We start from the raw sequence: 57,411 nt of genomic DNA, 5'->3' as shown, positions 1-57,411 counted from the left end.
TGCGTCATGACCGGCGACCACCAGACGCTGGGACTGCTCCTGTTCAGCGCGTTCATCGCGGTCACGCTGGGCATCACGACGTGGGTGAGCCGGAAACGGCACGGTTCGGCAGAGGAGTTCTACGTCGGGGGGCGGCTGTTCTCCCCGATGGAGAATGGTTTTGCCATCGCGGGCGACTACATGTCGGCCGCCTCCTTCCTGGGCATCTCCGGACTTATCGCGCTCTTCGGCTACGACGGGCTGCTGTACTCGGTGGGCTTTCTGGTGGCGTGGCTGGTGGTGCTGTTCCTCGTCGCCGAGCTGGTGCGCAACTGCGGGAGGTTCACGCTCGCCGACGTGGTGGCCGCGCGGATGGCCGAGCGGCCGGTGCGGATCGCGGCGGGAACCTCCTCGGTCACCGTGTCCGTTCTCTATCTGGTGGCGCAGATGGTGGGCGCGGGCAGTCTCGTCGCGCTGCTCCTCGGTGAGACCGGTGAGGCGGCCCAGGCCTGGACCGTCATCGGTGTCGGCGCCCTGATGGTGATCTACGTGTCGATGGGAGGGATGCGGGCCACCACATGGATCCAGATCGTCAAGGCGGTCCTGCTGCTCGGCGGCACCGTCGCCCTCACCGTGCTGGTCCTGGTCCGCTTCCACGGCGATGTCGACCGGCTGCTGCACACGGCGGCGGAGCGCAGCGGCCACGGCGCCGCGTTCCTGGCACCCGGGCTGAGGTACGGCGGGGACTGGACCGCGCGCCTGGACTTCATGAGCCTGGGCCTCGCCCTGGTGCTGGGCACGGCCGGGCTGCCGCACATCCTCTCCCGCTTCTACACCGTGCCGACCGCACGGGCCGCGCGGCGCTCCGTCGTCTGGTCGATCGGGCTCATCGGCGGGTTCTACCTGATGACGATCGTCCTCGGGTTCGGCGCGGCGGCGATCGTCGGGCCAGAAGCCGTGCGCGCCTCCAACGCGTCAGGGAACACGGCGGTGCCGCTGCTGGCGCTCGACCTGGGCGGCGGGGCCGGCTCCACGGGCGGCACGGTCCTGTTCGCCCTCGTGGCGGCCATCGCCTTCGCCACGATCCTCGCGGTGGTCGCCGGGATCACGCTCGCCTCCTCGGCGTCGGTGGCCCATGACCTCTACGCCTCCCTCCGGCGCAAGCGTGCCGAGCCGCGCGGCGAAGTGGCGGTGGCCCGGGTCGCCGCCGTCGGGATCGGCGTCGTCGCCATCGGCCTCGGCCTGCTCGCCCGCGACCTGAACGTGGCCTTCCTGGTGGGGCTCGCCTTCGCGGTCGCCGCCTCCGCGAACCTCCCGGTCCTGCTCTACTCGCTGTTCTGGCGGAGCTTCACCACACGGGGCGCCGTGTGGGCGGTGTACGGCGGTCTCGTCCCGGCGCTGGTCCTGGTCGTGCTGTCGCCCGTGGTGTCGGGCGGCCCCGCGTCGCTCTTCCCCGGCCTCGACTTCCAGCTCTTCCCGCTCGACAACCCCGGCCTGGTCTCGATCCCGTCGGGCTTCCTCGCGGGCTGGCTCGGCACGGTCACCTCGGCCGAGGCCGCCGACGAGGCCAAGCACGCGGAGACCGAGGTGCGGTCGCTGACCGGGGCGGGGGCTGTCTAGACCGGGGCCGGGGGCAGTCTGGAGGCGACGCAGGCGGCACGGGGGCCGTTCAGAGGCGGCTCGGGGCGGGCGCGCCGTCGGACCCCCACGGCGGGCGCGCCGTCGGCCCGGGCCGTGCCCTCAGGCGCGGGTCGCCCACACGTATCGGTGTTCCGGGCGGCCCGCGTCACCGTACTTCAGGGTCAGGCGGGCCCGGCCGGTGCGCTCCAGGAGCTTCAGGTAGCGCTGGGCGGTCTGGCGGCTCACGCCGGTCCGGTCGGCGATCTCCTGGGCCGACAGCGGGCCCGGCGCGGCCATCAGGGACCGACGTACCAGCTCGGCGGTGGTGGGGGAGTGCCCTTTGGGCAGCTCCGGCTCCGACGGAGCGGACAGCGCGCCGAAGATCCGGTCGACGTCGGCCTGTTCGGCCTCGCCTCCGCCGTCGAGTGTGCGGCGCAGTTGTGCGTAGGCCTCCAGCCTGGCGCGCACGCCCGCGAAGGCGAACGGCTTGACCAGGTACTGCAGGGCGCCCTGCCGCATGGCCGCCTGCACCGTGGAGACGTCCCGTGCGGCCGTCACCATGATCACGTCCGTCTGGTGGCCACGGCGGCGCATCTCCTGGACCACCTCCAGACCCGTCCCGTCGGGGAGGTAGTGGTCCAGCAGGACCAGACCCGGACGGGGCGGCGACTCCAGCCGGTGCAGCGCCTCGGCCGCGCCGTGTGCCACGCCCGCGACGCGGAAGCCCGGCACCTTCTCGACGTAGGCGGCGTTCACCCGGGCGACCCTCGTGTCGTCGTCCACCACCAGGACCTCGATCATCGCGGCTCCTCCTCTCCGACCGCGCCGTGCGCGCCGTCGGCCGGTACGGTCTCCGGGCGGGACTCGGCCAGCGCCTCGGGCAGGACGACGGTGAACTCGGCCCCGCCGCCGCGCGCCTGACCGACCCGGGCGCTGCCGCCCTGCCGCTCGGCGAGCCGGCGCACCAGGGAGAGACCGATGCCGCGCCTGCCGTGTGCCGGAGGCTCCTTCGTGGACCAGCCCTCGGTGAAGACCGACTCGCGGTGCTCGGCCGGGACCCCGGGGCCGGTGTCGCGGACCCGCAGGACGGCGGTGCCGCCCTCGGCGCGCAGTTCGACCTCCACGCGCGCGTGCGGCGTGCCCGCGACGGCGTCGAGCGCGTTGTCCACCAGGTTGCCGACGACCGTGACCAGCCCGCGCGGGTCGACCAGCCGGTCGGGGAGCCGGGTGCCGTCCGAGATCCGCAGAGCGACACCGCGCTCGGCCGCGACCGTCGCCTTGCCGACGAGCAGGGCCGCCAGCAGCGGGTCCGCGATCTTCTCGGTCACCTGTTCCGCGGTCGCCCGGTGGTCGCCGACGACCTCGCCCACGAACTCCACGGCGTCGTCGTACATCTCCAGTTCGAGCAGGCCCAGCACGGTGTGCATACGGTTGGCGTGCTCATGGTCCTGCGCGCGCAGGGCGTCGATCAGGCCGCGGGTGGAGTCGAGTTCGCGGCCCAGCTGTTCGAGCTCGGTGCGGTCGCGCAGGGTCGCCACGGCACCCCCGTCGCCGGTGGGCATCCGGTTGGCGACCAGGACGCGCTGCCCGCGCACGGTGAGCAGGTCCCTGCCGGTCACCCGGCCGGCCAGGACGTCGGCCGTACGGCCCTCGCCGAGCGCTTCGTCGGGCGAGCGCCCCACCGTCTCGTCCGCGATGCCCAGCAGGCGCTGCGCCTCGTCGTTGAGCAGACGGATGCGCCCCGCGCGGTCGAGGGCGACCACGCCCTCCCGGATGCCGTGCAGCATGGCCTCGCGCTCCGCGAGCAACGCCGAGATGTCGGAGAAGGCCAGGTCGCGGGTCTGCCGCTGGACCCGCCGGGAGATCAGCCAGGCGGCCAGGGCGCCCACGGCGAGCGCGCCGCCGGCGTACGCGAACAGCCCAGGGATCGCGTGGACGAGCCGGGCGCGCACGCTGTCGTACTCGATGCCGACCGACACCGCCCCGACGATCCAGCCCCCGCTGTCGCGCAGGGGCACCTTGCCGCGGGCGGAGCGGCCCAGGGTGCCGTCGTCGATCTCCATGACGTCCCGGCCGGCCAGCGCCTGGCTGGGGTCCGTGGAGACGTGGCCGCCGACCGCCTCGGGGTCGGTGTGGGACCAGCGCGTGCCGTGGACGTCCATCACCACGACGTACTCGGCGCCGCTGGCCCGGCGGATCCGTTCCGCCTCCCGCTGCACCGGCCCGTCCGCGGAGGGCGGGGTGTCGCGCAGGTCCTCGGCGATCTGCGGCACCGCCGCGGTGGTCTGGGCGATGGCGAGCGCGCGGCGCATCGCCTGGTCGTCCAGCTGGTCGCTGAGCGGGGCGAGGAACAGCCCCGTCGCGAGCACCACGACTCCGGCGGCGATCGCCAGCTGCATGAGCAGCACCTGCGAGAACACGCGCCGGGGCATGCCGAGGCGCAGGCGTCGGACGGGCGGAGCGGGGCTCATGTCCCGAACGGTACGTGGACGGTCCGGCCGAGCCGTAGGGGTGTGTGGCGGGGATCTCCTGATCGGTTCGAGACGAATCACCCTGGCCGGATCACCCGAGCCGGATCACCCGAGGCCGGATGTCCTGAGCTGGTTCGCCGGAGCTGATTCGCTCAAGCCGACAGCGAGCGCTCGGCGGTCCTCCGCCGACCGCTCCGCGTCCTGCTCGCAGCCCGTCAGCCCGTCAGCCCACCAGTGCCGTGGCCCGCTCGCGCACCGCCACCACGTCCATCCGCGCCGGTGATCCGAGAACCGACGCCCCGCAGCTCTCCGGGCGGGGCGGCAGCGACGCGCCCTGCGCCACGACCACGCTCCAGTGCCGCCCGTCGCTGTGCTCGACGGTCACCTCCCAGCGCGGCGCACGGCCCTGCGTACGGACGACACGGAGGGCCTGCGCCGCGTACTCGCCGGTCGCCGCGCGCACGGCCAGTTCCGCTGCCTGGCCGGGCCGCTCCCAGGCCGAGCCGCCCCGGCAGCCCTCCAGGACGATGCGTCCCTCCCGGACGCCGTGCAGCACCTCCCTGACGGTGTGCGCCTCGGCCCGGCCGTAGGCGTAGCCGTACGGCAGGACGAGCACGGTCGGGGAGAAGCGATGACCGCCCAGGTGGGTGACCTCCCAGACGCCGTCCACGCCCGAGGCGGTGAGTTCGGCCGCGAGGGGGCGGCCCAGCAGCGCGCAGCAGCGGTCGCGCTTTCCGTTGGTGCAGACGAGGGCGAGCGGATCGCCGGTGTGCGGACGGCCCCGGAGCGCGGTGTCGAAGCCGTGGTGGTCGCCCCGGCCGAGTGCGGCGAAGTCGATGTCCAGCAGCCGGCTCGGGTCGTCCGTCACGGCTGCGTGCAGCCAGATCCGGCCCGGAACCGTATGGGCCGCGTACACGCGCCGCAGGGACGGCGCGCCGGAGTCCGAGTGGCGTCCGGTGCGCCGGATGAGGGCCACGCGGACGCCCGTGCCCCGGGCGGCCGCTTCCAGCGCGCGGCCGACCGCGGGATCGAGGTGGCTCGAGACCAGCGCGTCGGCACCCCAGGGGCCGGGCTGTTCCAGCAGGAGCCAGGTACTCGCCGTGGGCGCGGTTCCGGACATGGGCTCGTCGAGATTCCGCGAGTCGGCCGTGCAGGTACTCACAAAGGTGAGCCTAACCTGACTTGACAGGGTGCGGCGCGCGGGGCACGCGGATGTCCCCTCTCCGGCCCACGCGCGCGGAGCCGCGCCGGGACGCCGACGCTTCCTTGCGCTTCCGCGTCGTGCCTGGTCAGGGAGGGAGGGAGGTCAGGTCAGGCCGGCGGCGGCTCGTCGGGAGCAGGCGGTGGCTGAGGCAGGGACGCGGCCGTCGGCCCGGGACGCGGCGGTCGGCCCGGAGTTCCCGCGCTAGGCCTGCGTTAGGCCCGCGCTAGGCCCGCGATAGGTCCGCGTCAGGCCGCCCCGGTGCCGAGGGCAGCCTGAGAGGCGCGGAGAGGCGCGGAGAGGCGCGGAGAGGCGCGGAGATCCGGCCCGGCGCCCGCCGTCTCCCGGAATGCCGGGCGGCTCCGATCGGCGCGGCCGCGGAGGGCAGGCGCACGCAGGGATGTGCGGGCGGGCCGCGCCGCCCGGTCCCGGGCGACCCACGGCACGGCGGCGCCTTGCCCGACGTCTGCCGCAGGGGCGCTGCCGACGATCGTTCACTTCGCCGTGATTCCTCCGGCTCGTATCCTGGGTCGGCATGCCCGTCCTCGACCGTGCGCCGGGTTGCGAGCCGGTGCACGCGCAGGTCACAGAGAGGTCGCACGGTGACACAGAGCCGCAGCCCGCATCAGATCCCGGTCGTCGTTCTCGCCGGATTCCTCGGCTCCGGCAAGACGACACTGCTCAACCACCTGCTGCACCGCAGCGGCGGCAGCCGGATCGGCGCGATCGTCAACGACTTCGGCGCCATCGAGATCGACGCCCTGGCGGTGGCCGGCGCGCTCGGCGACTCCACCGTCTCCCTCGGCAACGGCTGCCTGTGCTGTGCCGTCGACGCCGGTGAGCTGGACGTCTACCTCGAACGGCTGGCCCGCCCCGCCGTCGGCGTCGACGTCATCGTGATCGAGGCCAGCGGGCTCGCCGAGCCCCAGGAACTCGTGCGGATGGTGCTGGCCAGCGAACAGCCGGGGATCGTGTACGGCGGGCTCGTCGAGGTCGTCGACGGTGCCGAGTTCGACGCGACCCGCACCCGGCACCCCGAGATCGACCGGCATCTCGCCCTCGCCGACCTCGTCGTCGTGAACAAGCTCGACCGGGCGCCCGACGCCGACCGGGTCCTGGGCCTCGTCCGCTCGCTCACCGACCGGGCCGCCGTCGTCCCCGCCACCTACGGCCGGGTCGACCCGGAGTTCCTCTTCGACTGCCGGCCGAGCGAGGAGCGCGTCGGACAGCTCTCCTTCGACGATCTGCACCTCCTGGACGACGCGGCGTGCGAGGACCACGACGACCACCTGCACACCGCGTACGACAGCCTGTCCTTCGTCTCCGCGGTCCCCCTCGACCCACGCCGGCTGATGCCGTTCCTCGACAGCCGCCCCGAGGGTCTGTACCGGATCAAGGGTTACGTCGACTTCGGCCCGCACGACCCCGGCAACCGGTACGCCGTCCACGCCGTCGGCCCCTTCCTGCGCTTCTACCCCGAGCCCTGGGGGGCCGACGAGGAGCGCCTGACCCAGCTCGTCCTCATCGGCTCCGGCATCGACGCGGACGCGCTCGGCAAGGAACTGCAGGCGTGCGCGAGCGACGCCCCGCACGCCGACGAGCACGGCATGTGGGGCGTCCTGCGCTACGTACAGGACCCGGAGGACCCGGAGGACCCTGAGGGCCACGGAGATCCTCGGACCCCCGGTGACCCCGATGCCCCCGAGGACCGCGACGGCCTCGAAGACCCCCACTGCCTCGACGACCCCGGGGACCCGGAGGAGACGGAGGACCTGGAGGGCCCGGAGGGAGAGCCCTTCGCGCGGGCCTAGACCGGCCCCGCCACCACCGACACCGTCTTCGCCAGCGACACGCCCGAGCCGTCGCGGCGCGGGTCGATCTCCGGGAGCTCGGCGGGGGTGCCGTTCTTCTGCGCGGCTCGCGCGGGGACGGCGCCCGCCCAGGCCAGGGCCAGGCAGTCCTCGCCCTTGAGGAACCGCTGGCAGCGCACACCGCCCGTGGCGCGGCCCTTGCGCGGGTACTGGTCGAACGGCGTCAGCTTGGCGGTCGTCTGGACGGAGTCGTCCAGGGTGCCGCGCGAGCCCGCGACGGAGAAGACCACCGCGTCCACCGCCGGGTCCACCGCCGTGAACGAGATCACCTTGGCGCCCTCGGTGAGCTTGATGCCCGTCATGCCGCCGGCGGGACGGCCCTGCGGGCGCACCTGCGAGGCCTGGTAGCGCAGCAACTGGGCGTCGTCGGTGATGAAGACCAGGTCCTCCTCACCCGTGCGCAGCTCGACCGCGCCGACGATCCGGTCGCCCTCCTTGAGGGTGATGACCTCCAACTCGCCCCTGTTGGTCGGGTAGTCGGGCACCACGCGCTTGACGACTCCCTGCTCCGTGCCGATCGCCAGACCCGGGGACGACTCGTCGAGGGTGGTCAGGCAGACGACCGTCTCGTCGCCCTCCAGGGAGACGAACTCCGTCAGCGGGGCACCGCCCGAGAGGTTCGGCGCCGACGCCGTGTCCGGAAGCTGCGGCAGGTCGACGACGTTGATCCGCAGCAGCCGGCCCGTCGAGGTGACCGCGCCGATCTCCCCGCGCGCGGTGGCCGGCACCGCGGAGATGATCACGTCGTGCTTGGTGCGCCTGCCGTCCGGGTCCTCGGCGAACGGCTCGGCGTTCGCCGTGCGGGCCAGCAGACCGGTCGAGGAGAGCAGCACACGGCAGGGGTCGTCGGCGACCTGGAGCGGTACGGCGGCGGCCGGGGTGCCCGCCGACTCCAGCAGGACCGTACGGCGCTCGGTGGCGAACTTCTTGGCCACCGCGGCCAGTTCGGCCGAGACCAGCTTGCGCAGTTCCGCGTCGGACTCCAGGATCCGGGTCAGCTCGGCGATCTCCTCGTTGAGCTTCTCCTTCTCCGCCTCCAACTCGATGCGGTCGTACTTGGTCAGCCGGCGCAGCGGCGTGTCCAGGATGTACTGGGTCTGGATCTCCGACAGGGCGAAGCGCTCCATCAGGCGCTCCTTGGCCTGCGCGCTGTTGTCGCTGGAGCGGATGAGGCGGATGACCTCGTCGATGTCGACGAGCGCCGTGAGCAGGCCCTCCACCAGGTGGAGGCGGTCGCGCCGCTTGCTCCGGCGGAACTCGCTGCGGCGCCGGACGACCTCGAAGCGGTGGTCGAGGTAGACCTCGAGCAGTTCCTTCAGGCCCAGCGTGAGCGGCTGGCCGTCCACCAGCGCCACGTTGTTGATGCCGAAGGACTCCTCCATCGGCGTCAGCTTGTAGAGCTGCTCCAGGACCGCCTCCGGCACGAAGCCGTTCTTGATCTCGATGACCAGGCGCAGGCCGTGCTCACGGTCGGTGAGGTCCTTGACGTCGGCGATGCCCTGGATCTTCTTCGAGCCGACCAGGTCCTTGATCTTGGCGATGACCTTCTCGGGGCCGACCGCGAAGGGCAGCTCCGTGACCACCAGCCCCTTGCGGCGGGCGGTCACCGTCTCCACCGACACGGTGGCGCGGATCTTGAAGGTGCCGCGGCCCGTCTCGTACGCGTCCCGGATGCCGGAGAGGCCGACGATACGGCCGCCGGTGGGCAGGTCGGGCCCGGGGACGTGCCGCATCAGGGCGTCCAGGTCCGCGTTCGGGTAGCGGATCAGGTGGCGGGCGGCGGCGACGACCTCGCCCAGGTTGTGCGGCGGCATGTTGGTGGCCATGCCGACCGCGATGCCGGAGGAGCCGTTGACCAGGAGGTTCGGGAAGGCGGCGGGCAGTGCCACCGGCTCCTGCTCCTGGCCGTCGTAGTTGGGCGTGAAGTCGACCGTGTCCTCGTCGATCGACTCCGTCATCAGGCTCGTCGCCGCGGTCTGACGGCACTCGGTGTACCGCATGGCGGCCGGCGGGTCGTCGTTGCCCAGCGAGCCGAAGTTGCCGTGGCCGTCGACCAGGGGCACGCGCATGGAGAAGGGCTGGGCCATGCGCACCAGGGCGTCGTAGATCGACGCGTCGCCGTGCGGGTGCAGCTTGCCCATCACCTCGCCGACGACACGGGCGCACTTCACGTAACCGCGTTCGGGGCGCAGGCCCATCTCGTTCATCTGGTAGACGATGCGGCGGTGCACCGGCTTGAGACCGTCGCGGGCGTCCGGCAGGGCGCGGGAGTAGATGACCGAGTACGCGTACTCGAGGAAGGAGCCCTGCATCTCGTCCACGACGTCGATGTCGAGGATCTTCTCCTCGTACGAGTCGTCGGGCGGCGGGGTCTTCGTGCTGCGGCGGGCCATCGCTGCCGGCTCCTCCTGTTTCCTGGGCGCTCGCCTACGGGGCGCTCGAGGCCCTTCGGCTCACTCCTGCTGAAGCGTGTGACGAGATCTGATGCGGACCATTGTGGACCGTGGCACTGACAGCGCGGGCCGGGGCCCGGGCGTCGGCGTCCGGCCCGGCCGGAGGGGTGCCTCCGCCACGGCTGCCCGCAGGCTACGCGATCTCGCTCTGGGCGTACGTCGTCCGGGAACTTCGCCGACGCTCCGCGCGCTTGCATACAGTGGCAGGACCGGCAGGAAAAGCGCGGTTTCGACGACCGCGTCCGCGATCGGAAGGGACGTACATGCCCATGGGTCACACGGCCACAGCCCAGGCAGGCTCCGGGGGCCTGACAGCGACCGAGCACCGCCTGGCCAACGGCCTGCGCGTGGTGCTCTCAGAGGACCACCTGACCCCCGTCGCGGCGGTGTGCCTCTGGTACGACGTCGGTTCGCGCCACGAAGTCAAGGGGCGTACCGGTCTTGCTCACCTTTTCGAGCACCTGATGTTCCAGGGCTCCGCCCAGGTCAAGGGCAACGGCCACTTCGAGCTGGTCCAGGGTGCGGGCGGCTCGCTCAACGGCACCACGAGCTTCGAGCGCACCAACTACTTCGAGACCATGCCCGCTCACCAGCTGGAGCTCGCGCTCTGGCTGGAGGCCGACCGCATGGGCTCCCTGCTGACCGCCCTGGACGACGAGTCCATGGAGAACCAGCGGGACGTCGTCAAGAACGAGCGCCGCCAGCGCTACGACAACGTCCCCTACGGCACCGCCTTCGAGAAGCTGACCGCCCTCGCCTACCCGGACGGCCACCCCTACCACCACACCCCGATCGGCTCGATGGCCGACCTGGACGCGGCGACCCTGGAGGACGCGCGCGCGTTCTTCCGCACCTACTACGCGCCCAACAACGCGGTCCTGTCGGTCGTCGGCGACATCGACCCGGAGCGGACGCTCGCCTGGATCGAGAAGTACTTCGGCTCCATCCCCGCCCACGACGGCAAGCCCGCACCCCGTGACGGCTCCCTGCCCGACACCATCGGCGAGCAGCTGCGCGAGGTCGTCGAGGAGGAGGTCCCGGCCCGCGCCCTGATGGCCGCCTACCGTCTGCCGCAGGACGGCACGCGCGCGTGCGACGCCGTCGACCTGGCGCTCACCGTCCTCGGCGGCGGCGAGTCCTCCCGCCTCTACAACCGCCTCGTCCGCCGCGACCGTACGGCGGTGGCGGCCGGCTTCGGCCTGCTGCGGCTCGCCGGCGCGCCCTCCCTGGGCTGGCTGGACGTGAAGACCTCCGGCGACGTCGAGGTGCCCGTCATCGAGGCCGCCATCGACGAGGAGCTCGCCCGGTTCGCCGAGGAGGGCCCCACGCCGGAGGAGATGGAGCGGGCCCAGGCCCAGCTGGAGCGCGAGTGGCTGGACCGTCTCGGCACGGTCGCCGGCCGCGCCGACGAACTGTGCCGGTTCGCCGTGCTCTTCGGCGACCCGCAGCTCGCCCTGACCGCCGTCCAGCGTGTGCTGGACGTCACGGCGGAGGAGGTGCGGGAGATCGCCAAGGCCCGCCTGCGCCCCGACAACCGGGCCGTGCTGGTCTACGAACCCGTCGAACCCGCAGAACCCGTCGAAGGCACCGAAGGCACCGAGGGCACCGAGGGCGCCGAGGGCACCGACAACACCGCCGACGAGGACGAGAACGAGGAGGCGGCCAAGTGACCGAGCTCGCCACGATGGACTTCCACCCCCAGCCGCAGGCGGGCGACGCCAGGCCGTGGGCGTTCCCGGCCCCCGCGCGCGGGACGCTCGACAACGGCCTGACCGTCCTGCACTGCCACCGCCCGGGGCAGCAGGTGGTCGCCGTCGAGATCATCCTCGACGCGCCCCTGGACGCCGAGCCGGCCGGTCTCGACGGCGTCGCCACGATCATGGCGCGGGCCTTCTCGGAGGGCACCGACAAGCACTCCGCCGAGGAGTTCGCCGCCGAGCTGGAGCGCTGCGGCGCCACCCTCGACGCGCACGCCGACCACCCCGGCGTCCGGCTGAGCCTGGAGGTCCCGGCCTCCCGCCTCGCCAAGGCCCTCGGCCTGATCGCCGACGCCCTGCGGGCGCCCGCGTTCGCCGACAGCGAGGTCGAGCGACTGGTGCGCAACCGTCTCGACGAGATCCCGCACGAGCTGGCCAACCCCTCCCGGCGTGCGGCCAAGGAGCTCTCCAAGGAGCTCTTCCCGGCCGACACGCGCATGTCGCGTCCGCGCCAGGGCACCGCCGACACGGTCGAGAAGATCGACTCCGGAGCCGTCCGGTCCTTCTACGAGAAGCACGTCCGCCCCGCCACGGCCACCGCGGTGGTCGTCGGCGATCTGACGGACATCGACCTCGACGCGCTCCTCGGGGACACCCTGGGCGCCTGGACGGGCTCCCCGGCCCAGCCGCGGCCGGTGCCGCCGGTGACCGCCGACGACACCGGCCGGGTCGTCATCGTGGACCGCCCCGGCGCCGTCCAGACGCAGTTGCTGATCGGCCGCATCGGTCCCGACCGGCACGCGCGCGTGTGGCCCGCGCAGGTGCTCGGCACGTACTGCCTCGGCGGCACCCTCACCTCCCGCCTGGACCGCGTCCTGCGCGAGGAGAAGGGCTACACCTACGGCGTGCGCTCCTTCGGGCAGGTGCTGCGCTCCGCGCCGGACGGCACGGGCGCCGCGATGCTCGCCATCAGCGGCTCCGTGGACACCCCCAACACCGGCCCCGCGCTGGAGGACCTCTGGAAGGTGCTGCGCACCCTCGCCGCCGAGGGGCTCACCGACGCCGAGCGGGACGTCGCCGTGCAGAACCTGGTCGGCGTCGCGCCGCTGAAGTACGAGACCGCCGCGGCCGTGGCCGGCACCCTGGCCGACCAGGTCGAGCAGCACCTGCCCGACGACTACCAGGCGACGCTCTATCAGCAGCTCGCCGCGACCGGCACCGTGGAGGCCACCGCGGCGGTCGTCAGCGCCTTCCCGGTGGACCGCCTGGTGACCGTGCTCGTCGGTGACGCCGGCCGGATCAAGGGCGCGGTCGAGGCCCTGGGCATCGGTGAGGTGAAGGTCGTACCGGCCGAATAGCCGCAGGGGTTCACCACCCACGGCGAGGCACGCGCCCTGAGGTGACACGGGTGTGTGCGGGGCCCTGGCGACCGGCCGGTCGCCAGGGCCTTCCGGTGTCCGAATTGAGGGAGAGGCTGCCTGTCTGACCTGTGGCATGCGCTACAAAAACCGCGTCGCGTTTGGGGACCGGCAGCGGGCGCGTCTAGGTTCGTCCGGGCTGTTCGTCGGGCAGTGCGCCGCATCCGCGGCACCGGACAGTCATCGCCGAGTCCCCGTACGGCGCGAGCCAGGGGAGCCGGGGACCCAACGATGAAGTCCCTGGGGTGAATCGGAGGCCCGCGCGTGTCGCGAGGGTGTCCGTAGGAGACCTTCCTGCTCCGAACCCGTCAGCTAACCCGGTAGGCGAGAGGGAAGGAAAGGACCGCTCAACTTCATGGCGTTCACCTGCGCCACCGGGAAGCACCGTCGTCCCGGCCGGATGAAGCGCACCTCCGCCCGCGCCGCGGGCATCGCGGCGCTCACCACCACCGGCGTCATCGGCACCGCCGCCTCCGGTCCCGCCCTCGCCGCGGAGCCCTCCGCCGAGCAGACCGGGCTCATCCCCGTCGTCACCATCGGCGACACGGTCGCCGAGCGGATCGACGACCAGGCCGCCGCGCAGAAGCAGGCCGCCCAGGCGGAGGCCGCGCGCAAGGAGGCCGCCGCCGAGGCCGCCGAGAGGGTCAAGGAGGAGCGCGCGGCACGTGCCCGCGCCGCCCGTGAGGCCGAGCGCAAGCGCCTCAACACCTTCGTGGCGCCGATCACCGGCTCCTACGTCTCCACCGCCTACCGGGCCGGCAGCTCCCTGTGGTCCTCCGGGAGCCACACCGGCATCGACTTCCACGCCTCGACCGGCACCACCGTGCACGCGGTCGGAGCCGGCACCGTCGTCGAGGCGGGCTGGGGCGGTGCCTACGGCAACCAGGTCGTGCTCCGGATGAGCGACGGCACGTACACCCAGTACGGTCACCTGTCGTCGATCAGCGTCTCGGTGGGCCAGAAGGTCACCGCCGGCCAGCGGATAGCCCTCTCCGGCGCGACCGGCAACGTCACCGGCCCGCACCTGCACTTCGAGGCCCGCACGGGCGCCGAGTACGGCTCGGACATCGACCCGGTCGCCTACCTCCGCAAGCACGGTGTGAGCCTCTGACGACGTCAGGGGCTGAGCCCCTGAACGACGTCCGGGGCTCAGCCTCCGGCGACACCCGGTGACGCATGCGAACCGCCGGCACCACCCGGCGACGGCGTTCGGAGCGCCGGCACCACCCGGCGACGCGTCACCACTGTGACGGCACCACCCGGCGACGCGTCACCACCTGTGACGGCACCCGGCGACACATCCTCCCGCCCCGGCCCCCGCGGCCGGGGCTTTCGTCGTTTTCATGCGCCCCGCTGTCCAAAAAATATCCCTCGATTCCGGCCCACCGTCGGAATGTGCGGCTCACTGCAATAGAGTCACTGAACACACGTCATTCGTCGACGTTTCACGGGGATTAAGGCGGAGGTCGGTCATGCGTATTCCGGCGCACTCGGTGTGCACGGCCATCCGGGACGACATCGTCGCGGGTGTCTACGAGCGCGGCAGCCGCCTCACCGAGGAACTCCTCGCCCGCCGCTACGGCGTCTCCCGTGTCCCCGTCCGGGAGGCGCTGCGCACGCTGGAGGCGGAAGGGTTCGTCGTCACGCGGCGGCACGCGGGCGCGTGCGTCGCCGAACCGACCGAGCAGGAGGCCGCCGACCTGCTGGAGATGCGCATGCTCCTGGAGCCGCTCGGCGCCTCCCGGGCCGCCCAGCGGCGCACCGAGGCGCACCTCAAGGTGCTGCGCGGCCTCGTCCGGCTGGGCCAGGAGCGCGCCAGGAGGGGCAGCAGCGAGGATCTGCGCTCCCTGGGCGGCTGGTTCCACGAGACGCTCGCCCAGGCCTCCGGCAGCCATGCCCTGACCTCGACGCTCACCCAGCTGCGGCACAAGATCGCCTGGATGTACGCGGTGGAGGCGCCGGCCAACCCGGTGGAGTCCTGGGCGGAGCACGGCGCGATCGTGGACGCGGTGGCGCGCGGGGACGGCGATCGCGCGCGGTCGCTCACGGCGCTCCACACCGAGCGCTCCTCCGCCGCGCACCGGCTGCGCTTCGCGGGCGGAGAACGCCAGGACCGTGTGAGGACTTCGCAACACGTCGTAAACATGTCGGGCCCGCGTCATTAACACGAGGGCCGTATACAAAGAAGGGGTATTCGGCGGAGGTGTATTTCCGCTGCCCTTTTCCCGGCGTGCCCGCCATTTTCGGTGGCGCGTCGTTCGTATGCTCGCACGCCTAATGCGGCATGCTTCCGGCAATTTCCCCCGGCAAGCATCCGAAAATGGCGCAGCCGCGCCGCCCGGTGAGGACGGCGCGGCTGCGTGCGCGCGGCGAGCGGGGCTCAGACGGTCTCGGGAAGCTCCTCGAGTCCTTCGGAGACCAGCTTGGCCAGCCGGTCGAGGGCGAGGTCCGCGCCCTCGGCCTCGGAGGCCAGGACGATCTCCTCGCCGCCCTGGGCGCCCAGACCGAGGACGGCCAGCATGGAGGCCGCGTTGACGGGGTTGCCTCCCGCCTTGGCGATCGTCACCGGGACGCCTGCGGCCGTGGCGGCTCGGACGAAGATGGAGGCGGGGCGGGCGTGGAGGCCCTCGGCCCAGCCGACGTTGACGCGGCGCTCAGCCATGTGTTGCTGCCCTTCGGTGTTCAGGTTGTCTAGACCAGTGTTCCACACGTGATGCGTGCCCGGAACAGTGCTGTGTCCCGTTCCGCCGTGGTCGCCGGGCCGCGGCCTCGGCCCGACGTTCCGTCCTCCACAGACTGCCTCGCGCCGTTGTCGTACGCGAGCCGTACTCTGGGCCCCATGCAGAGCGCGCCGGACCGGCACGAGTACCCCGCCCACTGGGAAGCCGACGTGGTGCTGCGCGACGGCGGCACCGCGCGCGTCCGCCCCATCACCGTCGATGACGCCGAGCGCCTGGTCAGCTTCTACGAGCAGGTCTCGGACGAGTCGAAGTACTACCGCTTCTTCGCGCCCTACCCGCGTCTGTCCGCCAAGGACGTCCACCGCTTCACGCACCACGACTTCGTGGACCGGGTGGGACTCGCGGCCACCATCGGCGGCGAGTTCATCGCCACCGTGCGGTACGACCGCATCGGCGCCGACGGCATGCCCGCCTCCGCGCCGGCCGACGAGGCCGAGGTCGCCTTCCTCGTGCAGGACGCCCACCAGGGCAGGGGTGTGGCCTCCGCGCTCCTGGAGCACATAGGGGCCGTCGCGCGCGAGCGCGGCATCCGCCGGTTCGCCGCCGAGGTGCTCCCCGCCAACACCAAGATGATCAAGGTGTTCACGGACGCCGGATACACCCAGAAGCGCAGCTTCGAGGACGGCGTCGTCCGCCTGGAGTTCGACCTCGAACCCACCGAGCGCTCCCTGGCCGTCCAGCGCGCGCGGGAGCAGCGCGCCGAGGCCCGCTCCGTACGCCGGCTGCTGGTGCCCGGCTCGGTCGCCGTCGTCGGTACCGGCCGCGCCCCCGGCGGCGTCGGCCGCAGCGTTCTCGGCAACCTGCGCCAGGCCGGCTTCACCGGCCGTCTGTACGCCGTGAACAAGGCGTTCCCCGAGGACCTGGAAGAACTCGACGGGATACCCGCCCACCGCTCGGTGCGCGAGGTCGACGGCCCCGTCGACCTCGCGGTCGTCGCCGTCCCCGCCGAGCAGGTGCCCGAGGTCGTCGCCGAGTGCGGCGAACACGGCGTGCAGGGACTCGTCGTCCTCTCCGCCGGCTACGCCGAGAGCGGTCCCGGCGGACGCGAGCGCCAGCGCCAACTCGTGCGGCACGCGCGCGCGTACGGCATGCGGATCATCGGCCCCAACGCCTTCGGCGTCATCAACACCTCGCCCGAGGTGCGGCTGAACGCGTCGCTGGCCCCGGAGATGCCCCGGACCGGCCGCATCGGCCTGTTCGCCCAGTCCGGTGCCATCGGCATCGCCCTCCTGTCCCGGCTGCACCGCCGTGGCGGAGGCGTCACCGGCGTCACCGGCGTGTCCACGTTCGTCTCCTCCGGCAACCGCGCTGACGTCTCCGGCAACGACGTCCTGCAGTACTGGTACGACGACCCCGACACCGACGTCGCCCTCATGTACCTGGAGTCCATCGGCAACCCCCGCAAGTTCACCCGCCTGGCCCGGCGTACGGCGGCGGCGAAGCCGCTGGTGGTGGTGCAGGGCGCCGGATCCGCCCCCCAGGGGCACGCCGTACGCGCCACCCGGCTGCCGCACGCCACGGTGTCGGCGCTGCTGCGGCAGGCCGGAGTGATCCGCGTGGACACCATCACCGAGCTGGTCGACGCCGGCCTGCTGCTCGCCCGCCAGCCGCTGCCGAGCGGCCCGCGGGTGGCCATCCTGGGCAACTCCGAGTCGCTGGGCCTGCTGACGTACGACGCGTGCCTCGCCGAGGGGCTGCGCCCGCTGCCGCCGCGGGACCTGACCACGGAGGCGTCGGCGGAGGACTTCCACACGGCGCTGGCGCGCGCCCTGGCCGACGAGACCTGCGACGCGGTCGTGGTGACGGCCATCCCCGCGATCGGCGAGGCGTCGCCGGGCGACGCGGAGCTGGCGCAGGCGCTGCGCTCGGCGGCGGCCACCGGGCCCGCCAAGCCGGTCCTCGTGGTGCACGTGGAACTCGGCGGCCTCGCGGAGGCCCTGTCGGCCGCCACGAGCACAGCCCCCCGCGCGCGTACCGCGACGCCGGCCCCGGCCCAGGCCCCGATCCCGGGGACGGCGGAGCCAGGAACCCCGGACGCCGCCGGTCCGGACGCTGCGGGCCCGGACGCCGTCGGCCCGGACGCCGTCGGCCCGGACGCCGTCGGCCCGGACGCCGTCGGCCCGGGCCCCGCCGGCCCGGGTCCCGCCCCCGTGATCGAGGCCCCCGTGATCGAGGCCCCCGCGACCGAGGCCCCCGCGACCGAGGCCCCCGAGGGCGCCCACCTCATCCCCGCCTACCCGGCCGCCGAACGCGCGGTCCGTGCCCTCGCCGAGGCCGTGAAGTACGCGCAGTGGCGCCGCGAGGCCGCCGACCCCGGCAAGGTGCCCGAGTACGACGACATCGACGAGAAGGGCGCCGCCGAGCTGATCGGCGGCCTTCTCGCCCGCGGGCAGGGCCTCACCCTCGGCACCGACGAGACCTGCGAGCTGCTCGGCCGGTACGGCATCGACGTACGCCGGGCGATCCCGGCCCCGGCCCCGGACGAGGCCGTGCGGGCCGCCCGGGCCCTCGGTTACCCCGTCGCCCTCAAGGCCACCGCCCCCCACCTGCGCCACCGCGCCGACCTCGGGGGCGTCCGGCTGGACCTCGCGGACGAGGAACAGCTGCGCCGGGCCTACGCCGAGCTGACCGGCCTCTTCGGCAGGCCGCAGGAGGTGCGTCCGGTCGTCCAGGCCATGGCCCCGCGCGGCGTCGACACCGTCGTCCGGGCCGTCATCGACCCGGCGGCCGGAGCCGTGCTCTCGTTCGGACTGGCCGGTGCCGCCTCCCAGCTGCTCGGCGACATGGCGCACCGCCTGGTCCCGGTCACCGACCGCGACGCGACCTCCCTGGTCCGCTCGATCCGGACGGCCCCGCTCCTGTTCGGCTGGCGCGGCTCGGCACCCGTCGACACACCCGCCCTCGAAGAGCTGCTGCTGCGCGTCTCCCGGCTGGTCGACGACCACCCCGAGGTGGTCGCCGTCACGCTGGAGCCGGTCGTCGTCGCCCCGCACGGCCTGAGCGTCCTCGGCGCCTCCGTCCGGCTCGCGCCCCCACCCGCCCGCGACGACCTCGGCCCGCGGACCCTCCCAACGTACTGACGGCCGCGCACGCTTCCCGGCGGCCCCGGGCGGAGCCCCGCCGGCGCACGCTTCCCGGCGGCCCCGGGCGGAGCCCCGCCGCCGCACGCTTCCCGGCGGCCCCGGGCGGAGCCCCGCCGCCGCACGCTTCCCGGCGGCCCCCGGCGAACCCCCGCCGCCGCGCGGTTCCCGGCCCCCGAGGATCCCCGCGCCCGGACGCCCCCGCTGCCCGGAGCTCCCCCACGCTCACCGCCCGGGCCCGGACGCTCCCCGCGGACGTGAGGTTCCCCGCGGTCGTGAGAGGTCCCTCGCAGTCAGTGGGTCCCCGTAGGATGGACCGCATGGCCAAGACCAGTACGACGACCCAGGGGCTGCGTGCGGCGATCGAGCGCAGCGGCTACTACCCGGCCCTCGTGGCCGAGGCGGTGGAGGCCGCCGTGGGCGGCGAGCCCATCCGGTCGTACCTGGTCCACCAGGAGACCACCTTCGACCAGAACGAGGTGCGCCGGCACGTGACCGTGCTGGTCCTCACCGGCAACCGCTTCATCGTCAGCCACACCGACGAGCAGGCCGCCGACACCACCTCCCCGACCCCCTACGCCACGACGTCCACCGAGTCCGTGAAGCTCGGCCGGATCTCGTCCGTCGTGGTCAGCCGCGTGGTCGCCAACCCCGAGTCGTACGCGCCCGGCACCCTGCCCCGCGAGGTCGTGCTCACCATCGGCTGGGGCGCCGTGTCGCGCATCGACCTGGAGCCGGCCGCCTGCGGCGACCCCAACTGCGACGCCGACCACGGCTACACCGGAAACTCGACGGCGGACGACCTCAGCCTGCGCGTCAGCGAGGCAGGGGACGGACCGGAGACGGTGCGCCAGGCCCTCGTGTTCGCCCAGGCGCTCTCCGAGGCGACCGCGGACCTCACCCGCTGATGGCTCAGCCCGTCTGGGACCACCCGGAACCCCTCGCCCTCTCCTCCGCCCCCGTCCCCGAGTACGGCACCGGCTCCCTCGCCGACCTGCTGCCCACGCTGGCCGCCGGCATGGGCGTACCCGGTATGACCGCGGCGATCCCCGAACTGGCCCCGGCCGACCGCGCCTGCGTCTTCCTGATCGACGGCCTCGGCTGGGAACAGATCAAGGCCCACCCGGACGAGGCGCCCTACCTGCACGCGCTCCTCGGCAGCTCGCGCGGCGGCACCGGCCGCCCGCTCACCGCCGGCTTCCCGGCGACCACCGCGACCTCCCTGGCCTCCGTCGGCACCGGCCTCCCGCCGGGCGCCCACGGCCTGCCCGGCTACACCGTGCGCAACCCCGCCACCGGCGAGCTGATGAACCAGCTCCGCTGGCAGCCGTGGACGGAGCCGCGTGCCTGGCAGCCGCACCCCACGGTGTTCGAGCTGGCCGACGCCGCCGGTGTGCACGCCGCCCAGGTGTCCTCGCCCACCTTCGAGAACACCCCCCTGACCAAGGTCGCGCTCAGCGGCGGAAGGTTCCTCGGACGCCTGACCGGCGAGGAGCGGATGGATGTGGCGGCCGCCCAGCTGTCGGCCGGCGACCGCTCCCTCGTCTACACGTACTACGCCGAACTCGACGGCGCCGGCCACCGCTACGGCGTCGCCTCCGACACCTGGCGCGGCCAGCTCATGACCGTCGACCGGCTCGTCCAGCGCCTCGCCGAGCAGCTCCCGCCGCGCAGCGCGCTCTACGTCACCGCCGACCACGGCATGATCGACGTGCCCTTCGACGAACAGCACCGCATCGACTTCGACGAGGACTGGGAACTGCGCGCCGGTGTCGCCCTGCTGGGCGGCGAGGGCCGCGCCCGGCACGTCTACGCCGTACCGGGCGCCGAGAACGACGTCCTGACCTGCTGGCGCGAGGTGCTCGGCGAGCAGTTCTGGGTGGCCTCGCGGGACGAGGCGATCGACGCGGGCTGGTTCGGACCGCCCGCCGGGATCGACGAGCGGGTGTACGCCCGCCTGGGCGACGTGATCGCCGCCGCCCGGGACGACGTCCTGCTCATCGCCTCCCAGCGGGAGCCGAACGAGTCGTCCATGGTCGGCAACCACGGCTCGATGACCCCTGCCGAGCAGCTCGTTCCGCTGCTCGAAGTACGCTCCTGAAGCGCCGCCCCGTACTCCCTCGCCGAAAGGTGCTCATCCCCCCATGCCCGAGCTGGTCTTCTTCTCCGGAACCATGGACTGCGGGAAGTCGACGCTGGCTCTCCAGATCGAGCACAACCGCTCCGCGCGCGGTCTGCAGGGCATGATCCTCACCCGCGACGACCGCGCGGGCGAGGGCAAACTCTCCTCCCGCCTCGGCCTGGTCACCGACGCCGTCGAGGTCAAGGACGGACAGGACCTGTACGCCCATCTCGTCGACCACCTCTCCCACGGCGGCCGGGCGGACTACGTGATCGCGGACGAGGCGCAGTTCCTCGCCGAGGAGCAGATCGACCAGCTCGCGCGGGTGGTCGACGACCTCGGCATCGACGTCTACGCCTTCGGCATCACGACCGACTTCCGCTCCAAGCTGTTCCCCGGCTCCCAGCGGCTCGTCGAACTCGCCGACCGGGTCGAGGTCCTCCAGGTCGAGGCGCTGTGCTGGTGCGGCGCCCGCGCCACCCACAACGCCCGCACGGTCGGCGGTGTGATGGTCGTCGAGGGGGCCCAGGTCGTCGTCGGCGACGTCGACCAGGCCGACACCGTCGGCTACGAGGTGCTCTGCCGCCGCCACCACCGCCGCCGTATGACGGCGGCGACGGCCCGGGCGGCGGCCCTGTCACCCGACGTGCTGCCGGTCACCTCGGCCTGATCCCCCCTCAGGCGGCACGCGCGCGCCGAACCGGCCGACGGCACCTCGCGCACCGTCGCCGGCGGCAGGCACCGCCGGGACGCCGGATCCCGGGCGGCGAAGTCGTCGACAACTGATCAGCGCCGAGACGAATATGGCTATGATCTGCCCAGGCAAGGCTGTAGCGCAGAGGTCGTCGCGCCCTAGCATCGAGCTGGAGGACGTCGGTTCGAATCCGACCGGCCTTGCCGCCTTTGTCGTTGAGGAACGTCGATAGGCGTCGGTCCGTTCCGGGCGGGCGGGGGGCGATGCCGCCCTCGGCGATCCGGGCACCGGCGATGGACCGGTGGAGTGGTGATGACGCAGCCGACACCCGTACGCTGCCCGGCGATCGAGCACCCGGACATCCCGGTCGTCGATCCCTCCCGGCTGGACCCGCTGCTGGCCCGGCTGAGGTCGGCGCGAGCGGTCGGCACCGACGAGACCTTCCCGCTCGGCACCGTGCGCGCCGACGGGCGGGTCGACCTGTGCAAGCAGGGCCTGGGCCCGGCCGGCGCCGCCCGCCTGATGCCCGTCGCCGCCTCCTCCCCGCACGCCGCGCACGTCCTGCTCGGCACCAACTCCATCGGAGACGACGGAGCCTCGACGGTCGCCCGGGCACTCGCCGACGGCCACGGCCTGCGCACGCTCTACCTCGGCTGCAACCGCATCGGCCCGGAAGGGGCCGCCGCGCTCGCCACCGCGCTGTCGACGGACGACACCGTCCGCGCCCTGTGGCTCAAGCGCAATCCGGTGGGCGACGACGGCGCCCTCGCCCTCGCCGCGATGCTCCGCCGCAACACCACGCTGCGCACCCTCGACCTGGTCAACACCGGCCTCACCACCGCCGGGCTGCGCGTCCTGCTCGACGCCCTCACCGGCCGACCGCGCCCGGTGGAGCGCCTCTTCCTCGGCGGGAACGGCCTGACCGCCGCCGACGCCGGGCTGCTGGCGGCGCTGATCCGCGACGCGGGCGTGCGTGAGCTGTACCTGCCCGCCAACCACCTCGGCGACGAAGGCGCCGCCGTCCTCGCGGCCGCGGCCGACTCCACGCGGCCCGTACGTCTCGGACTGGGCGGCAACGGGATCGGCCCCGCCGGCGCGCGCGCCCTCGCCGGCGCCCTGGCCGGGATCGAGGCGCTCGACCTCGGCCGGCCGCTGTCCGAACGGAGCCTCGGCGCCACCACCAACTCCACCGGCGACGACGGCGCCCGCGCGCTGGCCGCCGCGCTCCCGGGCAGCCCCCTGCGCCGGCTGGAGCTGTGCCACACCGGGCTCACCGGGCGGGGCGCGAAGTCCCTGCTGGCGGCCGTACCGGACGACTCGCCGCTGGAGTACGTCGGGCTGGGCCCCGGCCTGCCCCGGAAGGTCAAGCGGTCCTTCACCCAGCGCCTGCGGCCCGCGGCCGGGGCCCACCCGGACCTGCGCGCGATAGGAAGTGTCTACCGTTGAGCCCCCGCCCCGAACTCCTGAGCTTCCCCCCTGAGGAGGCGGCGAGCCGACGGCGGATCCGCCGCTACGCGGTGCCCCGGGACATGATCGAGCGCGCGGCCGAACGCCGTGCGGCCGGCGACTGGCGCGGGGCGTGCGCGGCGGCCGGCGTGGACGTCGCCGTCGACCTGCCGGAGGTCGCCGAACACTGCGGCCACGACGTCGCCGCGGCCCTGGAGGACGACCTTCGCCACCTGGTACCGGACCTGGTGCGCTGGCACCTGCCCAGGCTGCTCGGCGGGCGGACCACCCTCGACACCGGCCGGACCGTGGTCCTCGCCCGCTACCGTCCGGTGCAAGCGGACGAACGCCGCCGCTCCACGCCCTACCTCCACCTCACCACGCCCGCGATGATCGAGGGCCCGCAGCGGATCACCCTGCGGTTCCGGACGGTCGCGGACGAGAAGGCCGCAGGCGTCTTCGGGCGAGCCACCGAGGACTGGCGGTACGCCCGGCACCTGTGGGACGCACGGCACACCGCCGAACTGCGCGCGCGGTGCGGCGGCGGCGAACGGCCGCCGTTTTTCCACCCCGACGGCAGACCGCGCACCGCGGACGAGCTGCCCACGGCCGACCCCGGCCGCGCCGACCCGGTGGCCCGCGCCGAATGGGTCACCCTGCTGCACCAGAGGGGCGACGTCCGGGCGGCCTTCACCGCGGTCGGGATCGAACTCGACCTGACACCCACGACCGCCCCCGGCTGGTACCGGGCCGATCCCGAACAGCTCATCGGCGGACTCGCGCTCGACCACACCCGCCTGGCGCCGGAGATCCGCCGGCTGGCGGACGAGGGCCTCGGCGACCGCTTCGTCATCGCCGGTGACTGGCGGACGAACGTCCTGCTGGAGCCGACGGCGTCCGGTCCCGGGGCCGGACTGCGGGCCAGGGCCGCCAACCAGGACGACACCGAGAGCGTGCCCTTCCTGGCCGAAGCCCTCTGGCGCAGGCTCCCCGACCTCGACCTGATGCGGGCCGGCGGGGTCGAGCCGCGGCACCTGCACCCGCTGGTCCGCGAGGCGCTGTTCCCCGCCCTCGACGTCACCGGCGGTCCCGTCGGCCCGCCCGGTCCCGCCGCGCCCGCCCCCGTCCGGGTCAGGTGCCACGGCGCCTGGCACGAGGTGGGGTTCCGCCCGGGCGGTCTGCTCCACATGCCGCACAGCGACGAGGAACAGCGGCGCGAACAGGCCCTGCGCGCGTTCGGCGGCGCCGTCGCCGGATGCTTCGCCGTCCAGCAGACGTGGACGTCGGGCAAGGGCCGGCTACCGAAGGCGCTGCGAGCCCAGCGGCAGGACCTCTTCCTGCGCGCCCAGCACGGCGACACCCACGGCGTGCTCGCCCTCCTGGACGCGGGCGTGGACCCCCGGGTACGCGACGCCGGCGGGCGCACGCTGCTCCACGTGCTGCACCTGCTCGACCACGAGCCGCTCCTGCCCCGGCTGCTCGCCGACGGACTCGACCTCGAGGCGCTGGACCAGCGGTCCCGCACACCGCTGTACGTGGCGGTCAACGACGGCGGTTCCAGAGCCCTCGTGGAGGCGTTCCTCGCCGTCGGCGCCCGGATCGACGTGGTCGACGAGTCGGAGCTCTCGCTGGCCCAGATCGTCCGCCGGTACAAGCGCCATGACCTGGCCTTCCTCCAGAAGCGCGTCCAGGAGGAACACCCGGGCGTCGGCGCCGACTGGTGGGACGAGTGGATGGACGAGAGGGAAGAGGAAGACGACGACGGCGAGGACGAGGAACACGACGACGGCGAGGACGAGGAACACGACGACGGCGAAGACGAGGACCTGTGAGCACCGCCCCCACCGCCCCCACCCCCCGGACCGGGGCGAACCCGCTGGCCGCCGCGGACGACCTCGTCCGCAGACTGCGCGCACGGCGCACCGAACCCGCCGCCAACCCCCAACTGGAGGCCCTCGCCCTGGCCGTGACGGCCAATCAGCCCGTCCTGCTGTGGGGCGAACCGGGCATCGGCAAGTCGGCCGGTCTGGAGCAGCTCGCCGCGGGGCTCGGCCTTCCGCTGGAGACGGTCATCGCCAGCGTGCACGAGCCGTCGGACTTCGCCGGGCTGCCGATCGTCGGGGACGACCCCGCCGTGACCGGTGTGCCGATGGCCCCGCCCGACTGGGCGGTCCGGCTCACCCGTGCCGGGCAGGGCCTGCTCTTCTTCGACGAACTGTCCTCGGCGCCCCCGGCCGTGCAGGCCGCACTGCTGCGGGTCGTCCTCGAACGCCGGGTCGGCAGCCTCGTCCTGCCCGACGCGGTGCGCATCGTCGCCGCCGCCAACCCGCCGTCCAGCGCCGCGGACGGCTGGCACCTGAGCCCGCCGCTCGCCAACCGCTTCGTCCACCTCGACTGGACCCACGACCCCCGCACCGTCGCGCGCGGCATGGCGGGGACCTGGCCGGAGGTGGCCGTCCCCGCGGTCGACCCGGCCAAGGTGCCCGGCGCCGTCGCGCGGGCCCGCGGTGCCGTCTCCGGCTTCCTCACCGCCCGGCCCGGCCTGGTCCACCACATCCCCGCCGACGCCGAGAGCCGGGGCCGCTCATGGCCGTCCCCGCGCACCTGGGAGATGGCGCTGCGGCTGCTCGCGACGGGGTACGCGACCGGCGCCGGCCGCGAGGCGCTGGCCGCCGCGCTCACCGGCGCCGTCGGCGACGGCGCGGGCATCGAACTGCTGTCGTACCTGGAGAACCTCGACCTGCCGGACCCCGAGCGCGTCCTCGCCGACCCCGAGGCGTTCGCGCTGCCCGAGCGCGGAGACCGCCAACTGGCCTTCCTCATCGCGGTGGTCGCCGCCATCCAGAGCGATCTCACCCGGCCCCGCTGGGAGGCGGGTTGGACGGTCCTGGCCAAGGCGGTGGACGCGGGCGTGCCGGACGTGGCCGCCCGGGCCGCCACCGACCTCGCGGCGATGCGCCGGCTCGACTGGCCCGTGCCGCCCGGCATCGACGGCTTCCTGGACCTGCTGCGGATGTCCGGGGCCCTGCCCGGCGGCCGGTGAGGCGCGCGGGCATGCCGGCAACCCGCGGGAACCTTGACATGACGAAGCTGCTCGCCGCCCGCTACCGCGCGGCGAGTGACCGGCCGTATCTCGCGTCGGCCCTGTACGCCCTGACCCTCGTGCCCAGCCCCGAGGTGCCGACGATGGGCGTCGACCGGCACTGGCGCTGCTACGTGTCACCCGCCTTCGTCGACGCGACCCCCGTGGAGGAGCTCGCGGGCGTGTGGGTGCACGAGGTGGCGCACCTGCTGCGCGACCACCACGGCCGCGCCGACCGGCTCCCCGCCGCCGACCAGCGCGACCGGCACCGCGTCAACGTCGCGCAGGACTGCGAGATCAACGACGACCTCCTCGCCGACGGCCTGCGCCTGCCCGACGGACGCGTCGAACCCCGCCTCTTCGGCCTGCCCGCCGGGCAGTTGTTCGAGGCGTATCTGGAGCGGCTGCCGGCGCACGTACGCGGCCACGACTGCGGATCGGGCGCCCACGGCCGCCCGACGCCCTGGGAACTTCCGGGATCCGCCGGTCCCACCCCGCTCGGCGAGGTCGAGGCCCAGGCGCTGCGCCGGCACACCGCCGAGGCGATGCGCGCCCACCAGCGCAGCCGCGGCACCCTGCCCGCGGGCTGGCAGCGCTGGGCCGAGGAGGTCCTCGAACCCACGGTGGACTGGCGGCAGGCGCTGTCCGGCGCCGTCCGGGAGGCCGCCGCCTGGGCCGGCGGGGCCGTCGACTACACCTACCGCCGCCCGTCGCGCCGCACACCGGCGCTGCGCGGCGTCGTCCTGCCGAGCCTGCGCCGTCCGCTGCCCCGGGTGGCCGTCGTCGTCGACACCTCGGGCTCGATGGGCGACGCGGAACTCGCCGCGGCCCTGGGCGAGGTCACGGGCGTCCTGCGCGAGGTCGGCGTACGGGGCAACCGCGTCACCGTCCTCGCCTGCGACGCCGACGTGCACGCCGTCTCCCGGGTGACGGCCACCCAGCAGATCGCCCTCGGCGGCGGTGGCGGCACGGACCTGCGCGTCGGCATCGCCGCCGCCCTCGCCGCCCGGGACCGCCCGAGCATCGTCGTCGTCCTCACCGACGGGTACACGCCCTGGCCCGACGAAACTCCGTCCTGCCGCCTCGTCGCCGCCCTGATCGGCCCCGAGGCACCCCAGCCCCCGGGCTGGGTGGAGACCGTGCGCATCCCCGCCGGCTCTCCCACATAGCGGTCCGCCATCGTGCACGATCGCGACCACAACGCACCAGAACGGGGCAGCCGGTCCCGCCCCTTCGGGCACTCATCGTGCCCCATCGCTTCCTGACTAGGCACCATTGCTACGTTTAAAGTCCGGGAGTGAGCCTCTGGACTTCCCTCGAACCCGCCTCCGCGACCGTGGACCCGGGTGACAGTACGACGGTACGGCTGCGTCTGCGCAACACCGGTGACGTGGTGGACGAGTACCGCTTCGAGACGGTGGGCTCTGTCGCCCCTTATACCGTCGTGGAGCCGCAGTCGCTGCGGTTGTATCCGGGGACGACGGGGTCGGTGGAGCTGACGTTCGCTCCACCGCGTACGCCGGATGCGGTGGCGGGGCCGAATCCGTACGCGGTGCGGATCACGCCGACGGAGCATCCGGAGGCGACGACGGTTCCCGAGGGGAACCTCACCATCACCCCCTTCACGGAAGTGCGGGCGGAGTTGGTGCCGCCGACGGTGAAGGGCCGTTTCCGCGGCCGTCCGAGACTGGCCGTGGACAACCTGGGCAACACGAAGCTGACGGCGTCGGTGAGCGGCAGCGACAACGGTGATCAGTTGTCGTACGACATACATCCGAGCAATGTGCAGATCGAGCCGGGCCGCGCGGCGTTCGTCGAGACGACGCTGAAGCCGCGGCAGATCATCTGGTTCGGGTCGGCGGAGCAACGGCCCTACACCCTGGCGGTGCAGCGGTCGGGTGTGACGCCGCTGGCCGTGGAGGGCACGTATGTGCAGCGGGGTTTCCTACCGCGCTGGCTGGCGGTCTTCCTCAGTTTCTCCATGGCGCTGGCGATCACGGCCGTGATGCTGTGGATCGCCTACAAGCCCCAGGTCCGCAGCGTCGCCACCGAAAGGCTCGAGCAAGCCGCCATCAGTACGCTGCCGCCTTCCGCCTCACCGACCCCCGAGGCGCCGAAGGCCCCGTCCGCCGACGTCGCGGCCCCGGCCGTGACCGAGACACAGCAGGCCGGCGGAGACGGGGCCGGAGACGGGGCCGGAGACGCGGCGGGGGGTGGTGGTTCCGAGGAGGAGGAGACCGAGGCACAGGAGGAGACCGCGGCGACCGCGGTCCTGCAACTGGCCGCGAAGGACCCGAGCGCACGGCACATCTGCTACCGCGTCTACACGTCGGACCAGGGCTGGTCCGACGCCGTGTGCGACGGCGTGACGGCGGGCTCGGCGGGCTCGGGGATACCGCTCAAGGCCGTCAACATCGCCGTGTCCGCAACCAACGGCACATCCGGCAACGCCTACGTCCACAACCCCGCGTCGACCAATGGCGAGGGGTACTACCCCGGTCCCTGGACGAGTGCCGCCGACGGCGTCGACAACTACGTCGGAAGCACCGAGAAGGACGCCCCGAACATGCTGGGACACATCATCACCGTCGATGGCGGCGCCAGCACCGTCTGCCAGTCCGCCTACGTCCAGGGCGACGGCTGGACCAGCTCGGTGTGCAGCGACCCCAGCTCCACCACGTACAACTTCAGCTACGCCGGCACCTGGGACAACGACTCGTGGATCGAAGCGCTCAAGCTGACGGTGTGATCCGCGCACGAGAGCCCTGCCGTCCGTAAGGAACCGGCAGGGCTCTCACGACCGTACGCGGGTCAGACGGACGCCTCCGACGAGGCCGGCCCGACGAATCCCGCCCAGGCCTCACGCGAGACCGTGAGCACGGGGCCCGCCTCGGCCTTCGAGTCCCGGACGTGCACAACTGCCGTAGCAGGCGCGACCTCTACACAATCACCGCCCTCGGTTCCGCTGTAGCTGCTCTTGAACCAGGCGAGGCCGGAGGCGACGGTCGAGGACTCAGCGTTGTTCATAGCGATCCCAGCAACCCTTCGATGAGGTCCAGAGACTCTCGCGGACTGAGAGCCTGTGATCGGATAATCCCATAGCGGGCGGCGGTCAGGACCCCTTGCTCCGGGTCGGTCTGTAGTGAGCCGATGCCTTGTGCCTCGGCATACACGAACTTCTTGCCGTCCTTCCGCGTCACCACGGTGAACGGTCCGTTCACACCGGCATTGTCCTCACGGTCGATCGGCATGACCTGGATCTCGACGTTGCGCCTCTGCCCGATCAGCAGCAGGTTCTCCAACTGCCCGCGCAGCACGGCCTTGCCTCCGTAGGGGCGCCGCAGGATCGCCTCGTCGAGCACGAAGCTCAGGAGTGGAGCGGGCCGACGGTCGAAGATGTCCTGCCGGGCCAAACGCGCCGTCACTCGCTGCTCGATGGTCTCCTCGTCCAGAGGGGGACGCCTCATGGCGAGCAGCGCCCTCATGTACTCCTCGGTCTGGAGCAGACCCTTGACCACCAGGGTGTCGTAGGCGAGCAGTTCGATGGCCTCCTTCTCCAAGGTGGCCATCCCCTGGAAGAACACCGGATACTGCGCCCGCTCCACCTGTTCCTTCCACAGGCACAGCAACCCGCCCGCCCCCAGCACCTCGTCGGCCCGCTCGATCGTCCGGGGTGACGGAATCCTCCGCCCCTGCTCGAACGACGCGACCGTGGACGCCGAGTACCCGAGCCGCCGCCCGAACTCCCCGCGCTCCAGGCCCTCCCGCAGCCGCAGCGTCTTCATGGTCTGCCCGAACGCGACGACGACGCCTCGTCCGGCGTCCTCCTCCGGTCGCCGCCCGGCCCCGTCGTCGTTGTCCCAGCCGTCCCCGAGACTCACGACCGTTCCCGAGTCGCCGTTCCCCTGCGATCCGGAAGCCGCCTCGGCCTCCGCCACCGCGTCCTCGCGCTCCGCCATGTCCATCACCGCCTCCTTGCCCCAACGCCCCCGCACGGGACGCCGTCACGGCGCGCAGCGCGTACTCGCGCGGACACGGCACGTACAGCCGCCCCTGTCGCTGCGTCACCGCTGGTCACGCTACGCGACCGGCGGGACCGTGAGGGGCGTGATGACGAAACCCATCAATCCCACCGACACCACCCAACCCGCCACCCCTTGCGCCTCCGCGAAGGTGCCCCCGCCACCTGGCCGTTCCTTCGGGATGCGCTTCACCTCCACGCCCCGCGGAGCCCGCCTCGCCCGCCGCCTCGCGGCCGACCGCCTGGACGCGTGGGGCATCCTGTACGGCGCCGACCCGCACGACGCGATGGTGCTGATCGTTGCCGAGCTCACCGCGAACGCCGTGAGCCACGGCCATGTCCCCGGCCGGGACTTCCGCCTCCGCCTCCACGCCACCCCCGACGGCCGCACCGTACGCGTCGAGGTCACCGACACCCGCACCGAAGGCCGTCCCCGCCGCCCCGCCTTCCCGGGGGGTGCCGACGGCACCGAGGAGACCGGCCGCGGGCTGTTCCTCGTGTCGCAGCTCGCGACGCGCTGGGGCTGGTACCCATCCCCGGACGGCCCGGGCAAGACCATCTGGGCGGAGTGCCTCCTTCCCCGGCCCGTCCAGTGGTGAGCTCTCCGACCACGCGTACACCCGCCTGGACGGGTACGTACCCGTACCCGTACCCTCGGAGGCTGCCTGAGGAGGTCTGCATGCCCGATGCCAACATCCGCATCCCCGCCGATGCCCGCGACCGGCTTGCCCGGATCGCGTCCGCCGAAGGCATGTCCCTGCGGGGCTACCTGTCGCACCTCGCCGAGACGCTGCTCACCCCGGAGGAGCGCGCCGCCCGCGCCGAGCAGGCGCGCGCCGCCCTGCGGACGTGGAACGGTTACGACCCGAGTGTGAGGGAACAGGCCGAACTCGACGCAGAGCTGGACCGACGGCTCGGTGAGGCGGGGGCCAGGTGACCGAGGCTCTGCACATCGTTCTGGACGGGACGGCGATGGTGGCGGCGGGCCGGGGGAACGTGCTCGCCTCACGCCTGATCCACCGAGCGCATGCCGAGGCGAACTGGTTCCTTTACGCCCCCGTGTGTGCGCTGGTGGAGGCCGATCGCGTACGGCCCGGCACGGCGGAGCACCTTGCCGCACTTCCCGGCATCACACTGCTGGACCTGGATCTGCCCGCCGCGCTCGCCGTGGCTCGCGAGACGTCCTGGGCTCCCGCCCACACCCGCTACGCGGCCGAGCCGACGGCGGAGCGGCCGAACGGGGCTGTGGTCGCCACCACAGTTCCTGACGCGTGGAAGGGGCAGCCCGTACGGGTGATCGACCTCAGCGCCTGAGGCGTTCCGGGCGACGCGAGTGGCGCTTCGCCGTCCCGCCCAATCGCTGAAACCTGCACGGGCGAGGGACCGGCAACGGGGGTTACCGGTCCCTCACCCATGACCGGATCGCCCTGGAAGCGGCCGTCGACGCGGCCCTCGTCACGGAGCTCTCCGCGCCCGATGCGGTCGTGGAGTTTCCGCAGCCGAGGGGCGTGGAGAGCCCGCCCCTCGAAGAGGCACCGACGTGCTGAGCGGGCGCACAGCGCACGGTACCGGCGGCAACCGGTTCTGACCTGCTGATACCTCGTACGACGACGTGATAGATCTGTGGAGGGGATCGGGCGCGATGCGCCCGATGCGGTCCAGGGACCGTGAGGGAGGGGACCATGAGCGAGCCCGCGCACGCGGACGTCATCGCCTTCGAGCAGACGAAGGTGGACATCGCCTACGACTGCTACGAAGCCCGGCTGGCCCGGATGAGCGGCACGTCCGTCGCCCAGGCGTCCGCCACCGGGAAGGACGGCATCGCCAACCGGCAGGAGGCCGAGAAACAGGCCGAGGCCTACGGAGGGCTGGGCGGTGAGAGCCTGGTCATCGGCCGCGTCGACACCGGTGACCCGGCCGAGTCCACCACCACCTGGTACATCGGGCGGCGAGTCGTCTGGGACGACGACCACAACCAGGTGGTACTGGCCTGGACCAACGGGCTTGCGAAGAAGTGGTTCGACGCGTCACCGGCATCGCCCGGGGAGGTGGTGCTGCGGCGACGCCTCATCTGCTCCCAGCGGGTCGTCGACGACTACGCCGACGACATCGCTCCGGCCGCCTCCACCACGGCCACGCCCGCTCCGGCGAGTGCCGTACCCGGGCCGCGCACCGAACCGGAGACGGCCGAGCAGCCGGCGACCCCCCGACGACCGGCCGCCCAGGGCGAGGAGGCCGGACAGGACACCCCCGGACGCCCGGTCCTCACCCCCGGTGACATCGCCCGCATCCAGCGCCGCAAGCCCCTGCAGCCCGACGACTTCCTCCTGCGCGACCTGCGGCGCTCGCGCAGCGGCCGCATGCGGGACATCGTCGAGACCATCCGGCGCGACCAGATGGCCCTCGTCACCGGGGCGCCCTCCGAGATCCTCGTCGTCCAGGGTGGTCCGGGAACCGGAAAGTCCGCGGTCGGTCTGCACCGTGTGACCTGGCTGGTGAACAACGACCACTTCAAGGCGCGGGACATCCTGGTCATCGGCCCCCACCAGCGATTCCTCGACTACGTCGGCCAGGTTCTGCCCACTCTCGGCACCCGCGACGTCAACGCCGTACAGCTGTCCCGCCTGTGGGACGGCGACATCCGGGGCACCGACAGTGCGCGTACCCGGCTGGTGAAGTCCGACGAGCGCATGGCCGCCGTGCTGCGGCGGCGCGTCGAGGGCGAGTACCGTACGGCGGCCCTGGACGATCTCACCACGGCACCCTCCTACGAGGGCGACGAACCCGCGTTCGTCGTCACCGTGGGCGGCACGACCCTGCGGGTGGCCCGCTCGGAGCTCCTCACCACCCTGGAGGCGGTGCAGCGGGGCGGCGGCTCCTACCGTGAACGCCGCGACCGGTTCCGCGGTCTGCTCGTCGACCTGCTGCTGCGTGAACTCGTCGCCGTCGCCCCGCGCCGCAGCCACGACCGCACGATCCGCCGTGACCTGGAGCGCAACCGGCGGGTCGAGCGCCTCGTCGAACGCGTCTGGCCGTCCCCGAGCCCGGCGGAGGCCCTCCGCACCCTCTACGACTCCCCCCAACTGCTCCGGGCCTGTGCCGAGGGCGTCTTCGACGAGGCCGAGCAGGGCGTCCTGCACCGCCCGCGCGCGGCCAAGGCCGACGAGGAACCGTGGACGCTGGACGACCGGGTCTGCCTCGAGGAACTCCGCCACCTCATCACCGGCGAGACCCCGCGTCACTACGGGCACGTCATCATCGACGAGGCCCAGGACCTGACGCCCATGCAGGCCCGTTCGCTGCGCCGCCGCCTCGCGGTCAACGGTTCCATGACCGTGCTCGGCGACCTGGCCCAGGCCACCGGGCCCCACACCTACGCCGACTGGGACCGCCTCGGCACGCTCCTGTCCGACCACGGGGACTGCACGCTGGCCGAGTTGAACACGAGCTACCGCGTGCCGGCCGAGATCATGGATTTCGCCGCCCCGCTCGCTCGTGCGATCGCGCCCGCGCTGCCGTACCCCCACGCCGTGCGTGACGCCGGGGCCGATGCCGTCCGCGTGGTCCGGACCGGGCCGGACGCGCTCGTCGCCGAGACACTGACCCATGTCCGCCGCCTGATCGGCACCACCGACGGCCGCAGTCTGCGCTCCGTCGCGGTCATCGTCCCCGACGACTCCGCGTGGGCCACCGAGATCGACCACCGGTTGGCCGAGACGGACGGCATCACCGCCGAGGAACGCCAAGCGGTCTCCGTGCTCCCCGCGTCGCAGGCCAAGGGCATGGAGTTCGACCACGTCCTCGTCGTCGAACCGTCCGCCGTCGCCGGCCCGGAGCCGGTCGGACTGCGCCTGCTCTACATCGCCCTGACCCGCAGCACCCAGAGTCTGACGATCATGCACTCCGCCCCTCTACCGGCGGCGCTGACGGGCACCGACGGCAACCGGCCGTCCGAGACCGAGCGCCTCCGCGATGCGGAGACGGAAGGGAATGACATTCCGCGCATCGGAACCGACCTGCGCGTACGGGTGGTCTCCCTCAGCGGTGGCATGTACAGAGCCGAGTCCCTCGACGTCGCCGTCGACCGCCCGCTCTTCGTGGCCGTACGGGACGGCGCCGTGCCGCCGGCCGTCGGAACGGAACTGGACGCGTGGGTGCTGCGCCATTCCATGAACGCCACGTTCGTCACGGCCGACGACTTGGGCCGCCGACCCATCTCGCCCACCATGCTGGAGCGCTACCTGGACGCCGTGGGAGTCGTCGACGAACTGACGGCGGGTGACGTCCCGGACAACGCCCGCTCCCGCCTCTCGGAACTCAAGGGCATGGCCACCCGCTGCCTCAAACTCGACCAGCGTGACTGGCTGGACGTATGGCGTGTTCTCGGTTCCCCCGACAAGCCTGGCCTGAACCGGCTCCTGAATCTGAGCGTGAGCACCAACCACGCCTTGAAAGCAGGCACGTTCACACCCGAGGTGTTCCGGTCGGAACTGGCGAAGAGCGGCTGGCGAGAGGCCCTGACCGCCGCGCGGCAGACCCTGAGGCAGCGGCTCACCGCCCCGGCCGGGGAGGCGGACCCCCGGCCGCAGCCGCAGAGCCGCCCCACTGACACCCCCGAACCTCACGAACCGTATGAGCAGCCCCGGCAGATCGCGCCGAAGGAGTCCGGCACCATGACCACCACCGTGCAGACAGCCGATCCGGCCACGGCCCTGCTCCAGCACCTGGAGGCGGCCGTCGCCGCCGACCGCGCCTGCAAGACCCACGAAGCCGTGCGCTTCGAACTGATGGCGGCCCTCCTGCGCGCGGACCGCCAGCCCGAGGCCTCCGCTGTCGTCGACGTCAGGTGCGTCACCGACACGGGGCTCACCCTCTACGAGGTCCTCGGTGCCGGCCGGACCTCCCACGCCGACCTCCGCGCAGGCGCGGCGCGGCTGCTGGAGGTCGAGCACGCGATGTCGGCCAAGGCCGACCACCTCTGCCTCGTACTCACCGGACCGCCGGCCGAAGCGTGGTCCGCCGACTCCATCCGTGATGTGTTCACGGTCGACGTCATCTGGCGCACCCCCGGCGGCTGGGAGGGCGGCGAAGCCAGGACGGCCCTTGGAGTGGACTGAGGGGCACATGAGCGGCCGGGGGCAAGGACGGGGGGCGGTCCGTCCCCGTCCGCGTCAGCGCGGGCTCCGGACCAGCGCGAACCGTGCGCCCTCCGGGTCGGCCACCGTCGCCACCCTGCCGTGCGCCGTGTCGTGCGCCGGCGCGAGGACCTGCCCGCCCAGGTCGCTCAGCACACCGAGCGCCTCCTCGACGTCGGCGACCTCGAAGTACGTCAGCCAGTGCGGTCCCCGGTCGCGGGGCAGCGTCCGGCCGAGGCCGCGGATGCCGGCGACCGGGCGGCCGGCGATGCGCAGGGTGACGTAGTCGGTGTCCTCGGCGACCGCGCGCTCCCGCTCGTAGCCGAACACCGTCTCGTAGAACTTGGCGACGCCCGCCGACTCGAAGGTCAGCAGTTCGTTCCAGGCGGGCGTGCCGGGCACGCCGCTGATGTTCGTGCCGAGGTGGGCGGCCGCCTGCCAGATGCCGAAGACGGCGCCGGAGGAGTCGGAGCCGATGGCCATGCGCCCGGCCTCGGCGGCGTCCAGCGGGCCCACTCCGATCGTGCCGCCGCACAGGCGCACCGTTTCGGCCGTCCTGTCGACGTCGTCCGAGGCGAGGTAGGGGGTCCAGGCGATGGGCAGGCGGCGGTCCGGGGGCAGTTGGCCGATGCCGGCCACCTCGCGGCCGTCCAGCAGGGCCCGCACGTAGGGGCCGAGTTGCTGCGGGCCGGGCTGGAACTCCCAGCCGAACAGGCCGCCGTAGAACTCCTCGGTCGTGGTCAGTCCGTGCACCATCAGGCTCACCCAGCAGGGTGTGCCGGGCGCGTACCGGGCGTGTGCCTCGCCGTCTCGTCCGGCCGATCCACGTGCCTCGGTCATCGTCGCTCTCTCCTCGGCCCCTCGCGGTGGCCGCGTCGCTGCCGCCCTCCGGCCCTCGTGCCGATGCTCGCACCACCCGGGGTACCGCGCGCCCCGGGCGCGCCGCCGCCGCGCGGTCCGCGCGGTTCGCGCGGGGAGGGTGCCCGATATGCAGTTACTGGGCCGTTTCGGCGTCATTTCCGGCAGTTGTAGAGCTGCTGTACGGAATGTGTCCGAACCTGTACGTCTGGTGATCGGTCCTGTCCGGCGGAGCAGAGTAGCCGGACCCCGGCGGCGGGGCCACCCCGTGCGCAAGGATGGGGCCATGAACGCCATCATCTCCGCATCCGAACTCGCGAGCGCCCTGGCGGGGGAGAACCCGCCGGTCGTGCTCGACGTCCGTTGGCAGCTCGGCGTGGCGAAGGCGGCCGGGGAGCCGCCGTTCGACGGCCGGGCCGCGTACGCCGCCGGCCATCTGCCCGGCGCCGTCTACGTCGACCTGGACCGGGAACTGGCCGGCGCGCCCGGCACGGGCGGCCGCCATCCCCTGCCCGACGTCGAGGAGTTCGGCGCCGCGATGCGCCGGGCGGGCGTGTCGGCGGCCCGGCCGGTGGTCGTGTACGACGGCGGCCAGGGCTGGGCGGCGGCCCGCGCGTGGTGGCTGCTGCGCTGGACGGGTCACCCGGACGTGCGTGTCCTGGACGGCGGGCTGCCCTCCTGGACGGGGGACCTCTCGGTCGACGCGCCCGTGCCGGCGGAGGGCGACTTCCGGCCGGCGCCCGCGTCCGACGGCCTCCTCGACGCGGACGGCGCCGCGGCGCTCGCCCGGTCCGGTGTGCTGTTCGACGCCCGCGCGGGGGAGCGGTACCGGGGCGAGGTCGAGCCGATCGACCCGGTCGGCGGGCACATCCCGGGCGCCGTCTCCGCGCCGACGAACGACAACCTGGGCCCGGACGGCCGCTTCCTGCCGGCCGAGGAGCTCGGGGACCGGTTCAAGGCGCTGGGAGCGGTCGACGGCACGGCGGTGGGCGTGTACTGCGGCTCCGGCGTCTCCGGCGCCCACGAGGTACTGGCGCTGGCGGTGGCGGGCATTCCGGCGGCCCTGTACGTCGGCTCGTGGTCGGAGTGGTCGTCGGACCCGTCCCGGCCGGTCGCCGTGGGTCCCGACCCGCAGTGATGCGAGGCACGCCAGTGATGTGAGGCACGCCAGTGATGTGAGGCACGCCCGGGGGGCCGCACCGAACGGTGCGGCCCCCCGGGCGTATGACTCCTCGTGCGGACCGGCGACGTCCTGAGGGACCTACTCCTGCTTCTTGCGCCGGGTGCCGAACACGATCTCGTCCCAGCTCGGCACCGCCGCGCGGCGGCCCGGGCGGACGCCGTCGGCCTCGGCCTGGCGGTCGGTGGCGCCGACCAGGCGGTCGCGGTGGCTGGTGACGGAACGCGGCATGAGGACGTCCGCGTAGGCGGAGCCGGCGGACGCGGCGGGCGCCGGGGGCTCCTCCACCGCCGGTTCCTCGGCGGGCTCCTCCGGTTCCTCCGACGGCCGTTCCGGCACGACCAGGTCCCCGCGGAAACTCGGGACCGCCTCCAGCAGGCTGGTCAGCGAGTCCCGCTCCCGCTCGCCGGTGATCTCCTCGGCCGGTTCGGAGGCCTGCGCGGGCAGGCTCGGCCGTTCCAGGGCACGGTCCATCGAGCGGTCGCGCGGCAGCCGGGCGATGCGCGGCACGAACGGAAAGCTGGGCTCCGGAGCGGCCAGGTCGTCGGACTCGCCGATCAGGGACCGGGCCTCGTCGTCGACGGCCTGGACGAGGCGGCGCGGCGGGTCGTACGTCCAGCTCGCCGAGTGCGGTTCACCCGCGACCCGGTAGACGAGGAGGACCTCCCACGTGCCGTCGTCCCGGCGCCAGGAGTCCCACTGGACGGTGTCCTTCTCGGCGCCGCGCAGCAGCAGCCGCTCCTGGACGGCCTCGCCGAGCTGGGGTCCCGCGTTCTCGCCGGGCCGGCGGACGGGTGTCTTGCGGGCGCGCTCGGCCATGAAGGCGCGCTCGGCCAGAACCGGACCCTCGAAGCGGCGGACGCGGTCGACGGGGATGCCCGCCATCTGCGCGACTTCCTCCGCCGTGGCACCTGCTCGTATACGCGCCTGGATGTCACGGGGGCGGAGATGGCTCTCCACCTCGATCTCGATCTGGCCGAGGCGGGGACGGTCGCCGCGGACGGCGGCGCGCAGACGCTCGTCAATCGGAAGCGTGTACTCCGTGCTGTCCGCAGCCTTCAGCACCAGCCGTGTGCCGTCATTCGAGACGGCCACGACACGCAGTTCGGGCATGGGGACCTCCCGGGTGGTGCCTGCCGACGTCACGTGCGTCGCTGCTTCCGCTAGTCGAGTGTGGCCTGCCCGGGTGCAGCCTGCCACAACCTTGCCGAGTTGCCCGGCGTGTCGGGCACGGGCCCTGGTTCGCCGTTATGTCACGGTTACCATTTCACCACGCTGAGTGACCAACTCGGTCACCCTGTGCAACTCGTCCCCTCCTGGCGGTCCAGCAAGGCCCCGGACACCCTGGCGGGAGACCGGGCCCAGGGCTCGAAACAGTACTCCATTCGGGCCACGCGCGTGGATCGGCGCGCCGCCCAACTTCTGGCAAGAGGTGCGACTTGACCGCCCCCTGCCCGATTTCCACGATCTTGAACGTGGCGAACTTCACCCAACCGCCCGAAACGGAACCAGCCACCCGACCCGGGCCGCTACGCCCCCAGGACCCTCCTCAGGTAGTCGTTCCCGAACAGGCGGTCGGGGTCCAGCCGGTCCCGCAGCGCGGTGAACTCCGCGAACCGCGGGTAGACCCCGGCGAGGTCCTCGGCGTTGCGGGTGTGCACCTTGCCCCAGTGCGGCCGCCCGTCGTGCGCGGTGAAGATGCGCTCGGCCGCCGTGAAGTACGGCTGGTACGGCGTGCCCTTGGCCATGTGGACGGCGATGTAGGCGCTGTCCCGTCCGGAGGCGGTCGACAGCGTGATGTCGTCGGCCGGCGCGGTGCGTACCTCGACGGGAAAGCCGACGCGCAGGCCCGAGCGGTCCACCATCGCCTTCAGCTCGCGCAGCGCCCCCGTCACGGCCGCCCGCGGCACGGCGTACTCCATCTCCACGAACCGCACGCGGCGCGGGGAGGTGAACACCTTGTACGGGATGTCCGTGTAGGTGCGCGCGGACAGCGCCCTGCTGGAGACCCGGGCGATCGCCGGGATCGTGGCGGGCGCCGCCCGGCCGACCCACTGGGCCGCCTGGAAGACGCCGTTGGAGAGGAACTCGTCCTCGAACCAGCCCGCGAGCTGCCCCACCGGCCTGCGCGGGCCCGCGCTGCGGTTGTTGCGCTTGGTGTTGGTGCTCCCGGTGTGCGGGAACCAGTAGAACTCGAAGTGCTCGTTCTCCGCCCAGAGGGCGTCGAAGTCGGCGAGCACCGCGTCGAGCGGCATCGGCTCCTCCCGCGCGGTGAGCAGGAAGACCGGCTCCACGGCGAAGGTGATCGCGGTGACGATGCCGAGCGCGCCCAGTCCGATCCGGGCCGCGGCGAAGATCTCGGGGTGCCTGTCCTTCGAGCAGGTGAGGACCGAACCGTCGGCCGTGACCAGTTCCAGCGCCGTGATCTGGGCGGCTATGGAGCCCGACTCGCGGCCGGTGCCGTGGGTGCCGGTGCTGATGGCCCCGGAGACGGTCTGCTCCATGATGTCGCCCATGTTGGTGAGCGACAGGCCCTCGCGCGCCAGCGCCAGGTTGAGCCTCCTGAGCGGGGTGCCCGCCTCGACCGTGACGGTCATGTTCTCGCGGTCGACGTCACGGATGCCGGTCAGCAGATGAGGGCGGATCAGCACCCCGTCGGTCGCGGCTATCGACGTGAAGGAGTGGCCGGTACCGACCGCCTTGACCTTCAGCCCGTCCTCGGCGGCCCGGCGCACGGCCTCGGCCAGTTCACCGACGGAGGCGGGCGCGACCTCCCGGGCGGGGCGGGCGGAGACGGTGCCGCCCCAGTTACGCCACGTGCCGTTCTTCCCGCTCGCTGTGCTGCTCAACGGTGCCTCCCCGACCCGGAGCCGGCCTGCCGAGCCGGCGGTACCCCAGGAAACCGACGGCGGCCGCGACGGCACCGGCCACCGCCGGCACCCCGTACCCGGCCCGCGCGCCGGCCGCGTCGATGACCCAGCCGGCCGCGGAGGAGCCGAGCGCGACGCCGACGGCGAGCCCGGTGCTCACCCAGGTCATGCCCTCGGTCAGTTGCGCCCGCGGTACGTGCTCTTCGATGAGGGACATGGTCGTGATCATCGTCGGAGCGATGGCCAGACCCGCAACGAACAGCGCCACGGCCAGGAACGGCAGGTTCCCGACCAGTAGGAGGGGGATCATACTCACGGCCATCATGAACACGCCCAGCAGCCAGCGCCGTTCCGGCGCCCCCTTGAAGCGCAGCAGCCCGAACACCAGGCCCGCCGCGCAGGAACCGGCCGCGTAGAGAGCCAGGACGACGCTCGCGGCGCCCTTGTGGCCCTGCTCGTCGGCGAAGGCGACGGTGACCACGTCGACCGCGCCGAAGATCGCCCCGGTCGCCACGAACGTCGCCACCAGGACCTGCAGACCCGTCGAGCGCATCGCCGTGCCGCCGCCCTGCCGCGCGCGCGGGTGCGGCTCCGGTTCGGTGGCCCGCTGGGCGGTCAGCCAGAAGACGCCGACGGCGAGGAAGCACGCCGCCAGCAGGGGCCCGGCCTCGGGGAACCAGGCGGTGGACAGCCCGATGGAGATGATCGGCCCGAAGATGAAGCAGACCTCGTCCACGACGGACTCGAAGGAGTACGCCGTGTGCAACTGGGGGGTCCCCCGGTACACGGCCGCCCAGCGGGCCCGGATCATGGCGCCGAGACTCGGCACGGAGCCGATCCCGGCGGCGCACACGAACAGCACCCAGTCCGGCCAGTCGAAGTGCGCGGCCAGCAGGAGCCCGGCCGACGCGGCGAGCGCGACCAGGGTCGCGGGGCGCAGCACCCTGCGCTGGCCGTACTGGTCCACCATGCGCGAGATCTGCGGTCCGATCGCCGCGGCCGCCAGCGCGATGGTCGCCGAGAGCGCGCCCGCCAGGCCGTAGCGCCCGGTCAGCTGGGAGACCATCGTGACCACGCCGATGCCCATCATCGACAGCGGCATCCGGCCGAGGAACCCCGCGGCGGAGAAACCCTTGGAGCCGGGGGCGGCGAACAGGGCGCGGTAGGGGCTGGGCACGGAGGTCTCCGGGGGGTCCGGTCACGCGTGCGGGGCGGCTCGGCACGGCGCGAGGAAAGGCGGTTCTGCGGGGCTCGGTCGGCATGCGGGGGACGCGACCGCGCGGGTAAGGCGCGAACGCGGACCATACAGCTTACGAGTTAGGCAACCCTAACGCACCTCTCCTTCACGCCCTTCACGCGGGCTCCGGCCCGGCCCACCGCCGACCGCGGCTCCCCGCCCGCCAGGCCCCCGCGCCGCCCGGGAGGACGGGGCGGCGGACGGCCGCGGTCCGGCCCCGCCGTTTTCCGGCTGTCAGTGCCGGGTGGCAGGATCGAGACATGCCAGACGCGCTCGATGCCACCCCCTACGACGCCCTGCTCCTGCTCTCCTTCGGCGGACCGGAAGGCCCCGACGACGTGGTCCCGTTCCTGGAGAACGTGACGCGCGGGCGCGGCATCCCCAAGGAACGCCTCAAGGAAGTCGGCCGGCACTACTTCCAGTTCGGCGGGGTCAGCCCCATCAACGACCAGAACCGCGCCCTGCTGGACGCCCTGCGCAAGGACTTCGCCGACCACGGCCTGGCCCTGCCGATCTACTGGGGCAACCGCAACTGGGCCCCGTACCTGACGGACACCCTGCGCGAGATGGTCACCGACGGCCGCCGCCGCGTCCTCGTCCTCGCCACCAGCGCCTACGCCTCCTACTCCGGCTGCCGCCAGTACCGCGAGAACCTCGCCGACTCGCTGGCCGCCCTGGAGGCCGAGGGCCTCCCCCTGCCGAGGGTCGACAAGCTGCGGCACTACTTCAACCACCCGGGCTTCGTGGAGCCCATGACCGACGGTGTGCTCCGCTCCCTCGCCGACCTCCCCGAGGACGTCCGGGACGGCGCGCACATCGCCTTCACCACGCACTCGATCCCCACGGCCGCCGCCGACACCTCCGGCCCCGCGGAGGACCACGGCGACGGCGGCGCGTACGTCCGGCAGCACCTGGACGTCGCCCGGCTGATCGCCGACGCCGTCCGCGAGCGCACCGGCGTGGACCACCCCTGGCAGCTCGTCTACCAGTCGCGCTCCGGGGCCCCGCACATCCCGTGGCTGGAACCCGACATCTGCGACCACCTGGAGGAGCGGCACGCGGCCGGCGTCCCGGCGGTCGTGATGGCCCCCATCGGCTTCGTCTCCGACCACATGGAGGTCCTGTACGACCTCGACACCGAGGCCACCGCCAAGGCCGGCGAACTGGGCCTTCCCGTGCGCCGCTCCGCCACCGTCGGCGCCGACCCGCGCTTCGCCGCCGCCGTCCGCGAGCTCGTCCTGGAGCGCGCCTCCAGCGAGAGCGGCCGTCCGGTCACCCCGTGCGTCCTGGGCGCGCTCGGCGCGAGCCACGACCTCTGCCCGGTCGGCTGCTGCCCGGCCCGTGCCCCCCGGCCCGCCGCGGCGGGCGCCGACAGCCCCTACGCCTGAGGACCGCCGTGACCGACCCCCTGCACACGGACCTGCTCGACCTCGCCCTGCGGGCCGCCCGCCGGGCCGGCGAGCTGCTGCGCGACGGCCGCCCGGCCGACCTCGCGGTCGCCGCCACCAAGTCCAGCCCCATCGACGTGGTCACCGAGATGGACATCGCGGCCGAGAAGCTGATCACCGGCCTGATCGCGGAGCACCGCCCCGACGACGGCTTCCTCGGCGAGGAGGGCGCCTCCAGCGAGGGCAGCAGCGGCGTCCGCTGGGTGATCGACCCGCTCGACGGCACGGTCAACTACCTCTACGGACTGCCCACCTGGGCCGTCTCCATCGCCGCCGAACAGGACGGCGAGACGGTCGTCGGGGTCGTGGAGATCCCGATGCGCGGTGAGACCTTCCACGCGGTGCGCGGAGGCGGGGCCCGGGCGACCGGCGCCCGCGAGGCCGAGCGCGTCCTCGCCTGCCGCCCCACGGCGCCCCTCGACCAGGCGCTGGTCTCCACCGGGTTCAACTACGTCACCGAGGTGCGCGCCCACCAGGCCGACGTCGCACGACGGCTGATCCCGCTGCTGCGCGACATCCGGCGCGGCGGCTCCGCGGCCGTCGACCTGTGCGACGTGGCCGCCGGCCGCCTCGACGGGTACTTCGAGCGCGGACTGCACCCCTGGGACCTGGCCGCGGGCGACCTGATCGCCCGGGAGGCGGGCGCGCTGACCGGTGGACGCCCCGGAGAGCGCCCCTCGCGCGATCTGGCGGTCGCGGGTACCCCGGGCGTCTTCGAGCCCCTCCAGCGGCTGCTGGAGGACTTCGGCGCCTGGCACGACTGAGACGGGCACCGCCCACGCGAGGGGGCCCCGGCGCTGGATTCGCCGGGGCCCCCTCGCGTGCGCGAACTGCGTCAGACGGCGGACGCGCCGACCTCCACACCGTGCTCGGCGGCGAGGCGGCGCAGGTCGTCGAGCTCGCCCTGCTCCACCTCGACGAGGAAGTCGTCGCCCTCGTCACGAGCCCGCGTCAGGTCGGACTCGGTCGCCTTTATGCGCTGCAGAAGTCCTGCGGTGAATGCGTCCATGCTGCGCCCCCTCGTCCTTGGGTCGTGGGTCGGTGGCACGGGGGTGTGCCGGTTGGGAAGAGGCGATCACGTCTCCGGTGGATGCCCAGCGCGCTGCCCCGCTGGGCGGCGACGGTGCCGGGCACCCACGCCCGCTCTGCGGAAAGCGGTCGGAGTGCCACATGGTGCTGCGGCACATGCAGAGCGTGATCGCGGGGTGTAAAGCCGTCCTCCCCCACCTCTCTTCTGCGGAAACCTCAACCCGACGAGAAAATCTCGCATTCCCGGGCCCCCACCCGTCGTTCATGGCCCGGGCCCTCCGCCTTACCGCCGACTTATGGCCGAAAAGGGCAGGATGGGAGCACACACTCACCAAGACCCCTGCCCGCGTGCGCCCACGGAGCGCCCCATGGGCGGACACAGGAAGGACAAGCGACGTGCGCGTACTCGTCGTCGAGGACGAGCAGCTGCTCGCCGATGCGGTGGCCACCGGACTGCGCCGGGAGGCCATGGCCGTCGACGTCGTGTACGACGGTGCGGCCGCCCTGGAGCGCATCGGCGTCAACGACTACGACGTGGTCGTCCTCGACCGCGACCTCCCGCTCGTGCACGGCGACGACGTCTGCCGCAAGATCGTCGAACTCGGCATGCCCACCCGCGTGCTGATGCTCACCGCGTCCGGCGACGTCAGCGACCGGGTCGAGGGGCTGGAGATCGGCGCCGACGACTACCTCCCCAAGCCCTTCGCCTTCAGCGAGCTCATCGCGCGCGTGCGCGCCCTCGGCCGGCGCACCAGCGTGCCCCTGCCGCCCGTCCTGGAGCGCGCCGGCATCAAGCTCGACCCCAACCGCCGCGAGGTCTTCCGCGACGGCAAGGAGGTCCAGCTCGCCCCCAAGGAGTTCGCCGTCCTGGAGGTGCTGATGCGCAGCGAGGGCGCCGTGGTCTCCGCGGAGCAGTTGCTGGAGAAGGCCTGGGACGAGAACACCGACCCGTTCACCAACGTCGTGCGCGTGACCGTCATGACCCTGCGCCGCAAGCTCGGCGAACCCCCGGTGATCGTCACCGTCCCCGGCTCCGGCTACCGGATCTGATCCCGTGGCCGCCACCCCGGCGCCTCCCCAGGCGCCTCCGAAGCCCACCTGGGACCCCAGGAGGCCCCAAGCCCCCTTTCCATGGTTGCGCCCGACCATCCGGATACGGCTGACACTGCTGTACGGCGGGATGTTCCTGATCGCGGGCATCCTGCTGCTGTCGATCATCTACCTGCTCGCCGCGCACGCGCTGAACGTGGGCAGCGACCTGCCCTTCAAGATCGTCTCCGGCGGGGTGACGAGCGACGTCTGCAAGGTGCGCAGCGCCGAGCTGCCCGCGTCCGAGCTCAACCAGGCGCTGAACGACTGCGTCAACGAGCAGCGCCAGCACGCCCTGGACGACCTCCTCAGCCGCTCCCTCCTCGCCCTGCTCGGCCTGGCCGTCATCGCCTTCGCCTTCGGCTACGCGATGGCCGGCCGTGTCCTGAGCCCCCTCGGCCGGATCCTGCGCACCGCCCGCGCGGTGGCCGGCTCGGACCTGTCCCGCCGTATCGAGCTGGACGGACCGGACGACGAGCTCAAGGAGCTGGCCGACACCTTCGACGACATGCTGGAGCGCCTGCAGCGCGCCTTCACCGCCCAGCAGCGCTTCGTGGGCAACGCCTCGCACGAGCTCAGAACCCCGCTCGCGATCAACCGCACGCTCCTCGAAGTGCACCTGTCCGACCCGAACGCGCCGGTGGAGCTCCAGCAGCTCGGCAAGACGCTCCTGGCCACCAACGAGCGCAGCGAGCAGCTCGTGGAGGGCCTGCTGCTGCTCGCCCGCAGCGACAACCAGATCGTCGAGCGCAAACCCGTCGACCTCGCCGAGGTCGCCGGACAGGCCATCGACCAGGTGCACGGCGAGGCCGAGGCCAAGGGCGTGGAGATCCGCGGCGCACGGGACACGGCGATCGTGCAGGGCAACGGCGTGCTGCTGGAGCGGATCGCCCTCAACCTGCTGCAGAACGCCGTGCGCTACAACGTTCCCGAGGACGGCTGGGTCGAGGTGACCACCGAGGTCCGGCACGGGCAGGCGGTGCTCGTCGTGTCGAACACGGGACCGGTCGTGCCGGCGTACGAGATAGACAACATCTTCGAGCCCTTCCGGCGGCTGCGCACGGAGCGCACGGGGAGCGACAAGGGGGTCGGGCTCGGTCTGTCCATCGTGCGGTCCGTGGCGCGGGCACACGGCGGTCACATCACCGCCCGGCCGCGAGAGGGAGGAGGGCTCGTGATGCGGGTCACCCTGCCTCTCTGAGATCATGTGGCCGACACACGCGGGGATGTTCGCTTTGCGCGGAATTTTCAGGGCTGTGATCCAGCTCCCTCGTGTGTGATCGATCACAAGCGCGATTTTCCAGCCATATACTCAGAGTGATCATGAAGGCGGTCGGAAAGCCCGGAAACTCCGGGTTTTCGGGGGTCCTGATCACGGGAAGTACACGGTGAGGCGCCTTTGTAGTGCGACATTCGGACCGTGTACGGTCCCCAACGCCATCCAAGCCGATCACTCAAGAGGAGTCCGGTTGGGTGTCGATTGAGTAACAGACCTTGATGTGAGGCAAAATCTCCGCCTCGAGGCGGGCACAAGTCCGGCCTCTCACGCGTTACGTGCGCTGGAGACACCGCAGACACCCAGAGGGGGAGAGGCGAAATGGCAACCGATTACGACACCCCACGCAAGACCGATGACGATGTCGATTCCGACAGCCTTGAAGAACTGAAGGCCCGGCGGAACGACAAGTCCGCCTCCGCCGTCGATGTAGACGAGTTCGAGGCCGCCGAGGGTCTGGAGCTGCCCGGAGCAGACCTCTCCAACGAGGAACTGGCCGTCCGGGTGCTGCCGAAGCAGCAGGACGAGTTCACCTGCATGAGCTGCTTCCTCGTGCATCACCGCAGCCAGCTGGCCCGCGAGAAGAACGGCCAGCCGATCTGCCGCGACTGCGACTGAGGGCGGGTCGGCCGTGACTGGCTCGACCCCTCCTCGGAAGCGCCGCTTCCTCCTGTCGGGAGCGGACAAGGGGCCGTCCGACGGCCCTCACGGCGTGCGTGACGACGAGCGGGGCTCATCCGGCCAGGGCACTGTCCCGGCGGGATCGGCCTCGCTCGAAGCGACGGGTGACCGGGGTGACCTCCCGGCTCCCGCACCGGGCGCCGCGCCCGTCGCCAGGCGACGGGTGGCGGTGGTCCGGGACAAGGCCGTGGACCTGGCCAGAGAAGGCGTCCGCAAGGGCGGCAGCCGGGCCAGGGCGGGCCTGGCCCATCTCACCGACCGGATCATCGAGATGGCCCCGAGGGTCCCCGTACGGGACCTGCGGACGCTGCGGCGGCAGTTTCCCGGCCTCGGGCCGGAGCAGCTCGCCGACAAACTGGTGGCGGGCGCCGCGAACGCCACGTCCACCGTCGGAGCGGGCGTCGGCGCGGCGGCGATGATGCCCGTGCCGCCCGCGATGCCGACCGAGATCGCAGCGGAGATCACCGGCGTCGCGGCGATCGAGCTGAAGCTGATCGCCGAACTGCACGAGGTGTACGGCGTCCGCCCGCCGGGGAACCTCAAGGACCGCAGCACCGCGTACCTGCGTTCGTGGTCCGGCGAACGTGGCGTCGACGTCCTGAAGCCCGCCTCCTTGAACGGGGCGCTGGGCGGCCAGATGAAGCGCGAACTGCGCCAGCAGATCATGAAGCGCATGGTGCGCGACCTGCCGAACCTGATGCCGTTCCTGGTGGGCGCCGCGGTCGGCGCGCTCATGAACCGGCGCGACACCAAGAAGCTGGCCGCGAAGATCCGGACCGACCTGCGCAAGGTCCAGGTGCCGTGGGACGCACTGCCCGCCCTCCCGCCCTTGGAGAAGCCGGAGAACCCGCTGCCTCTCGGCGACGAGGATTCCGGGCTGTCGGGGAACTGAGCGCATTCCGCGCGGCGCGGGCGAGGGATTCGCGCGGCGCGGGGGAGGGATCTGCGCGGCGCGGGGGAGGGATTCGCGCGGCGCGGGGGAGGGATTCGCGCGGCGCGGGCGAGCATTTGCGCGGCGCGGGCGACCGGTGTGCCTTCGCCGCCGTCCGCCGTCCAGGCCGCGGACCACTGCCTCCCGGCGCTGTCTGTCGTGGGCGCTGTCTGTCGTGCGGCCCGTCGCGCCTTGGCCCGTGGCCCCGAGCGGCCGACTGTCGTGCGGCCTGTGGCGCCCTGATCCGTGCCCCCTGGCGCGCCGACTGTCGTACGGCCCGTCGTACGGGCCCGTCGCGCACTGGCTCGTCGCCCGAGCGCCGTCTGTCACGCTGCCCGCACTGCCCCGGCCCGGCCGCCCCAGCCGCCGTGCGCCGTGGTGCCCGCCGGGAGTTTCTACGCCCCTCGCGCCCCTCGTGCCGCCTGCCGCGTTCCGGCCTCCGCCTCGGTGCCGTACGCCGTGCTGACCGCGCGCGGGCGGTGGCCCGCCAGGTGTCCCTGCGCCGCTGCCCTCCAGGGGCGCCCGCATGCCCGGTGGGTGCCGTATGCCGCGCTGATCGCGTGCGGCGCAGGGCGCGGCGGGGCCGGGCGTAGCGACCGGGCGCGGCGACTTCGCGCGGCGATCGCGCGCGCGGCCCGCCCGGCGGTGTCCCGTCGGCGTACTACGCCGCCGTCTCCCGAGCCGCCCGCAGTGCCTCGGCCAGGCGTTCCGGCTCGCGCGTCGACAGGTACAGGTAGGGGGTCGGATCGTCCGGGTCGGTGACCTCCACGCGCAGCGCGGTCGGGATGTAGGCGCGCAGCAGGAGGAAGGCGCGGGTGTCGGCCTTGTACGTGCGCCAGGCGCGCGCCTCCTCGCGGTCCAGGACCTCCGCCTCGCCCAGTGCCGTCACCGGCACCTTCGCGTCGCCCGCGATCAGGGAGTCCCCCACGACCCGGATGCGCACGGAGCCGTAGGAGCTGGCCACGACCGCCGCGAAGGCGGTGCCGCCCACCAGGCCGCCGAGCAGGGGCAGGGTGCCGAACGGCAGCAGGATCAGGGCGAAGGAGACGCCCACGAGGAACGAGACGAACCACCACGAGCGGGGGGCGGTGAGGCGTTCTTCGTACGGGGTGGCGGAGAGCTGCATGGAGCCAAGCTTGGCACGGTGACCGGTATCGGCCGACGCGCGGGTAAGGTCTGCGGCTGTGAGTGGTACTTCCGCAGCTCTTCAGCCTCCGGCCGACGCCGTGAAACCGGTTCGGCACCCCGATGCCCCCGCGCCCGGCGAGCTTCTCGGTGCCCACTACGAACAGTGTTTCGGTTGTGGCGGCGCGCAGTCGCACGGGCTGCACCTGGAGGCACGGGCCGGCGAGGGAGTCGCCGTCACCGCGGAGTTCACCGTGCGTCCCGCCCACCAGGGCGCGCCCGGTCTGGCCCACGGCGGTGTCCTGGCCAGCGCGCTCGACGAGACGCTCGGCGCGCTGAGCTGGCTGCTGCGGACGATCGCCGTGACCGGACGGCTCGAGACGGACTTCGTGCGGCCCGTGCCCGTCGGCACGACACTGCACCTGGAGGCCGAGGTGACGGCGGTGGCCGGGCGGAAGATCTACTCGACCGCCATCGGGCGGATCGGCGGCCCCGACGGGCCCGTCGCCGTCCGTGCCGACGCGCTCTTCGTCGAGGTCAAGGTGGAGCACTTCGTCCACCACGGCCGCGAGGAGGAGATCCGGGCCGCCATGAGCGACCCGGACCAGGTCCGGCGCGCCCGCGCCTTCGAGGTGAACCCGTGAGCCGTCCTCCCCTGAACGTGCAGATCCGGCGCGTCGACCCCGACGTACCGTTTCCGGCGTACGCGCACCCCGGTGACGCGGGGGCCGATCTGCGGACCACCGAGAGCCGGGAGTTGGCGCCGGGGGAACGGGCGGTCCTGCCCACGGGGGTGTCCATCGCGCTCCCCGAGGGGTACGCGGCCTTCGTGCACCCTCGTTCGGGGCTCGCCGCCCGGTGCGGCGTCGCCCTCGTGAATGCCCCGGGGACGGTTGATGCCGGGTACCGTGGGGAGATCAAGGTGATCGTGGTGAATCTCGACCCGCGCGAGTCCGTGCGGTTCGAGCGCTTCGACCGGATTGCGCAACTGGTCGTCCAGCAGGTCGAGAGGGTCCGCTTCCAGGAGGTCGCGGAGCTTCCCGACTCGGTGCGGGCCGAGGGGGGCTTCGGGTCCACCGGTGGCCACGCCGCGGTGGACGGCGGGAACGGCACAAGCGGTCAGGCCGCCGTGGGCGGCGCGACGGGTGGGAATCGATACGCTTCGGTCGTATCCGACCGGGAAGGACAGTGACGTGTTCGGACGTCGCAAGAAGAAGGGTGCCGCCGAGGACGCGGCCGGCGAGGCCGAGCAGGTCGTCGACAGTGTCGACACTGAGGCGGACGAGGCAGAGGGCGAACGCGAGCGCGTCCGGCTCGAGCCGGAGCCCCGGCCCGACGGGCCCTGGGACAGCTCGGAGGTGCGTGACCCCGCCGAGGGCCGGGTGGACCTGGGCGGGCTCTTCGTGCCCGGGGTCGACGGCATGGAGCTGCGGGTAGAGGTAGCGGGCGACGCGATCGTCGCGGCCACCGTCGTACTGCGCGACAGCGCCATCCAGCTCCAGGCCTTCGCCGCGCCCAAGCGCGAGGGCATCTGGGGCGAGGTGCGCGAGGAGATCGGCTCCGGCATCACCCAGCAGGGCGGCATCGTCGACGAGGTCGAGGGTCCGCTGGGCTGGGAGCTGCGGGCCCAGGTGCCGGTGCAACTGCCGGACGGCACCGGCGGTTTCCACGTCGTGCGGTTCGTCGGCGTGGACGGCCCCCGCTGGTTCCTGCGCGGTGTGATCTCGGGCCAGGGCGCGGTGCAGCCGCAGGCCGCCGGCCTGCTCGAGCAGATCTTCCGGGACACGGTCGTGGTCCGCGGCGACGGCCCGATGGCCCCCCGCGACCCCATCGTCCTCAAGCTCCCGAACGACGCCCAGATGGTCCCCGAGGGCGTCCAGCAGGAGGAGGCCGGATCCCGCTTCTCCGGCGGCATGGGCCAGCTCCAGCGCGGACCGGAGATCACCGAGGTCCGCTAGGTACCGGGCGTGCCCGGCGCCCGGTCCACCGGGCGTTGTGGCCGCAGAGCTCTCCGGAAAGGGCCGCACCCCCTGGGGTGCGGCCCTTTCCGCCGTTCCTCCGCCTCTCCCGCTCTCCCCGCCGCGCGGACCCTTGACGCGCGATTGGTCCGTACCTACGGTCTCCGCTCAACGCCTGGTTCATAAGGACGCTCTGTGTTCACATATGAGAACAAAGTGTGCGGAGAACCGCCTTGCTCGTGACCGTCACCGCCCTGCTGCTGGCCGCCCTCACGGCACCGGCCACGACCCACCGCGCCCAAGCCGCCCCCGCCGCCTTCGTCCACCCCGGGGTCGACGAGCGGGAGGACGCCCTCGCCGCCTACACCCACGCCACGCCACGCCAGGTACGAGCTCGGCACGGCCGTCCCGGGCTGGCTGTGCGGCGGCTCCCTGCACACCGGCCTCGGCCCGGTCACCGAGGTCGGCTGCAACGCCCTGCACAACCGCCTGGGCATCGCGATGACGAACACCGAGGCCCTCACGCTGCGCAACCGCCCGGCGGGCAGCAACAACCTCTTCGTCGACTGGGAGACGCTGACGCACGGGGACAGCACCGTGTGACCCGGGGACAGGCGTGTGACACGGGGACAGGCACGGCGTGGCCCGGGGACAGCACCGTGCGAACCGACCCGCCCGGCGGCCCGGCAGGCGGGTACGGTCGTGACAGTGCACCCCGGTACGCTTCTGGTATGAGTGCTGTTCCTCGTTCCGAAAAGCCGGCAGGCCGGTTCCGGCGCATGCTCGACCGGCTCTCCTCGTCGCAGGAGGACCTGGAGTCCGAGGAACTGCGGGAGGACGCGGACACCGCCGGCTGCATCAGGATCGGAGACTGCCAGGACCGGCAGATCGTGACGGTTACTGGTACCTTGCGCACGGTCACCCTTCGGCCGCGCGCCGGAGTCCCGGCCCTGGAGGCCGAGCTCTTCGACGGCACGGCCGCGCTGGACGTGGTGTGGCTGGGCCGGCGTTCCATAGTCGGGATAGAGCCGGGGCGCCGCCTCATCGCATCGGGCCGGATCTCCATGAGCCGGGGCCGCCGGGTGCTGTTCAACCCCAAGTACGAACTGAGACCCCTCGGTAGGGAGTAGCCGGTGACGTCGCTCGACAAGCCGACCGAAGACACTCAGCAGGACGACGCCCGCACAGTGACGGAGGCCGCGCTGTTCGAGGCGTTCGGCGGGGTGCGGGGCATGGTCGAGACGGTGCTGCCCGGCCTGCTCTTCGTCACGATCTACACGATCAACAAGGACCTGCACATGTCCGCGATCGCCGCGCTCGCGGTGTCGCTGGTCCTGGTCGTGGTCCGTCTCGTCATGAAGGACACCGTGAAGCACGCCTTCAGCGGTGTCTTCGGTGTCGCCTTCGGCGTCGTCTTCGCGATGATGACCGGCAACGCCAAGGACTTCTACCTGCCCGGCATGCTCTACACGCTGGGACTGTCGCTGGCGTACCTCGTCACGACCCTGTGCGGGGTGCCGCTCCTCGGGCTGATCCTCGGGCCGGTCTTCAAGGAGAACCTCTCCTGGCGCACCCGCAACCCGGGCCGCAAGAAGGCGTACGCCAAGGCCAGTTACGCCTGGGGTCTGATCCTGCTCGGCAAGTGCGCCATCCTCTTCCCGCTGTACTGGTGGGCCGACACGACCCAGTTCGGGTGGGTGCTGGTCGCGCTGAAGATCCCGCCGTTCCTGCTGGCCGTGTGGCTGACGTGGGTGTTCCTGGCGAAGGCCCCGGCGCCCATCGACGTGTTCGCGGAGATGGAGGCCGCCGAGAAGGCGGAGGAGGAGCGCAAGGCGACGGCCGCGGCGGAGCGGGGCGAGACCGAGAGCGGGCGTCACCGCCGCGGGATGTAGGTTCCGACGCCGGTTCCGGAGCCGGAGGTGCCTGGCCCGTTCCGGCAGCCGCTCGCCGCTCCTGTGCCCCCAACGCCTGTCGCCCGGCCTCCTGAGGCAAGCGAGAGGGCGCCCCCGGAGTCCGGGGGCGCCCTCGTCGTCGTATCTGTCCCCGAAGGGACGTCGTATCCGTCCCCGAAGGGAGTCCCCGAAGGGAGTCCCCGAAGGGATCAGCCGTGGGTCTCCTGCCGCCGCACCGACAACAGGTCCTCCAACTGCTCCTCCCGCGCCGGCGCGGCCACGAACAGCAGTTCGTCACCGGGCTCCAGCGAGTCCTCACGGGACGGGGTGAGGACGCGCGTGCCGCGGATGATGGTGACCAGGGAGGTGTCCTCGGGCCACTCGACATCACCGACCTGGGTGCCGGCCAGCGCCGACTCCTCGGGCAGGGTCAGCTCGACGAGGTTGGCGTCGCCGTGGCTGAAGCGGAGCAGGCGGACCAGGTCACCGACGCTCACCGCCTCCTCGACCAGGGCCGACATCAGACGCGGGGTGGAGACGGCGACGTCCACGCCCCAGGCCTCGTTGAACAGCCACTCGTTCTTCGGGTTGTTGACACGGGCGACGACGCGCGGGACGCCGTACTCGGTCTTCGCCAGCAGGGAGACGACCAGGTTGACCTTGTCGTCGCCCGTCGCGGCGATCACGACGTTGCAGCGCTGGAGCGCCGCCTCGTCCAGGGACGTGATCTCGCAGGCGTCGGCCAGCAGCCACTCCGCCTGCGGGACGCGCTCGACCGAGATGGCGGTCGGCGCCTTGTCGACGAGCAGGACCTCGTGGCCGTTCTCCAGCAGTTCGCCCGCGATCGAGCGGCCCACGGCACCGGCCCCGGCAATGGCGACCCTCATCAGTGACCGCCTTCCTTCGGGCCCTCGGCGAACGACGCCTCGACCTTCTCCACCTCGTCGGTGCGCATCATCACGTGCACCAGGTCACCCTCCTGCAACACCGTCTGCGAGGTCGGCAGGACCGCCTCTCCGAGGCGGGTGAGGAACGCCACACGGACGCCCGTCTCCTCCTGGAGCTTGCTGATCTTGTGGCCGACCCAGGCGGCGGAGGCGTGCACCTCGGCGAGCTGGACACCCCCGGTCGGGTCGGTCCACAGCGGCTCGGCGCCCGAGGGGAGCAGACGGCGCAGCATCTGGTCGGCCGTCCAGCGGACCGTGGCCACCGTCGGGATGCCCAGGCGCTGGTAGACCTCGGCGCGGCGGGGGTCGTAGATGCGGGCCGCGACGTTCTCGATGCCGAACATCTCGCGGGCCACCCGGGCGGCGATGATGTTGGAGTTGTCGCCGCTGGAGACGGCGGCGAAGGCGCCGGCCTCCTCGATGCCCGCCTCGCGCAGGGTGTCCTGGTCGAAGCCGACCCCGGTGACCCGGCGGCCGCCGAACGAGGAGCCAAGACGTCGGAAGGCGGTGGGGTCCTGGTCGATCACGGCGACCGTGTGCCCCTGCTGCTCCAGGGTCTGGGCGAGAGCGGAGCCCACTCTGCCGCAGCCCATGATGACGATGTGCACGACCGTCCTTCCGAGGTCAAGTGTTGCTGACTTGGCTGTATCAGGGTCTCAGACCGCCGACCAAGCTACACACGTGCGGTCGGTGGACGGCACCCCCGTGCACGGTCGGCGGGCTCAGCGACGGCTGATGCTCCAGAGGCTGAGGACGGTGAGAACGCCGAGGCCGACAAGGGTGCCGGCGGCACCGATCAGCTCCGCGGTCACGTGCATGGAACCTCCAGGGGACGGCAGCGGGCGGGGGATTGTCATATAGGCATGGCGATCGCTCCGGTCGCACACTCCGTAGCCGCGCCGTGGCTGATTTCACCCGGGAGGCAGACGCGGTACGGCTTCACCCGGTCGACCCCGGGGGAGGGTGGGCGGCCCGGTGTTCGAAGGCATACGATCCACTGTTGTGTCCAAACTGACCGACGTGCCCAAGCGGATTCTGATCGGGCGCGCACTGCGCAGTGATCGGCTCGGAGAAACGCTCCTGCCGAAGCGCGTCGCCCTACCCGTTTTCGCCTCCGACCCCCTCTCCTCCGTGGCCTACGCGCCCGGGGAGGTGTTGCTGGTCCTGTCCATCGCGGGTGTGTCGGCCTACCACTTCAGCCCGTGGATCGCGGTCGCGGTCGTCGTCCTGATGTTCACCGTGGTCGCCTCCTACCGGCAGAACGTCCACGCCTACCCCAGCGGCGGCGGCGACTACGAGGTGGCCACCACCAACCTCGGCGCCAAGGCCGGCCTCACCGTCGCCAGCGCCCTGCTCGTCGACTACGTCCTGACCGTCGCCGTCTCCATCGCCTCCGGCATCGAGAACCTCGGCTCCGCGGTCCCCTTCGTCGTCGAGCACAAGGTGGCCTGCGCGGCCGCCGTCGTCGTGCTGCTGACGCTGATGAATTTGCGGGGCGTCAAGGAGTCCGGAAAGCTCTTCGCGATCCCGACGTACGTGTTCGTCGCGGGCGTCTTCATCATGATCGCGTGGGGTGCCTTCCGCGCCCTGGTCCTCGACGACACCATGCAGGCGCCCACGGCCGAGTACACGATCAAACCCGAGCACCAGGGGCTCGCCGGATTCGCCCTGCTCTTCCTGCTGCTGCGGGCCTTCTCCTCCGGCTGTGCCGCGCTCACCGGCGTGGAGGCCATCTCCAACGGCGTGCCGGCCTTCCGCAAGCCCAAGTCGAAGAACGCGGCGACCACGCTCGCCCTCATGGGCCTGCTGGCCGTCACGATGTTCTGCGGCATCATCGTCCTGGCCCTGGTCACCGACGTCCGCATGGCCGAGAACCCGGCCGCCGACCTGATGAAGAACGGCGTGGCCGTAGGCTCCGACTACGTCCAGAACCCGGTGATCACCCAGGTCGCCGAGGCCGTCTTCGGCAAGACCAGCTTCTTCTTCGTGGTCCTCGCGGCGGCCACCGCCCTGGTGCTCTTCCTCGCGGCCAACACCGCCTACAACGGCTTCCCGGTGCTCGGCTCCATCCTCGCCCAGGACCGCTACCTCCCGCGCCAGCTGCACACCCGCGGCGACCGTCTGGCCTTCTCCAACGGCATCGTGCTCCTGGCCGGTGCGGCGACCCTGCTGATCGTCCTGTACGGCGCCGACTCCACCCGCCTGATCCAGCTGTACATCGTCGGTGTGTTCGTGTCCTTCACGCTCAGCCAGACCGGCATGGTCCGCCACTGGAACCGCCACCTGGCGACCGAGACCGACCCGGCCAAGCGCCGCCACATGATCCGCTCGCGCGCGATCAACACCTTCGGCGCCTTCTTCACCGGCCTGGTCCTGATCGTCGTCCTGGTCACCAAGTTCACCCACGGCGCCTGGGTCGCCCTGCTCGGCATGGTGATCTTCTACGGCACGATGACGGCGATCCGCCGCCACTACGACGGCGTCGCCGCCGAACTCGTCGCCCCCGACGGCCCCAGCGACGACAGCGTGCGCCCCTCCCGCGTCCACTCGGTGCTGCTGATCTCCAAGATCCACCGGCCGACGCTGCGCGCCCTGGCCTACGCCAAGCTCATGCGCTCCGACACCCTGGAGGCGCTCACCGTCAACGTCGACCCGGCCGAGACGAAGGCGCTGCGCGCCGAGTGGGAACGGCGCGGCATCGAGGTGCCGCTGAAGGTCCTGGACTCGCCCTACCGGGAGGTCACGCGACCGGTCATCGAGTACGTCAAGAGCCTGCGCCGGGAGTCGCCGCGCGACGCGGTGTCCGTGATCATCCCCGAGTACGTGGTCGGCCACTGGTACGAGCACCTGCTGCACAACCAGAGCGCGCTGCGGCTGAAGGGCCGGCTGCTGTTCACGCCGGGCGTGATGGTGACATCGGTGCCCTACCAGTTGCAGTCCTCCGAGGCGGCGAAGAACCGGGCCCGCAAGCGGCAGGACTGGAACGCCCCCGGCTCGGTACGGCGCGGACCCGCGACGGAGGACCGGACGAGGGAGCCGTCGGGCTCGGGAGCTCTTGGCCCCAAGGGGCCGTCGGGTTCCGCCGGCGCCTCGGGCCCGTCGGACTCCTCGGCCTCGTAGCCGGGCCCGACCGGCTCGTACGGACCGGCCGGCTGGTACCAGCCGACCTGGCTCGTGGTGAACGGCCGGACGACAGCCACGTAGACTGGTGGGCTGTTGTCCGGCCGTTCCTCGTTCGACGTTGTGGAGTCACCCCGCCATGCAGGCAGAACCGAAGAACTCGCAGGCGGGCTCGTTGGAGGGCTCGCTGGTGGGCGAGGAGTACGAGGTCGAGATCGGCCCGGTCGCCCACGGCGGCCACTGTGTCGCCCGTACCGACTCGGGGCAGGTCCTGTTCGTCCGGCACACGCTGCCCGGCGAGCGGGTCGTGGCCCGGGTGACCGAGGGCGAGCAGGGTGCCCGCTTCCTGCGCGCCGACGCGGTGGAGATCCTGGAGGCCTCCAAGGACCGGGTCGAGGCCCCCTGCCCCTTCTCCGGCCCCGGCCGCTGCGGCGGCTGCGACTGGCAGCACGCCAAGCCGGGCGCCCAGCGGCGGATGAAGGGCGAGGTGATCGCCGAGCAGCTGCACCGGCTCGCGGGCCTCACGCCCGAGGAGGCCGGCTGGGACGGCACGGTGATGCCGGCGGAGGGCGACAAGCTGCCGGCGGGCCAGGTACCGCAGTGGCGCACGCGCGTGCAGTACGCGGTGGACGCCGACACCGGCCGGGCGGGGCTGCGCCGGCACCGCTCGCACGAGGTCGAGCCGATCGACCACTGCATGATCGCCGCGGAGGGCGTCAGCGAGCTGGGCGTGGAGAAA

Annotated in this window: 49 protein-coding genes, 1 tRNA gene, 1 pseudogene and 1 riboswitch (2 of these 52 running past the window's edge); of the genes and pseudogenes, 36 read left to right on the top strand and 15 right to left on the bottom strand. The window is 72.6% G+C overall.

Features of this window, described 5'->3' with window-relative positions:
* Both ACFV9M_RS19490 and ACFV9M_RS19485 read left to right on the top strand, forming a co-directional pair.
* A protein-coding gene (locus ACFV9M_RS19490) for a DUF485 domain-containing protein (protein WP_385064695.1) crosses the window boundary here: on the top strand, positions 1–10 show its final stretch. 551 nt of this gene lie to the left of the window's left edge; only the last 10 of its 561 coding nucleotides appear in the window; its start codon lies beyond the left edge, outside the window; it ends in the stop codon at positions 8–10.
* Entirely contained in the window at positions 7–1,599 is a 1,593-nt protein-coding gene (locus ACFV9M_RS19485; protein ID WP_385064697.1) for a cation acetate symporter, read from the top strand. Before ACFV9M_RS19490 ends, ACFV9M_RS19485 begins: the two co-directional genes overlap by 4 nt.
* Before the next feature lie 120 nt (positions 1,600–1,719).
* Here the strand turns inward: ACFV9M_RS19485 and ACFV9M_RS19480 are convergent, their stop codons facing one another.
* The 3 genes from ACFV9M_RS19480 to ACFV9M_RS19470 form a co-directional block, all read right to left on the bottom strand.
* Positions 1,720–2,400: a response regulator gene (locus ACFV9M_RS19480; RefSeq protein ID WP_385064700.1), complete on the bottom strand. Its 681-nt coding sequence runs from the start codon at positions 2,398–2,400 to the stop codon at positions 1,720–1,722.
* Positions 2,397–4,070 carry an ATP-binding protein gene (locus ACFV9M_RS19475; protein ID WP_385064702.1) on the bottom strand — a complete coding sequence of 558 codons (1,674 nt, stop codon included), beginning with the start codon at positions 4,068–4,070 and terminating at the stop codon, positions 2,397–2,399. The genes ACFV9M_RS19480 and ACFV9M_RS19475 overlap by 4 nt, the downstream gene beginning before the upstream one ends.
* A 223-nt stretch (positions 4,071–4,293) precedes the next feature.
* Entirely contained in the window at positions 4,294–5,232 is a 939-nt protein-coding gene (locus tag ACFV9M_RS19470; protein WP_385064704.1) for a sucrase ferredoxin, read from the bottom strand.
* A gap of 641 nt (positions 5,233–5,873) precedes the next feature.
* On the opposite strand from ACFV9M_RS19470, the gene ACFV9M_RS19465 reads away from it, so the two are divergent.
* Complete coding sequence (locus ACFV9M_RS19465) at positions 5,874–7,082, top strand: GTP-binding protein (protein WP_385064706.1); 1,209 nt, start codon at positions 5,874–5,876, stop codon at positions 7,080–7,082.
* Here the strand turns inward: ACFV9M_RS19465 and ACFV9M_RS19460 are convergent.
* The gene (locus ACFV9M_RS19460; protein WP_385064709.1) at positions 7,079–9,535 is read right to left on the bottom strand and encodes a DNA topoisomerase (ATP-hydrolyzing) subunit A; all 2,457 of its coding nucleotides are present in this window, start codon (positions 9,533–9,535) and stop codon (positions 7,079–7,081) included. The two genes, ACFV9M_RS19465 and ACFV9M_RS19460, sit on opposite strands and share 4 nt — an antisense overlap.
* Before the next feature lie 323 nt (positions 9,536–9,858).
* Here ACFV9M_RS19460 and ACFV9M_RS19455 point away from each other — a divergent pair, with 323 nt between their 5' ends.
* The 4 genes from ACFV9M_RS19455 (at position 9,859) to ACFV9M_RS19440 (ending at position 14,875) form a co-directional block, all read left to right on the top strand.
* Positions 9,859–11,265, top strand: coding sequence for a M16 family metallopeptidase (locus ACFV9M_RS19455; RefSeq protein WP_385064712.1), 1,407 nt, complete (start codon positions 9,859–9,861; stop codon positions 11,263–11,265).
* The gene (locus tag ACFV9M_RS19450; protein ID WP_385064714.1) at positions 11,262–12,650 is read left to right on the top strand and encodes a M16 family metallopeptidase; all 1,389 of its coding nucleotides are present in this window, start codon (positions 11,262–11,264) and stop codon (positions 12,648–12,650) included. The genes ACFV9M_RS19455 and ACFV9M_RS19450 overlap by 4 nt, the downstream gene beginning before the upstream one ends.
* Before the next feature lie 234 nt (positions 12,651–12,884).
* A riboswitch (cyclic di-AMP (ydaO/yuaA leader) is annotated at positions 12,885–13,052 on the top strand.
* 13 nt (positions 13,053–13,065) lie between these two features.
* The gene (locus tag ACFV9M_RS19445; protein ID WP_385064717.1) at positions 13,066–13,821 is read left to right on the top strand and encodes a M23 family metallopeptidase; all 756 of its coding nucleotides are present in this window, start codon (positions 13,066–13,068) and stop codon (positions 13,819–13,821) included.
* 361 nt (positions 13,822–14,182) lie between these two features.
* Positions 14,183–14,875, top strand: coding sequence for a GntR family transcriptional regulator (locus tag ACFV9M_RS19440; RefSeq protein WP_385064720.1), 693 nt, complete (start codon positions 14,183–14,185; stop codon positions 14,873–14,875).
* Between the two features lie 215 nt (positions 14,876–15,090).
* On the opposite strand, the gene ACFV9M_RS19435 is transcribed toward ACFV9M_RS19440, so the two are convergent.
* Positions 15,091–15,372, bottom strand: a complete 282-nt coding sequence (locus tag ACFV9M_RS19435; protein WP_385064723.1) for an HPr family phosphocarrier protein — start codon at positions 15,370–15,372, stop codon at positions 15,091–15,093.
* Positions 15,373–15,549: 177 nt separating this feature from the next.
* On the opposite strand from ACFV9M_RS19435, the gene ACFV9M_RS19430 reads away from it, so the two are divergent.
* The 10 genes from ACFV9M_RS19430 (at position 15,550) to ACFV9M_RS19385 (ending at position 28,624) form a co-directional block, all read left to right on the top strand.
* A complete protein-coding gene (locus ACFV9M_RS19430) occupies positions 15,550–18,531 on the top strand; it encodes a GNAT family N-acetyltransferase (protein ID WP_385064726.1) in 2,982 nt (993 codons plus the stop codon).
* Between the two features lie 311 nt (positions 18,532–18,842).
* On the top strand, positions 18,843–19,439 hold the full coding sequence (locus ACFV9M_RS19425) for a DUF5998 family protein (protein WP_385064779.1): 597 nt from the start codon (positions 18,843–18,845) through the stop codon (positions 19,437–19,439).
* Complete coding sequence (locus ACFV9M_RS19420) at positions 19,439–20,632, top strand: alkaline phosphatase family protein (protein ID WP_385064728.1); 1,194 nt, start codon at positions 19,439–19,441, stop codon at positions 20,630–20,632. The genes ACFV9M_RS19425 and ACFV9M_RS19420 overlap by 1 nt, the downstream gene beginning before the upstream one ends.
* Positions 20,633–20,675: 43 nt before the next feature.
* The gene (locus ACFV9M_RS19415) at positions 20,676–21,323 is read left to right on the top strand and encodes a thymidine kinase (protein ID WP_385064731.1); all 648 of its coding nucleotides are present in this window, start codon (positions 20,676–20,678) and stop codon (positions 21,321–21,323) included.
* Positions 21,324–21,477: 154 nt separating this feature from the next.
* Positions 21,478–21,550: transfer RNA gene (locus tag ACFV9M_RS19410), tRNA-Arg, on the top strand.
* Positions 21,551–21,659: 109 nt separating this feature from the next.
* Complete coding sequence (locus ACFV9M_RS19405) at positions 21,660–22,793, top strand: gala protein (protein WP_385064733.1); 1,134 nt, start codon at positions 21,660–21,662, stop codon at positions 22,791–22,793.
* The gene (locus ACFV9M_RS19400) at positions 22,790–24,625 is read left to right on the top strand and encodes an ankyrin repeat domain-containing protein (protein ID WP_385064735.1); all 1,836 of its coding nucleotides are present in this window, start codon (positions 22,790–22,792) and stop codon (positions 24,623–24,625) included. Before ACFV9M_RS19405 ends, ACFV9M_RS19400 begins: the two co-directional genes overlap by 4 nt.
* Complete coding sequence (locus tag ACFV9M_RS19395) at positions 24,622–25,836, top strand: AAA family ATPase (RefSeq protein ID WP_385064738.1); 1,215 nt, start codon at positions 24,622–24,624, stop codon at positions 25,834–25,836. Before ACFV9M_RS19400 ends, ACFV9M_RS19395 begins: the two co-directional genes overlap by 4 nt.
* 11 nt (positions 25,837–25,847) lie before the next feature.
* Positions 25,848–27,044: a VWA-like domain-containing protein gene (locus ACFV9M_RS19390; RefSeq protein WP_385064741.1), complete on the top strand. Its 1,197-nt coding sequence runs from the start codon at positions 25,848–25,850 to the stop codon at positions 27,042–27,044.
* Positions 27,045–27,172: 128 nt separating this feature from the next.
* The gene (locus ACFV9M_RS19385) at positions 27,173–28,624 is read left to right on the top strand and encodes a hydrolase (RefSeq protein WP_385064743.1); all 1,452 of its coding nucleotides are present in this window, start codon (positions 27,173–27,175) and stop codon (positions 28,622–28,624) included.
* A 62-nt stretch (positions 28,625–28,686) separates the two neighbouring features.
* Here the strand turns inward: ACFV9M_RS19385 and ACFV9M_RS19380 are convergent, their stop codons facing one another.
* A complete protein-coding gene (locus ACFV9M_RS19380; protein WP_385064746.1) occupies positions 28,687–28,902 on the bottom strand; it encodes a DUF397 domain-containing protein in 216 nt (71 codons plus the stop codon).
* A complete protein-coding gene (locus ACFV9M_RS19375) occupies positions 28,899–29,834 on the bottom strand; it encodes a helix-turn-helix domain-containing protein (protein ID WP_385064783.1) in 936 nt (311 codons plus the stop codon). The genes ACFV9M_RS19380 and ACFV9M_RS19375 overlap by 4 nt, the downstream gene beginning before the upstream one ends.
* Positions 29,835–29,985: 151 nt before the next feature.
* On the opposite strand from ACFV9M_RS19375, the gene ACFV9M_RS19370 reads away from it, so the two are divergent.
* The 4 genes from ACFV9M_RS19370 to ACFV9M_RS19355 all read left to right on the top strand — a co-directional run bounded on the left by ACFV9M_RS19370 (position 29,986) and on the right by ACFV9M_RS19355 (position 35,013).
* Positions 29,986–30,495, top strand: coding sequence for an ATP-binding protein (locus ACFV9M_RS19370; RefSeq protein ID WP_385064748.1), 510 nt, complete (start codon positions 29,986–29,988; stop codon positions 30,493–30,495).
* Positions 30,496–30,575: 80 nt separating this feature from the next.
* Entirely contained in the window at positions 30,576–30,833 is a 258-nt protein-coding gene (locus tag ACFV9M_RS19365) for a hypothetical protein (protein WP_385064751.1), read from the top strand.
* Entirely contained in the window at positions 30,830–31,210 is a 381-nt protein-coding gene (locus ACFV9M_RS19360) for a hypothetical protein (RefSeq protein WP_385064754.1), read from the top strand. The genes ACFV9M_RS19365 and ACFV9M_RS19360 overlap by 4 nt, the downstream gene beginning before the upstream one ends.
* Positions 31,211–31,578: 368 nt before the next feature.
* Positions 31,579–35,013 carry a HelD family protein gene (locus ACFV9M_RS19355; RefSeq protein WP_385064757.1) on the top strand — a complete coding sequence of 1,145 codons (3,435 nt, stop codon included), beginning with the start codon at positions 31,579–31,581 and terminating at the stop codon, positions 35,011–35,013.
* 54 nt (positions 35,014–35,067) lie between these two features.
* On the opposite strand, the gene ACFV9M_RS19350 is transcribed toward ACFV9M_RS19355, so the two are convergent.
* Positions 35,068–35,871, bottom strand: coding sequence for a VOC family protein (locus tag ACFV9M_RS19350; protein WP_385064760.1), 804 nt, complete (start codon positions 35,869–35,871; stop codon positions 35,068–35,070).
* Between the two features lie 304 nt (positions 35,872–36,175).
* Here ACFV9M_RS19350 and ACFV9M_RS19345 point away from each other — a divergent pair, with 304 nt between their 5' ends.
* On the top strand, positions 36,176–37,027 hold the full coding sequence (locus ACFV9M_RS19345) for a sulfurtransferase (RefSeq protein WP_385064763.1): 852 nt from the start codon (positions 36,176–36,178) through the stop codon (positions 37,025–37,027).
* Between the two features lie 123 nt (positions 37,028–37,150).
* Here the strand turns inward: ACFV9M_RS19345 and sepH are convergent, their stop codons facing one another.
* From sepH to ACFV9M_RS19330, 3 genes are all read right to left on the bottom strand, one after another.
* Positions 37,151–38,182 (bottom strand): septation protein SepH, encoded by a 1,032-nt coding sequence (sepH, locus tag ACFV9M_RS19340; RefSeq protein ID WP_385070565.1) that lies wholly within the window; start codon positions 38,180–38,182, stop codon positions 37,151–37,153.
* A 416-nt stretch (positions 38,183–38,598) separates the two neighbouring features.
* Complete coding sequence (locus ACFV9M_RS19335) at positions 38,599–39,918, bottom strand: D-arabinono-1,4-lactone oxidase (RefSeq protein ID WP_385070567.1); 1,320 nt, start codon at positions 39,916–39,918, stop codon at positions 38,599–38,601.
* Positions 39,878–41,116 (bottom strand): MFS transporter, encoded by a 1,239-nt coding sequence (locus ACFV9M_RS19330; RefSeq protein ID WP_385070570.1) that lies wholly within the window; start codon positions 41,114–41,116, stop codon positions 39,878–39,880. The genes ACFV9M_RS19335 and ACFV9M_RS19330 overlap by 41 nt, the downstream gene beginning before the upstream one ends.
* 320 nt (positions 41,117–41,436) lie before the next feature.
* Here ACFV9M_RS19330 and ACFV9M_RS19325 point away from each other — a divergent pair, with 320 nt between their 5' ends.
* A complete protein-coding gene (locus ACFV9M_RS19325; protein WP_385070572.1) occupies positions 41,437–42,564 on the top strand; it encodes a ferrochelatase in 1,128 nt (375 codons plus the stop codon).
* 8 nt (positions 42,565–42,572) lie between these two features.
* Complete coding sequence (locus tag ACFV9M_RS19320) at positions 42,573–43,388, top strand: inositol monophosphatase family protein (protein WP_385070574.1); 816 nt, start codon at positions 42,573–42,575, stop codon at positions 43,386–43,388.
* Positions 43,389–43,459: 71 nt separating this feature from the next.
* On the opposite strand, the gene ACFV9M_RS19315 is transcribed toward ACFV9M_RS19320, so the two are convergent.
* Complete coding sequence (locus tag ACFV9M_RS19315) at positions 43,460–43,633, bottom strand: hypothetical protein (protein ID WP_385070576.1); 174 nt, start codon at positions 43,631–43,633, stop codon at positions 43,460–43,462.
* Positions 43,634–44,049: 416 nt separating this feature from the next.
* On the opposite strand from ACFV9M_RS19315, the gene ACFV9M_RS19310 reads away from it, so the two are divergent.
* The 4 genes from ACFV9M_RS19310 (at position 44,050) to ACFV9M_RS19295 (ending at position 47,591) form a co-directional block, all read left to right on the top strand.
* Positions 44,050–44,703, top strand: coding sequence for a response regulator transcription factor (locus tag ACFV9M_RS19310; protein WP_003993508.1), 654 nt, complete (start codon positions 44,050–44,052; stop codon positions 44,701–44,703).
* A gap of 4 nt (positions 44,704–44,707) precedes the next feature.
* Positions 44,708–45,943 carry a sensor histidine kinase gene (locus tag ACFV9M_RS19305; RefSeq protein ID WP_385070580.1) on the top strand — a complete coding sequence of 412 codons (1,236 nt, stop codon included), beginning with the start codon at positions 44,708–44,710 and terminating at the stop codon, positions 45,941–45,943.
* Positions 45,944–46,339: 396 nt separating this feature from the next.
* Entirely contained in the window at positions 46,340–46,636 is a 297-nt protein-coding gene (locus tag ACFV9M_RS19300; RefSeq protein ID WP_003993510.1) for a DUF4193 domain-containing protein, read from the top strand.
* A 13-nt stretch (positions 46,637–46,649) separates the two neighbouring features.
* Positions 46,650–47,591, top strand: a complete 942-nt coding sequence (locus ACFV9M_RS19295; RefSeq protein WP_385070583.1) for a hypothetical protein — start codon at positions 46,650–46,652, stop codon at positions 47,589–47,591.
* Positions 47,592–48,291: 700 nt separating this feature from the next.
* On the opposite strand, the gene ACFV9M_RS19290 is transcribed toward ACFV9M_RS19295, so the two are convergent.
* Positions 48,292–48,756 (bottom strand): DUF3093 domain-containing protein, encoded by a 465-nt coding sequence (locus ACFV9M_RS19290; protein WP_385070585.1) that lies wholly within the window; start codon positions 48,754–48,756, stop codon positions 48,292–48,294.
* A gap of 58 nt (positions 48,757–48,814) precedes the next feature.
* Between ACFV9M_RS19290 and ACFV9M_RS19285 the strand changes: the two genes are divergently transcribed.
* The 6 genes and pseudogenes from ACFV9M_RS19285 (at position 48,815) to ACFV9M_RS19260 (ending at position 52,605) form a co-directional block, all read left to right on the top strand.
* Positions 48,815–49,399 carry a PaaI family thioesterase gene (locus tag ACFV9M_RS19285; protein ID WP_385070588.1) on the top strand — a complete coding sequence of 195 codons (585 nt, stop codon included), beginning with the start codon at positions 48,815–48,817 and terminating at the stop codon, positions 49,397–49,399.
* Positions 49,396–49,947 (top strand): dUTP diphosphatase, encoded by a 552-nt coding sequence (gene dut, locus ACFV9M_RS19280; protein ID WP_385070591.1) that lies wholly within the window; start codon positions 49,396–49,398, stop codon positions 49,945–49,947. The genes ACFV9M_RS19285 and dut overlap by 4 nt, the downstream gene beginning before the upstream one ends.
* A 1-nt stretch (position 49,948) precedes the next feature.
* Positions 49,949–50,713 carry a DUF3710 domain-containing protein gene (locus tag ACFV9M_RS19275; protein ID WP_385070592.1) on the top strand — a complete coding sequence of 255 codons (765 nt, stop codon included), beginning with the start codon at positions 49,949–49,951 and terminating at the stop codon, positions 50,711–50,713.
* Positions 50,714–51,094: 381 nt separating this feature from the next.
* Positions 51,095–51,316, top strand: a pseudogene (locus ACFV9M_RS19270) (hypothetical protein); the annotation flags it as partial.
* 128 nt (positions 51,317–51,444) lie between these two features.
* The gene (locus ACFV9M_RS19265) at positions 51,445–51,843 is read left to right on the top strand and encodes an OB-fold nucleic acid binding domain-containing protein (RefSeq protein WP_385070595.1); all 399 of its coding nucleotides are present in this window, start codon (positions 51,445–51,447) and stop codon (positions 51,841–51,843) included.
* Between the two features lie 3 nt (positions 51,844–51,846).
* Positions 51,847–52,605, top strand: a complete 759-nt coding sequence (locus ACFV9M_RS19260) for a DUF3159 domain-containing protein (protein ID WP_385070598.1) — start codon at positions 51,847–51,849, stop codon at positions 52,603–52,605.
* Between the two features lie 209 nt (positions 52,606–52,814).
* Here ACFV9M_RS19260 and ACFV9M_RS19255 read toward each other — a convergent pair whose 3' ends face one another.
* Together ACFV9M_RS19255 and ACFV9M_RS19250 are read right to left on the bottom strand one after the other, a co-directional pair.
* Positions 52,815–53,492, bottom strand: coding sequence for a potassium channel family protein (locus ACFV9M_RS19255; RefSeq protein WP_385070601.1), 678 nt, complete (start codon positions 53,490–53,492; stop codon positions 52,815–52,817).
* The gene (locus ACFV9M_RS19250) at positions 53,492–54,160 is read right to left on the bottom strand and encodes a potassium channel family protein (RefSeq protein WP_385070603.1); all 669 of its coding nucleotides are present in this window, start codon (positions 54,158–54,160) and stop codon (positions 53,492–53,494) included. Before ACFV9M_RS19250 ends, ACFV9M_RS19255 begins: the two co-directional genes overlap by 1 nt.
* A gap of 394 nt (positions 54,161–54,554) precedes the next feature.
* Here ACFV9M_RS19250 and ACFV9M_RS19245 point away from each other — a divergent pair, with 394 nt between their 5' ends.
* A complete protein-coding gene (locus ACFV9M_RS19245; protein ID WP_385070606.1) occupies positions 54,555–56,672 on the top strand; it encodes an APC family permease in 2,118 nt (705 codons plus the stop codon).
* A 139-nt stretch (positions 56,673–56,811) separates the two neighbouring features.
* Positions 56,812–57,411 carry the 5' portion of a class I SAM-dependent RNA methyltransferase gene (locus ACFV9M_RS19240; protein WP_385070608.1) on the top strand. 756 nt of this gene lie beyond the right edge of the window, so only the first 600 of its 1,356 coding nucleotides appear in the window; it begins with the start codon at positions 56,812–56,814; its stop codon lies beyond the right edge, outside the window.

Origin of the sequence: Streptomyces sp. NPDC059895 (genome assembly GCF_042731035.1) — a bacterium.
Taxonomy (GTDB): domain Bacteria; phylum Actinomycetota; class Actinomycetes; order Streptomycetales; family Streptomycetaceae; genus Streptomyces.
The sequence above is the reverse complement of the archived record's forward strand: the minus strand, read 5'-3'. Positions and strand labels throughout refer to the sequence as shown.

Bases quoted from the DNA above. Each gene is read 5' to 3' on its own strand.
- ACFV9M_RS19300 (WP_003993510.1), top strand. From the start codon at position 46,340: ATGGCAACCGATTACGACACCCCACGCAAGACCGATGACGATGTCGAT.
- ACFV9M_RS19420 (WP_385064728.1), top strand. From the start codon at position 19,439: ATGGCTCAGCCCGTCTGGGACCACCCGGAACCCCTCGCCCTCTCCTCC.
- ACFV9M_RS19435 (WP_385064723.1), bottom strand. From the start codon at position 15,372: ATGGCTGAGCGCCGCGTCAACGTCGGCTGGGCCGAGGGCCTCCACGCC.
- ACFV9M_RS19445 (WP_385064717.1), top strand. From the start codon at position 13,066: ATGGCGTTCACCTGCGCCACCGGGAAGCACCGTCGTCCCGGCCGGATG.
- ACFV9M_RS19350 (WP_385064760.1), bottom strand. From the start codon at position 35,871: ATGACCGAGGCACGTGGATCGGCCGGACGAGACGGCGAGGCACACGCC.
- ACFV9M_RS19425 (WP_385064779.1), top strand. From the start codon at position 18,843: ATGGACCGCATGGCCAAGACCAGTACGACGACCCAGGGGCTGCGTGCG.
- ACFV9M_RS19430 (WP_385064726.1), top strand. From the start codon at position 15,550: ATGCAGAGCGCGCCGGACCGGCACGAGTACCCCGCCCACTGGGAAGCC.
- ACFV9M_RS19380 (WP_385064746.1), bottom strand. From the start codon at position 28,902: ATGAACAACGCTGAGTCCTCGACCGTCGCCTCCGGCCTCGCCTGGTTC.
- ACFV9M_RS19365 (WP_385064751.1), top strand. From the start codon at position 30,576: ATGCCCGATGCCAACATCCGCATCCCCGCCGATGCCCGCGACCGGCTT.
- ACFV9M_RS19480 (WP_385064700.1), bottom strand. From the start codon at position 2,400: ATGATCGAGGTCCTGGTGGTGGACGACGACACGAGGGTCGCCCGGGTG.
- ACFV9M_RS19440 (WP_385064720.1), top strand. From the start codon at position 14,183: ATGCGTATTCCGGCGCACTCGGTGTGCACGGCCATCCGGGACGACATC.
- ACFV9M_RS19455 (WP_385064712.1), top strand. From the start codon at position 9,859: ATGCCCATGGGTCACACGGCCACAGCCCAGGCAGGCTCCGGGGGCCTG.
- ACFV9M_RS19485 (WP_385064697.1), top strand. From the start codon at position 7: ATGACCGGCGACCACCAGACGCTGGGACTGCTCCTGTTCAGCGCGTTC.
- ACFV9M_RS19405 (WP_385064733.1), top strand. From the start codon at position 21,660: ATGACGCAGCCGACACCCGTACGCTGCCCGGCGATCGAGCACCCGGAC.
- ACFV9M_RS19315 (WP_385070576.1), bottom strand. From the start codon at position 43,633: ATGGACGCATTCACCGCAGGACTTCTGCAGCGCATAAAGGCGACCGAG.
- sepH (WP_385070565.1), bottom strand. From the start codon at position 38,182: ATGCCCGAACTGCGTGTCGTGGCCGTCTCGAATGACGGCACACGGCTG.
- ACFV9M_RS19415 (WP_385064731.1), top strand. From the start codon at position 20,676: ATGCCCGAGCTGGTCTTCTTCTCCGGAACCATGGACTGCGGGAAGTCG.
- ACFV9M_RS19290 (WP_385070585.1), bottom strand. From the start codon at position 48,756: ATGCAGCTCTCCGCCACCCCGTACGAAGAACGCCTCACCGCCCCCCGC.
- ACFV9M_RS19255 (WP_385070601.1), bottom strand. From the start codon at position 53,492: ATGAGGGTCGCCATTGCCGGGGCCGGTGCCGTGGGCCGCTCGATCGCG.
- ACFV9M_RS19265 (WP_385070595.1), top strand. From the start codon at position 51,445: ATGAGTGCTGTTCCTCGTTCCGAAAAGCCGGCAGGCCGGTTCCGGCGC.
- ACFV9M_RS19370 (WP_385064748.1), top strand. From the start codon at position 29,986: ATGACGAAACCCATCAATCCCACCGACACCACCCAACCCGCCACCCCT.
- ACFV9M_RS19460 (WP_385064709.1), bottom strand. From the start codon at position 9,535: ATGGCCCGCCGCAGCACGAAGACCCCGCCGCCCGACGACTCGTACGAG.
- ACFV9M_RS19475 (WP_385064702.1), bottom strand. From the start codon at position 4,070: ATGAGCCCCGCTCCGCCCGTCCGACGCCTGCGCCTCGGCATGCCCCGG.
- ACFV9M_RS19355 (WP_385064757.1), top strand. From the start codon at position 31,579: ATGAGCGAGCCCGCGCACGCGGACGTCATCGCCTTCGAGCAGACGAAG.
- ACFV9M_RS19390 (WP_385064741.1), top strand. From the start codon at position 25,848: ATGCCGGCAACCCGCGGGAACCTTGACATGACGAAGCTGCTCGCCGCC.
- ACFV9M_RS19345 (WP_385064763.1), top strand. From the start codon at position 36,176: ATGAACGCCATCATCTCCGCATCCGAACTCGCGAGCGCCCTGGCGGGG.
- ACFV9M_RS19375 (WP_385064783.1), bottom strand. From the start codon at position 29,834: ATGGCGGAGCGCGAGGACGCGGTGGCGGAGGCCGAGGCGGCTTCCGGA.
- ACFV9M_RS19325 (WP_385070572.1), top strand. From the start codon at position 41,437: ATGCCAGACGCGCTCGATGCCACCCCCTACGACGCCCTGCTCCTGCTC.